The organism is Heyndrickxia ginsengihumi, assembly GCF_011008565.1.
Lineage (GTDB): Bacteria > Bacillota > Bacilli > Bacillales > Bacillaceae_C > Weizmannia > Weizmannia ginsengihumi.
The window spans coordinates 1-57671 of sequence record NZ_JAAIWK010000017.1; the positions used below are offsets into that span (position 1 = coordinate 1).

General features: G+C 34.3%; 67 protein-coding genes, 1 pseudogene and 1 riboswitch (1 of these 69 running past the window's edge). Of the genes and pseudogenes, 21 read left to right on the forward strand and 47 right to left on the reverse strand.

Going from position 1 to position 57671, the window contains the following annotated elements:
- Positions 1 to 507 (forward strand): annotated as a pseudogene (locus G4D61_RS10960) (DDE-type integrase/transposase/recombinase); the annotation flags it as partial.
- Between the two features lie 468 nt (positions 508 to 975).
- The gene (locus G4D61_RS10965; RefSeq protein WP_035349289.1) at positions 976 to 1065 is read left to right on the forward strand and encodes a YjcZ family sporulation protein; all 90 of its coding nucleotides are present in this window, start codon (positions 976 to 978) and stop codon (positions 1063 to 1065) included.
- A gap of 347 nt (positions 1066 to 1412) precedes the next feature.
- Here the strand turns inward: G4D61_RS10965 and G4D61_RS10970 are convergent, their stop codons facing one another.
- Positions 1413 to 2594, reverse strand: a complete 1182-nt coding sequence (locus G4D61_RS10970; protein WP_025731473.1) for an aminotransferase-like domain-containing protein — start codon at positions 2592 to 2594, stop codon at positions 1413 to 1415.
- 486 nt (positions 2595 to 3080) lie between these two features.
- Here G4D61_RS10970 and G4D61_RS10975 point away from each other — a divergent pair, with 486 nt between their 5' ends.
- The 9 genes from G4D61_RS10975 to katX all read left to right on the forward strand — a co-directional run bounded on the left by G4D61_RS10975 (position 3081) and on the right by katX (position 10465).
- Positions 3081 to 3302: a hypothetical protein gene (locus G4D61_RS10975; RefSeq protein WP_025731472.1), complete on the forward strand. Its 222-nt coding sequence runs from the start codon at positions 3081 to 3083 to the stop codon at positions 3300 to 3302.
- A 273-nt stretch (positions 3303 to 3575) separates the two neighbouring features.
- A complete protein-coding gene (locus G4D61_RS10980; RefSeq protein ID WP_231473125.1) occupies positions 3576 to 4316 on the forward strand; it encodes a YqcI/YcgG family protein in 741 nt (246 codons plus the stop codon).
- A 349-nt stretch (positions 4317 to 4665) separates the two neighbouring features.
- On the forward strand, positions 4666 to 5223 hold the full coding sequence (locus tag G4D61_RS10985; protein WP_025731470.1) for a CBO0543 family protein: 558 nt from the start codon (positions 4666 to 4668) through the stop codon (positions 5221 to 5223).
- A gap of 157 nt (positions 5224 to 5380) precedes the next feature.
- Positions 5381 to 5926, forward strand: a complete 546-nt coding sequence (locus tag G4D61_RS10990; protein WP_025731469.1) for a DUF3231 family protein — start codon at positions 5381 to 5383, stop codon at positions 5924 to 5926.
- 135 nt (positions 5927 to 6061) lie between these two features.
- Positions 6062 to 6307 carry a DUF2164 domain-containing protein gene (locus G4D61_RS10995; RefSeq protein WP_025731468.1) on the forward strand — a complete coding sequence of 82 codons (246 nt, stop codon included), beginning with the start codon at positions 6062 to 6064 and terminating at the stop codon, positions 6305 to 6307.
- A gap of 259 nt (positions 6308 to 6566) precedes the next feature.
- The gene (locus G4D61_RS11000) at positions 6567 to 7202 is read left to right on the forward strand and encodes a cupin domain-containing protein (protein ID WP_163173913.1); all 636 of its coding nucleotides are present in this window, start codon (positions 6567 to 6569) and stop codon (positions 7200 to 7202) included.
- Between the two features lie 453 nt (positions 7203 to 7655).
- Positions 7656 to 8198 (forward strand): DUF3231 family protein, encoded by a 543-nt coding sequence (locus tag G4D61_RS11005; protein WP_025731466.1) that lies wholly within the window; start codon positions 7656 to 7658, stop codon positions 8196 to 8198.
- A 354-nt stretch (positions 8199 to 8552) separates the two neighbouring features.
- Complete coding sequence (locus G4D61_RS11010; protein ID WP_155918595.1) at positions 8553 to 8717, forward strand: hypothetical protein; 165 nt, start codon at positions 8553 to 8555, stop codon at positions 8715 to 8717.
- A gap of 158 nt (positions 8718 to 8875) precedes the next feature.
- On the forward strand, positions 8876 to 10465 hold the full coding sequence (gene katX, locus G4D61_RS11015) for a catalase KatX (RefSeq protein WP_163173915.1): 1590 nt from the start codon (positions 8876 to 8878) through the stop codon (positions 10463 to 10465).
- A gap of 241 nt (positions 10466 to 10706) precedes the next feature.
- On the opposite strand, the gene G4D61_RS11020 is transcribed toward katX, so the two are convergent.
- Positions 10707 to 11030: a CotD family spore coat protein gene (locus G4D61_RS11020; protein ID WP_025731593.1), complete on the reverse strand. Its 324-nt coding sequence runs from the start codon at positions 11028 to 11030 to the stop codon at positions 10707 to 10709.
- Between the two features lie 441 nt (positions 11031 to 11471).
- On the opposite strand from G4D61_RS11020, the gene G4D61_RS11025 reads away from it, so the two are divergent.
- Positions 11472 to 11891, forward strand: coding sequence for a hypothetical protein (locus tag G4D61_RS11025; protein WP_025731592.1), 420 nt, complete (start codon positions 11472 to 11474; stop codon positions 11889 to 11891).
- Positions 11892 to 12010: 119 nt separating this feature from the next.
- Here the strand turns inward: G4D61_RS11025 and G4D61_RS11030 are convergent, their stop codons facing one another.
- On the reverse strand, positions 12011 to 12514 hold the full coding sequence (locus tag G4D61_RS11030) for a DinB family protein (RefSeq protein ID WP_025731591.1): 504 nt from the start codon (positions 12512 to 12514) through the stop codon (positions 12011 to 12013).
- A gap of 395 nt (positions 12515 to 12909) precedes the next feature.
- Here G4D61_RS11030 and G4D61_RS11035 point away from each other — a divergent pair, with 395 nt between their 5' ends.
- Positions 12910 to 13197 carry a hypothetical protein gene (locus tag G4D61_RS11035; protein WP_025731590.1) on the forward strand — a complete coding sequence of 96 codons (288 nt, stop codon included), beginning with the start codon at positions 12910 to 12912 and terminating at the stop codon, positions 13195 to 13197.
- Positions 13198 to 13399: 202 nt separating this feature from the next.
- Here the strand turns inward: G4D61_RS11035 and G4D61_RS11040 are convergent, their stop codons facing one another.
- From G4D61_RS11040 to G4D61_RS11065, 6 genes are all read right to left on the reverse strand, one after another.
- Complete coding sequence (locus tag G4D61_RS11040) at positions 13400 to 13930, reverse strand: hypothetical protein (protein ID WP_025731589.1); 531 nt, start codon at positions 13928 to 13930, stop codon at positions 13400 to 13402.
- Between the two features lie 309 nt (positions 13931 to 14239).
- Positions 14240 to 14322, forward strand: a riboswitch (cyclic di-GMP riboswitch).
- A 296-nt stretch (positions 14323 to 14618) separates the two neighbouring features.
- Positions 14619 to 15833: an MFS transporter gene (locus tag G4D61_RS11045; protein ID WP_025731588.1), complete on the reverse strand. Its 1215-nt coding sequence runs from the start codon at positions 15831 to 15833 to the stop codon at positions 14619 to 14621.
- Positions 15834 to 15857: 24 nt separating this feature from the next.
- Positions 15858 to 16439, reverse strand: coding sequence for a TetR/AcrR family transcriptional regulator (locus G4D61_RS11050; RefSeq protein WP_025731587.1), 582 nt, complete (start codon positions 16437 to 16439; stop codon positions 15858 to 15860).
- A gap of 464 nt (positions 16440 to 16903) precedes the next feature.
- Positions 16904 to 17488 (reverse strand): YitT family protein, encoded by a 585-nt coding sequence (locus G4D61_RS11055; protein WP_025731586.1) that lies wholly within the window; start codon positions 17486 to 17488, stop codon positions 16904 to 16906.
- 961 nt (positions 17489 to 18449) lie between these two features.
- Positions 18450 to 18611 carry a hypothetical protein gene (locus G4D61_RS11060; RefSeq protein WP_155918519.1) on the reverse strand — a complete coding sequence of 54 codons (162 nt, stop codon included), beginning with the start codon at positions 18609 to 18611 and terminating at the stop codon, positions 18450 to 18452.
- A gap of 236 nt (positions 18612 to 18847) precedes the next feature.
- Positions 18848 to 19024: a hypothetical protein gene (locus tag G4D61_RS11065; RefSeq protein ID WP_163173917.1), complete on the reverse strand. Its 177-nt coding sequence runs from the start codon at positions 19022 to 19024 to the stop codon at positions 18848 to 18850.
- A 766-nt stretch (positions 19025 to 19790) separates the two neighbouring features.
- On the opposite strand from G4D61_RS11065, the gene G4D61_RS11070 reads away from it, so the two are divergent.
- Complete coding sequence (locus tag G4D61_RS11070; protein WP_163173919.1) at positions 19791 to 20174, forward strand: hypothetical protein; 384 nt, start codon at positions 19791 to 19793, stop codon at positions 20172 to 20174.
- A gap of 863 nt (positions 20175 to 21037) precedes the next feature.
- Complete coding sequence (locus G4D61_RS11075) at positions 21038 to 21469, forward strand: hypothetical protein (protein ID WP_163173920.1); 432 nt, start codon at positions 21038 to 21040, stop codon at positions 21467 to 21469.
- Positions 21470 to 23099: 1630 nt separating this feature from the next.
- Here the strand turns inward: G4D61_RS11075 and G4D61_RS18190 are convergent.
- Positions 23100 to 23504: a hypothetical protein gene (locus G4D61_RS18190; protein ID WP_235929360.1), complete on the reverse strand. Its 405-nt coding sequence runs from the start codon at positions 23502 to 23504 to the stop codon at positions 23100 to 23102.
- Between the two features lie 1256 nt (positions 23505 to 24760).
- On the opposite strand from G4D61_RS18190, the gene G4D61_RS11090 reads away from it, so the two are divergent.
- Positions 24761 to 25471, forward strand: coding sequence for a hypothetical protein (locus tag G4D61_RS11090; RefSeq protein WP_163173922.1), 711 nt, complete (start codon positions 24761 to 24763; stop codon positions 25469 to 25471).
- Positions 25472 to 25822: 351 nt separating this feature from the next.
- Here the strand turns inward: G4D61_RS11090 and G4D61_RS11095 are convergent, their stop codons facing one another.
- From G4D61_RS11095 to G4D61_RS11210, 24 genes are all read right to left on the reverse strand, one after another.
- Complete coding sequence (locus G4D61_RS11095; protein ID WP_035354223.1) at positions 25823 to 26185, reverse strand: hypothetical protein; 363 nt, start codon at positions 26183 to 26185, stop codon at positions 25823 to 25825.
- 29 nt (positions 26186 to 26214) lie between these two features.
- Positions 26215 to 27210 carry a glycoside hydrolase domain-containing protein gene (locus G4D61_RS11100; protein ID WP_163173924.1) on the reverse strand — a complete coding sequence of 332 codons (996 nt, stop codon included), beginning with the start codon at positions 27208 to 27210 and terminating at the stop codon, positions 26215 to 26217.
- A 30-nt stretch (positions 27211 to 27240) separates the two neighbouring features.
- Positions 27241 to 27636, reverse strand: a complete 396-nt coding sequence (locus G4D61_RS11105) for a phage holin family protein (RefSeq protein WP_052137848.1) — start codon at positions 27634 to 27636, stop codon at positions 27241 to 27243.
- 29 nt (positions 27637 to 27665) lie between these two features.
- Positions 27666 to 27902, reverse strand: a complete 237-nt coding sequence (locus tag G4D61_RS11110) for a hypothetical protein (protein ID WP_163173926.1) — start codon at positions 27900 to 27902, stop codon at positions 27666 to 27668.
- Positions 27899 to 28324, reverse strand: coding sequence for a hypothetical protein (locus G4D61_RS11115; protein ID WP_235929361.1), 426 nt, complete (start codon positions 28322 to 28324; stop codon positions 27899 to 27901). Before G4D61_RS11115 ends, G4D61_RS11110 begins: the two co-directional genes overlap by 4 nt.
- A gap of 112 nt (positions 28325 to 28436) precedes the next feature.
- Positions 28437 to 33353, reverse strand: a complete 4917-nt coding sequence (locus tag G4D61_RS18520) for a phage tail spike protein (protein WP_163173928.1) — start codon at positions 33351 to 33353, stop codon at positions 28437 to 28439.
- Positions 33354 to 34043, reverse strand: coding sequence for a phage tail domain-containing protein (locus tag G4D61_RS11125; RefSeq protein WP_163173930.1), 690 nt, complete (start codon positions 34041 to 34043; stop codon positions 33354 to 33356).
- A 1-nt stretch (position 34044) separates the two neighbouring features.
- Positions 34045 to 37530 (reverse strand): phage tail tape measure protein, encoded by a 3486-nt coding sequence (locus G4D61_RS11130; RefSeq protein ID WP_163173932.1) that lies wholly within the window; start codon positions 37528 to 37530, stop codon positions 34045 to 34047.
- Between the two features lie 180 nt (positions 37531 to 37710).
- The gene (locus G4D61_RS11135; protein WP_163173934.1) at positions 37711 to 38055 is read right to left on the reverse strand and encodes a hypothetical protein; all 345 of its coding nucleotides are present in this window, start codon (positions 38053 to 38055) and stop codon (positions 37711 to 37713) included.
- 79 nt (positions 38056 to 38134) lie between these two features.
- Entirely contained in the window at positions 38135 to 38713 is a 579-nt protein-coding gene (locus tag G4D61_RS11140) for a phage tail protein (protein WP_163173936.1), read from the reverse strand.
- Positions 38714 to 38718: 5 nt separating this feature from the next.
- The gene (locus tag G4D61_RS11145) at positions 38719 to 39126 is read right to left on the reverse strand and encodes a hypothetical protein (RefSeq protein ID WP_205603261.1); all 408 of its coding nucleotides are present in this window, start codon (positions 39124 to 39126) and stop codon (positions 38719 to 38721) included.
- Complete coding sequence (locus G4D61_RS11150) at positions 39116 to 39514, reverse strand: hypothetical protein (RefSeq protein WP_437177747.1); 399 nt, start codon at positions 39512 to 39514, stop codon at positions 39116 to 39118. Before G4D61_RS11150 ends, G4D61_RS11145 begins: the two co-directional genes overlap by 11 nt.
- Positions 39507 to 39869, reverse strand: a complete 363-nt coding sequence (locus G4D61_RS11155; protein WP_235929362.1) for a phage head closure protein — start codon at positions 39867 to 39869, stop codon at positions 39507 to 39509. Before G4D61_RS11155 ends, G4D61_RS11150 begins: the two co-directional genes overlap by 8 nt.
- Positions 39847 to 40167: a hypothetical protein gene (locus G4D61_RS11160; RefSeq protein ID WP_163173938.1), complete on the reverse strand. Its 321-nt coding sequence runs from the start codon at positions 40165 to 40167 to the stop codon at positions 39847 to 39849. The genes G4D61_RS11155 and G4D61_RS11160 overlap by 23 nt, the downstream gene beginning before the upstream one ends.
- A complete protein-coding gene (locus G4D61_RS11165; RefSeq protein ID WP_163173940.1) occupies positions 40167 to 40466 on the reverse strand; it encodes a hypothetical protein in 300 nt (99 codons plus the stop codon). Before G4D61_RS11165 ends, G4D61_RS11160 begins: the two co-directional genes overlap by 1 nt.
- Positions 40467 to 40506: 40 nt before the next feature.
- Positions 40507 to 41652, reverse strand: coding sequence for a phage major capsid protein (locus G4D61_RS11170; RefSeq protein ID WP_163173942.1), 1146 nt, complete (start codon positions 41650 to 41652; stop codon positions 40507 to 40509).
- Between the two features lie 5 nt (positions 41653 to 41657).
- Complete coding sequence (locus G4D61_RS11175; protein ID WP_163173944.1) at positions 41658 to 42383, reverse strand: head maturation protease, ClpP-related; 726 nt, start codon at positions 42381 to 42383, stop codon at positions 41658 to 41660.
- Entirely contained in the window at positions 42383 to 43552 is a 1170-nt protein-coding gene (locus G4D61_RS11180) for a phage portal protein (RefSeq protein ID WP_163173946.1), read from the reverse strand. The genes G4D61_RS11175 and G4D61_RS11180 overlap by 1 nt, the downstream gene beginning before the upstream one ends.
- A 14-nt stretch (positions 43553 to 43566) precedes the next feature.
- On the reverse strand, positions 43567 to 45240 hold the full coding sequence (locus G4D61_RS11185) for a terminase TerL endonuclease subunit (RefSeq protein ID WP_235929363.1): 1674 nt from the start codon (positions 45238 to 45240) through the stop codon (positions 43567 to 43569).
- Positions 45230 to 45538, reverse strand: coding sequence for a P27 family phage terminase small subunit (locus G4D61_RS11190; RefSeq protein ID WP_035354179.1), 309 nt, complete (start codon positions 45536 to 45538; stop codon positions 45230 to 45232). Before G4D61_RS11190 ends, G4D61_RS11185 begins: the two co-directional genes overlap by 11 nt.
- A gap of 203 nt (positions 45539 to 45741) precedes the next feature.
- Complete coding sequence (locus tag G4D61_RS11195; protein ID WP_163173950.1) at positions 45742 to 46068, reverse strand: HNH endonuclease; 327 nt, start codon at positions 46066 to 46068, stop codon at positions 45742 to 45744.
- A gap of 427 nt (positions 46069 to 46495) precedes the next feature.
- Positions 46496 to 46789, reverse strand: coding sequence for a hypothetical protein (locus tag G4D61_RS11200; protein ID WP_163173952.1), 294 nt, complete (start codon positions 46787 to 46789; stop codon positions 46496 to 46498).
- A gap of 293 nt (positions 46790 to 47082) precedes the next feature.
- Positions 47083 to 47625: a site-specific integrase gene (locus G4D61_RS11205; protein WP_163173954.1), complete on the reverse strand. Its 543-nt coding sequence runs from the start codon at positions 47623 to 47625 to the stop codon at positions 47083 to 47085.
- On the reverse strand, positions 47603 to 48085 hold the full coding sequence (locus G4D61_RS11210) for an ArpU family phage packaging/lysis transcriptional regulator (protein ID WP_163173956.1): 483 nt from the start codon (positions 48083 to 48085) through the stop codon (positions 47603 to 47605). Before G4D61_RS11210 ends, G4D61_RS11205 begins: the two co-directional genes overlap by 23 nt.
- 273 nt (positions 48086 to 48358) lie before the next feature.
- Between G4D61_RS11210 and G4D61_RS11215 the strand changes: the two genes are divergently transcribed.
- Positions 48359 to 48511, forward strand: a complete 153-nt coding sequence (locus G4D61_RS11215; RefSeq protein WP_163173958.1) for a hypothetical protein — start codon at positions 48359 to 48361, stop codon at positions 48509 to 48511.
- A 277-nt stretch (positions 48512 to 48788) separates the two neighbouring features.
- Here the strand turns inward: G4D61_RS11215 and G4D61_RS11220 are convergent, their stop codons facing one another.
- From G4D61_RS11220 to G4D61_RS11250, 7 genes are all read right to left on the reverse strand, one after another.
- Positions 48789 to 49070 carry a hypothetical protein gene (locus G4D61_RS11220; protein WP_163173960.1) on the reverse strand — a complete coding sequence of 94 codons (282 nt, stop codon included), beginning with the start codon at positions 49068 to 49070 and terminating at the stop codon, positions 48789 to 48791.
- A gap of 204 nt (positions 49071 to 49274) precedes the next feature.
- The gene (locus G4D61_RS11225; RefSeq protein ID WP_161783366.1) at positions 49275 to 49421 is read right to left on the reverse strand and encodes a hypothetical protein; all 147 of its coding nucleotides are present in this window, start codon (positions 49419 to 49421) and stop codon (positions 49275 to 49277) included.
- Entirely contained in the window at positions 49408 to 49659 is a 252-nt protein-coding gene (locus G4D61_RS11230) for a hypothetical protein (RefSeq protein ID WP_163173962.1), read from the reverse strand. The genes G4D61_RS11225 and G4D61_RS11230 overlap by 14 nt, the downstream gene beginning before the upstream one ends.
- Before the next feature lie 14 nt (positions 49660 to 49673).
- Positions 49674 to 49961, reverse strand: a complete 288-nt coding sequence (locus G4D61_RS11235) for a hypothetical protein (protein WP_052137841.1) — start codon at positions 49959 to 49961, stop codon at positions 49674 to 49676.
- 125 nt (positions 49962 to 50086) lie between these two features.
- Positions 50087 to 50293, reverse strand: coding sequence for an XtrA/YqaO family protein (locus G4D61_RS11240; protein WP_035354166.1), 207 nt, complete (start codon positions 50291 to 50293; stop codon positions 50087 to 50089).
- A gap of 86 nt (positions 50294 to 50379) precedes the next feature.
- A complete protein-coding gene (gene ssb / locus G4D61_RS11245) occupies positions 50380 to 50802 on the reverse strand; it encodes a single-stranded DNA-binding protein (RefSeq protein ID WP_163173964.1) in 423 nt (140 codons plus the stop codon).
- 14 nt (positions 50803 to 50816) lie between these two features.
- On the reverse strand, positions 50817 to 51866 hold the full coding sequence (locus G4D61_RS11250) for a DnaD domain-containing protein (RefSeq protein WP_052137840.1): 1050 nt from the start codon (positions 51864 to 51866) through the stop codon (positions 50817 to 50819).
- Between the two features lie 92 nt (positions 51867 to 51958).
- Between G4D61_RS11250 and G4D61_RS11255 the strand changes: the two genes are divergently transcribed.
- The gene (locus G4D61_RS11255; RefSeq protein WP_035354160.1) at positions 51959 to 52252 is read left to right on the forward strand and encodes a hypothetical protein; all 294 of its coding nucleotides are present in this window, start codon (positions 51959 to 51961) and stop codon (positions 52250 to 52252) included.
- On the opposite strand, the gene G4D61_RS11260 is transcribed toward G4D61_RS11255, so the two are convergent.
- From G4D61_RS11260 to G4D61_RS11285, 6 genes are all read right to left on the reverse strand, one after another.
- On the reverse strand, positions 52245 to 52502 hold the full coding sequence (locus tag G4D61_RS11260; RefSeq protein WP_163173966.1) for a hypothetical protein: 258 nt from the start codon (positions 52500 to 52502) through the stop codon (positions 52245 to 52247). The genes G4D61_RS11255 and G4D61_RS11260 overlap by 8 nt on opposite strands.
- Positions 52503 to 52687: 185 nt before the next feature.
- A complete protein-coding gene (locus G4D61_RS11265) occupies positions 52688 to 52891 on the reverse strand; it encodes a hypothetical protein (protein WP_163173968.1) in 204 nt (67 codons plus the stop codon).
- Between the two features lie 84 nt (positions 52892 to 52975).
- Positions 52976 to 53257 carry a hypothetical protein gene (locus tag G4D61_RS11270; RefSeq protein ID WP_035354153.1) on the reverse strand — a complete coding sequence of 94 codons (282 nt, stop codon included), beginning with the start codon at positions 53255 to 53257 and terminating at the stop codon, positions 52976 to 52978.
- 12 nt (positions 53258 to 53269) lie between these two features.
- Positions 53270 to 53539, reverse strand: coding sequence for a group-specific protein (locus G4D61_RS11275; protein ID WP_035354152.1), 270 nt, complete (start codon positions 53537 to 53539; stop codon positions 53270 to 53272).
- A 17-nt stretch (positions 53540 to 53556) separates the two neighbouring features.
- Positions 53557 to 54078 carry a helix-turn-helix domain-containing protein gene (locus tag G4D61_RS11280; protein WP_035354151.1) on the reverse strand — a complete coding sequence of 174 codons (522 nt, stop codon included), beginning with the start codon at positions 54076 to 54078 and terminating at the stop codon, positions 53557 to 53559.
- 213 nt (positions 54079 to 54291) lie between these two features.
- On the reverse strand, positions 54292 to 54537 hold the full coding sequence (locus tag G4D61_RS11285) for a helix-turn-helix transcriptional regulator (RefSeq protein WP_163173970.1): 246 nt from the start codon (positions 54535 to 54537) through the stop codon (positions 54292 to 54294).
- 156 nt (positions 54538 to 54693) lie between these two features.
- On the opposite strand from G4D61_RS11285, the gene G4D61_RS11290 reads away from it, so the two are divergent.
- The 3 genes from G4D61_RS11290 to G4D61_RS11300 all read left to right on the forward strand — a co-directional run.
- Complete coding sequence (locus G4D61_RS11290; RefSeq protein WP_163173972.1) at positions 54694 to 55083, forward strand: helix-turn-helix domain-containing protein; 390 nt, start codon at positions 54694 to 54696, stop codon at positions 55081 to 55083.
- 87 nt (positions 55084 to 55170) lie between these two features.
- Complete coding sequence (locus tag G4D61_RS11295) at positions 55171 to 56826, forward strand: AAA family ATPase (RefSeq protein ID WP_163173974.1); 1656 nt, start codon at positions 55171 to 55173, stop codon at positions 56824 to 56826.
- 58 nt (positions 56827 to 56884) lie between these two features.
- Positions 56885 to 57671: the 5' portion of a DNA adenine methylase gene (locus tag G4D61_RS11300; protein ID WP_163173976.1), read on the forward strand. The gene runs 89 nt beyond the window's last position; 787 of the gene's 876 nt are visible here — the first part of the coding sequence; it begins with the start codon at positions 56885 to 56887; the stop codon falls past the right edge of the window.

The window sequence follows — 57671 nt, forward strand, 5'->3', positions numbered from 1 at the left end:
GGTATCGAATTACACTGTGGCTCAATATAAGCCATATAAAGAAACCTGTAATGAAGCGCCTATCAAAAATGAATTACATCGTCAGTTTAAGTAAGAAGAACAATTAGCTGTAGTCGTGAGCGATTTAACATACGTCCGTGTTGAGAAAAAGTGGCACTATGTATGCCTATTTGTCGATCTTTTTAACCGAGAAATTATTGGTTACAGTGCTGGACCAAATAAGACCGCAGGTCTTGTGTATAAAGCATTGGCCCGCATTAAAGGGAATTTACATAACATCAAGATGTTTCATACAGATCGAGGAAAAGAGTTTGATAATAAACTAATTTCAGAGGCGCTAAAAACATTTGGAATTCAGCGCTCATTAAGTATGAAGGGCTGCCCCTATGATAATGCTGTGGCAGAAGCGATGTTCAAGGTATTTAAAACTGAATTCGCAACAACATTCGGATTCATGGAACACTTGGCTATTTAACACCAATCGAATACAAGAAAAAGACCTTATAAAAATTGTCCAGTTTAGTGTTGACAATCCAGTTCTCACCTATACTGCTTTTAACATCTTCATTTTAATCTTTTTATAGTCCTTTTAAGTAAACAACGTTTTTGATTAATATTCACATGACAAACATGAAGAGATCTTCTCATTATTAATGTCATTGCTTTAGTTTCAAATAAATGACTGCTGCTATATTCTCAATAATGCTCTCTCATTCATGTTTAGGTATAAGGCAATCATTTATTTCCTACCATCTTTCTTTTTTCGAACAAGGCTCCTTTCGAATGAGAAATTCCTCATCGAATAATGTGTTGTTATATATGTAAAGAGAAATTTGTTTACTATCGAAGAGGTTATGATGGAAATAATCCCTTACTAGATTACTTGCTCAATTTGCTAAATCTATATGAATGCCTTAAGCGAAAGCTTTTTTGCAACATACAATAAATTAACCTCAAATAAAGGAGGTGTAAGATATGAGCCAAAGTGGATACGGTTTAGGTTTCGCATTAATCGTCGTTCTATTTATTCTATTAATTATTGTAGGTGCTTCATATTGGAACTAGTTTAAACACGAAGAACCAGTAATGACAGGGCAGTTCTATTCTGCCCTTCATATCCACATTATCGTTGCTCATACTTACAAAATATCCCTTTTTCTCTTTCTTTCTGAATTTTTTTGCCTCCTCCAACTCTAGAGCCACCATCCCCACAACTTTTCTGTTATCATAGAAAAGTTGTGGGGATATTTTTTCATAAAATAATGACTTTTTCAAAAATGTTAACTGTTTACTTGCTGATTGGAGCTCGCAACGAGGAGAATACCGATCCTCCTGCGAAAAGCAAAGTCTTTCTCCTTAATATAGAATTCTTAGTATCCACAACCTAAACAAATATATTATTTTAAGATTTTTTATTGAACGTTATTTTTCCATTTTACAAAGCTCTCTTCTAACCGTTCGAATCCCTTCATCATTTCATCATCATTGCAATAAGCGTAACAGATCCGGATTTTTGTATTTGTAACATCATTAAGCGAAAAAGCTTTGCCTGGGACAAATATGACTCCACTCGCAGCAGCATATTTCATCCACTCTAACACATCTCCATCAAGGACATTTACCCAATAAAATAACCCTCCAGCTGGATCAGAACTTAACCAGCCGTATTTTTTATGCATATTTATTAAAAAATGTTGGGTTATTTTTTTTCTATTTTCATAGAAATTCTTTTGCTGTTCTAACAAATCCGGCCAAACATAAGAGGATATTAAGTTATTGATGATCATTTGATTAATTGGTGAAGTACAAGCATCTTGAATTTGCTTAAATTGCTCAAGCTTTTGAATATAGACAGGATGGGCAAGAATAAAACCCGTTCGCATCGCAGGAGCAATGATTTTCGAAAAACTATATAGATAAATCACTTTTTCTTTTAAAGGATCTAACTCAAACAAAGAAGGAATTCTTTCATCAAAAAGTAATTCTCTATAGGGATCATCTTCAATAATGATAAAATTGTATTGATATGCTAAATCAATTAATCTTTTTCTTTTTTCTAAAGAAATAGTAATTCCAGTTGGATTTTGAGCATTAGGAATTATATAAAGTGCTTTAATAGGGACCTTTTTAATACTCGCTTCTAAAACATCCATATCCATTCCATCTTGTTGCAACGGAATTTCGATTGCGTTTAAATTGTATTGGTGAATAGCTGAATGGGCGATTGAATAAGTGTATGCCTCCATTGCAAATGAGTCTTTTTGATTTAGAAGCATTCGGCAAACTAGATCGAACCCTTGAGTATTCCCATTTGTTACCATAATAAAATTTTCAGCAATTGTTTCTTTTGCAGAGATTGTTGAAATAAAAGGATCATATCCTTTTGAACTACAATAGTTATATAAATTACTTGGATCATTTTCAAATAACATATTTGTCATGGCTTGTAGTTGTTTTTTTGGAATCAATTTTTTATTTGGTAACCCGACACTAAAAAATACTGGATCTGTTACCGGAGTCTTAATTTCGTCCATAAAAGAATCAATTGCATTTTCTTTAATCTGAAAACTTAAATGAGATAGTATTGGTTCCAACTACGTAACCTCCTTCCCCCACTTACGTTGCAATAAATAACAACAAAAAAATGATTGGTGCATAAAATGGTCTTATGCATTATATATATGGTAAGCAAGATATGGAGGTTCTCTCATCTTTCACTGTAAAGAAATTTATCGTTATTTTTAAACTAGTCTACAACAACAATATTATGTAAATTAAAACTGTCCCTATATATAGTCCTTTTTTCTCTCTAGCGTACAAATTGAAAAGGTTCTAGAAGCTTGTTCGCTTAAAAGGATCATCCATTGTCGCTCCGCTCTAATTCTACTTGCTTCGATCATCTTTAAATGACAAAACAACTACAAAAATTTCCTCAACCACCTTTTAACATTACATTCCCCTTTGATTTAACCAGCCTACAATTTCTTCAAGTCTCATGAATAAATTTGTCTCTGGGCAGTATACTAATTTCATTTAAAAAGATTAATTTATAAGTAAAGGTTAATAAATGGTGATATGCAATGAGAAAACTAGCTGTTATTACACTTTTCATACATGTAATTATTTCATTCATTTCAATCAATTGGGGGAGAAAAAAAGAAATACGGCAAGATCGAAAACTGTACATTGCTTTAATGCTTGGGGGATTTATTTGGTCGCAACTTCAAACTGAATATCTCATTCTTCGCATAAATAAAAAAATCGATAATAAAAAATCATTCAATTACCGAGAACACCATTAAACCTCCCTATCCTCAATACTTCGCAACATCTCTTTGGTCCAATGAAATGTTTACCCCCGCCTAGGCGGGGAAACAATATCTGAAATAGATCTAAAGGCGGTGTACATTATTATATTTTTAAGTAAAGAAATTGTGAAAAAAAACCCGTCTCCATAAAACACCTCATGGTCAATCATACACCTTTGTGTCAAACACTTCATTTTTACATATGAATAATATGGTTCGGAAACTAGTTGATTTAACTATGTTTTGATATGAAGGAGCTTGATCGATGTGTATGAAGAAATAAGAATGCTGACTAAAAATGAAATTAAACAAGATCTTTTTACAATACCCAGTTGGTTCAAAATGGCGCATCAAAATTGGGAAAATATTATATTACAAAAAGACTTTCCTTGTCATTTCGGAACAATTGCCGAAAAAATGGGACATTTACGATACTCTTATATTGAAAATAACGACATTAGCGGATTGCCAAATACTCTTAGAGAATTTTTAACACTTTCAAGAACATTTACACATTGTAGGCATGCATTAGTAGTATTTTTTGAACCTGAATTACAGTCGAAGTCCTTTGAATACTACCAAGATTTCTTTTGGAAAATTATACAATTTTTGCATGAACATGATGATAAAGAATGGATTGAAGAAGATTTTCCGACAAATCCAGATGATCCAAATTGGGAATTCGTTTTTGATGGTGATCCTATATTTATTTCAGCGAATATGCCCGCCTATAAGCAAAGAATTACGAGAAATTTTGGCCAATGCCTAATATTAATCTTTCAGCCTAGAAGGATATTTTCAGATATTTCACACACAAGCAAACAGGGAAAAAAGGCCATTCATTTAATTCGTTCTAAAGTTGAAGCGATAGAACATCTTCCTATTCATCCTGATTTAGGAGGGTTCGGGGATCCAAGCAAAAGAGAGTGGAAACAATATGTCATTACCGATGATTATACATCAAGAGATGGACAATGCCCATTTCATTATACCCGCAGAAGAAAATAGCTCAAAAAGACGATACAAACATTGACATATGACATTTATTCTAATTTACATAATTAATATTATGTAAATTAGAAGACGCCACCTTCCCGTAAATTTCTGTTTAAAAAATGTTCTCCATTTTTATAAAAATTCCGTAATAGATGCCCCTCTATTATGAGGAGCATTCATTTTTCTATTTGCTATAGCATTTTCATTAAAGAGATTTTAAAGAGTGATTAATAATGACTTTTATGATTTGATCATATTCAAAAAATCAACATATAAGTCTAAAGATGTTTTCTTCCTTTTACATACATACTTTTAATTTTTTAACCCACAATATTATTAAAAAATTAAAGGAATCTTACATATGACGAATACTGAACATATCATAAAAATGACAGATAAAAATACGAGCCAAATTCATGTCTTAATTGAGCAAAAAGTAGATATATGGCTTCACTATGTACTTTTTTCACCCTTATGGTGGATTGCAGCTTCCTTAACAATTATTCCATGGATTTTTTGGCTTCTGTTCAGACCGAGAGAAAGTACTGATCGGTTAATGTACGCTGGCTTTTTTGTAATGATCATTAGTCTTGTCCTTGATGTCTTAGGAGATCAATATGGACTTTGGTTTTACCGTTTTAACCTTATCCCTGTCCTTCCTACATACTTTCCTTGGGATCTAACTTTGATGCCTTTATCTATTATGTTTCTCTTACAGATCAAACCGCAAGCAAATCCTTTGTTCAAAGCTCTTTTATTTGCTATCGCTACTTCTTTTATAGGTGAGCCGTTTTTCGCTTGGATGAAAGTTTATGTACTTATACATTGGCATTATTACTTTTCTGCCCCAATACAGTTTTGCATTTATTTAGTTGCCCACTACATTAGTAGAAGGACAAAATTCTCGAAGCTCACTTAGTTTTTACTCTTTTTCGGGGATGGGTCTCTAGACATTAGTGGGGAGAAATTAAAAATATGCATTGTAAATCTGTTTCGTTGTCTAAAAACGAACATGTATAAAAATAACTCTTTTAGTCAATTTTGTTAATATTATTAACGACGAGGTGTTTCATTCCATGCCGAATAAAATTGAAGCGTTATTCGATTACTTAAGAACACGATTTGATAGTGAACCTAAATCAAAATTACACATTGGGGAGGCAATGGGATGCTGGCTTTACTATACCGCACTTGCCGAAGAAATCCCTGTTCTTGAAATTGCATTAAACACAACAACTGATAATGTGTTGATAGAGTTATTAAAAGATGCATTAAAACTATCTAACCAACAAACAACAATATTAGAAGAATTTATGTTAAAAGAGGGCATCTCTCTTCCTGATACTTCAGCGCATAAGCCACAAACAGATTCAAATAGTATTCCACTCGGAGTAAAGTCAACTGATATAGAGATTGCCAATCTTATTTCTGCAAAAGTAGCATCAAATATTGTTATGTGCTCTACCAACATTAGCCAAAGTATTCGCAGTGATGTAGGATTAATGTGGATTCGTTTTCATTCTGAAAAATGTGTGTACGGTATGGACGTAAAAACAAAAATGCGAGAACATGGTTGGATTAAAGTCCCACCGTATTACTATCCACCTGGAAGCACCAAATAACGACATTGGTGCTTTTTTGAATGAAATGTTGCTCCTCCCCTTATTTTTATGTCCAATTGATTCAGCAAAATCCTGTCCCTTTTTCATTTATACATGTATAATTTTAGTAATCAAATGGTTTGGGAGTGTTCTAATTTGTTTTTAAAACTAACGAAAGAACAACATCAGATAATGATAGCAGATATTCAATATTTTTTTTCTCAAGAAAGAAACGAAGAAATTTCTGAATTTGCTGCTGAGAGAGTATTAGATTTTATAAAAGAGTCACTCGCCCCTCATTTCTACAATGCGGCAATCTCAGATGCTAAATATGTAGTTGACCAGCAAATTTCATCTCTTGAAGATGAAGTATTATCCCTCAAACGCCCGTTAAAAAGATGAGTGCTTTTTCAAGAGTGAAATTATTAATCAACATTTCACTCTTTTCACATGCGATTTCTTTCAAAGATCATTCTGCTTTGCGCCATGTTATCCTCTTTTGAATTCATTCCTACTTTCTATGTATTTTCATTTGTTTAAGCATTGACAGTTTCTAACTCTACTATCTGTATCCTGAAGGGGTGAACTAGGTACATGCACTATCATGTCATCGTTGCATAATGTACTTATGAAAATAAACTTTAGCGAGGAATGAATACGAATGGTTTCTTATATGGATTACACTTCACCATCAGCACGCTTCTCTTTTGATATTAATAAAAGTACTTTAGTAAAAAAAGATCAGCAAAATTATATAAATGTGTTAGGAATCGAGCAATTAAATACGTTGGAAAATGTATCATTGCTAGATATTTTCCTAAGCGCTAATAATGTTATAGAACCGCATTATCATCAAAATGCTGCAGAACTCGTTTATTGTATTTCTGGTGCTGCTACTGTTTCATTATTGAATCCATTCACAAGGCAAATTCAAAATTACTATATTACCCCAGGCCAAGTCACTAATATTCCACAAGGATGGTGGCATTATGAAGTTGCCGCTGTCGATAACACCCATTTACTTGCCATTTTTGACGCACCAACACCTGAAGTAATTCTAGGTTCAGATATTTTAAAACTAACACCTGCTAATATTATGGCACATACTTATTGCATGGATAAAAATCAGTGGCAAAAAACGGTGGCTCCTGTAAAACCTGCAACATTTATTGGACCGACAGCTAACTGTAATCGAAACGTACAAAATACTGCACAACATCCTTATGCCACGCAAAGGCATACAGTTCAAAGTTATGATCAACAACTGCCGGCAAATCGCCATTATTATAACTATTGAAAGCAACGTACTAACAATCAGTTTAGTATCGACATGGACATGGATTCCATGTTTTTTTATGTAATATAAAAGCATCCTGTATTTTAAAAACATAACGACTACAGTATTAAGCGTGCCTATCTTTTTACTATTTCCCCTTTGATAATAAAATTGTTAGAACAACCAAAGAGTATAAACATATTGTAGCAAACAACGTAATGCCTAACCTTTTGGTCATACTGACAAACTGTTTCACTTCCGATCAGCTCTCTTCCATTTTGATTCAAAATACACATTTTTATTATTACGCTTAACATGTTGGTTAATATGCCTAATTTTTTATATTTCCAGTTAAAAATTAAACAGGTGTTCTCTTTAAGAACTAGATCACTTTTTTCCAATAATTCCTATTTTCATATAGAGAATATGTTCTATTTTCATGGTTAACAATACAAGTGAAAGGATGGATTCTAAATGACAAATATATTTGAATCACTTAAAGATTTTATTTCCCCGCTTATTGATAATGAAAAAAATCCTCTTCACGTTGGTGAGGTATCAAATCTCTGGATACTTCTTACGATGTTAGAAGACGGTATTTCCCTTTACCAAACATCACTAAATACGTCCAAAGATGGGGAATTATTACATACACTTGAAAAAGGAATGCAACTTTCAATAAATTCAATTAATAAATTAAAAACATTTATGCAACATGAAGGAATCCCCTTAACAAAACCAGCTGAGCCCAAACCAAAATCTAATCCGGACTCAATTCCATTAGGTGTTAAACAAACAGACGATGAAATTGCAAATTTAGTTTCTGTAAAAGTAGCTGCAGAAATTACATTAATTGGACAAGCGCTCGCTATGACAATCAGAAATGATGTTGGACTAATATTATTAGGAACTTTAATTGAATTACTTAAGTTCGGTACCTCTTTGAAAAGTATGATGATCAAGCGAGGATGGATCAAAGTCCCGCCTTACTACTATCCTCCAGGGGGCACGAGCTAACTAGATATCCTGCTGACCAATATATTATTCTAATTCTACTCAATGTTTTAATTTAATAAATTCATAAATACTATAAACAAAGATCGCTTAATATAGAAAAAAATATATTACTGCTTAATTCAATTGCCCAAGTATTAAGCCTAATTACTTTCATAGTTGAAAATACACTAGCTCCCTAAAAATTTTGATATTTTCCTTCCCTTCAAGCTTTCAGGAAAAGGTTTGTTCTAAGCAGCACGTTTGTGCAGATTCTATCTTTTTCATGAACTCTAATAGTTAGAATGAATTAAAAGTTTGGGATTTAAGGTTAATTTTCTCAGTTTTACACACTCTATAAAATGGAGGTGATAAAACATGCAAAAAAAAGATCGGCCATTTGAAACAAATACTTACAGCTATAATGATCAGCTTGCCAACAGTGAACAAAGTGACAATCAAAACGGTGTAATGGATAACATTACTCAAACATTCCAAAACGTTGTAGATGCAGTTACTGGTAACGACGAAGATGATCGTTGACATGAAGCGGGAACGCCAAATAGTTGGCGTTCTTTTTCGTTTAGCTATTCTCAATCAGATTATATTAGAGGATCTTTCGTAAAGCACAAATAAAAAACACATATTTTTTTAACAGTTGGAAAAGCTTTTAATTGTTATAAAATCGAGGAGGCTACATAATGAACACGAATGAGAATGAGCATGAATATCAACAAAATGAAGCAAATGATACTTTAACAAATCAACAAGGTCATCCTGTAACAAATAATCAAAACGTTCGTACTGTAGGAAACAGAGGTCCAACGACTTTAGAGAATTATGATTTTCTAGAAAAGATCAGTCATTTTGATCGTGAAAGAATTCCAGAACGTGTCGTACATGCTCGTGGTGCAGGTGCACATGGTTATTTCGAATCTTATGGAACCGTTGGAGATGAGCCAATCTCAAAATATACACGAGCAAAGGTATTTGAAAAGGGTAAAAAAACCCCTGTATTTGCTCGTTTTTCCACTGTTAATCATGGCAAGCATTCACCAGAAACTTTACGTGATCCCCGGGGATTTGCAGTTAAATTTTATACAGAAGATGGAAATTGGGATTTAGTGGGAAATAATCTTAAAATCTTTTTCATCCGTGATGCATTAAAGTTTCCAGATCTTGTACATGCATTCCAGCCTGACCCTGTCACTAACATTCAAGATGGCGAAAGAATCTTTGACTTTATTTCACAATCTCCTGAAGCCATACACATGATTACATTCTTGTTTTCACCTTGGGGAATACCGGCAAATTATCGGCAAATGCAAGGATCTGGTGTCCATGCATATAAATGGGTAAACGCAGAAGGAGAAGCTGTTCTTGTCAAATACCATTGGGAACCGAAACAAGGAATTAAAAATTTAACACAAAAGGAAGCCACTAAAATTCAAGGAATGAATTTTAATCATGCAACACAGGATTTATATGAAGCAATCGAAAAAGGAAATTATCCTGAATGGGAGCTTTATGTTCAAATTATGAGTGATGATGAACATCCAGAATTAGATTTTGATCCGTTAGATCCTACAAAATTATGGTACAAAGATGACTTTCCTTGGATGCCTGTAGGAAAAATGGTTTTAAATAAAAATCCTGAAAATTATCATGCTGAGGTTGAACAAATTGCATTTGGTACTGGTGTACTTGTTGACGGCCTCGATTTTTCGGATGATAAGCTTTTGCAAGGAAGAACATATGCTTATTCAGATACACAACGATATCGTGTAGGAGCAAATTATTTACAATTGCCAATCAATCAACCGAAAAAACATGTGGCAACAAATCAAAGCGGTGGACAAATGGATTACAGAACAGATTATGGGAAAGATCAAAATCCTCATATTAATTATGAACCATCTCTTCTTGATGGGTTAAAAGAAGCAAAAAATCCAGGTAAAGAGTATGAGCCATATGTTGCTGGACACTTAAAACGAGAAAGCATTGATCGCACGAATAACTTTGGACAAGCTGGCGAAACATACAGAAGGTTAAATGACTGGGAACGAAACGAACTAATTTCCAATCTTGTCAATACTTTAAGCGCTTGTCATAAAGAAATTCAAAATAAAATGATTGAACTATTTAGCAAATGCGATCCTGATTACGGGAAACGAGTTGAGGACGGCTTGAAAAAGGTGCATGAAAACGATCATGGGCCAATTGGGGCAACAATGACAGATGAAGCTGTCCAACAAGCAAATGAAATGGGGCATGTATCCGATCCTTATTAAAAATAAAAAAATATTAAAGGGTATTCATTTTAATGAAACCCTTAATTTAATTACTATTCGCTTTTCAATTTTTGTGATGCATATGGTTATTTACAAGTAAACCAGCATTAAATCGCGATAGGGCGCTTCAATTCTAGTATGTCGCGCGATCACCTATGTAACAAAGCATAACAGATCTTTAATTCCCTTCCTATTTCAAAAAGGCATCCATTTAAAAAGGATGCCTTTTTATATAGATCAATTAAAATCCAAATGGTCTAGGGCGATGATGCGGTGGGCAGCATGGATTTACAGGTGCACCGCAAAATACATGGTTTTCATAACATTCATTTACGACAGAATCTGTATGTGGAAAATAATGTTTGTGTGTGTAGACATGTTTGTTCACATGTGTTGTATGTGTTGGATGAACATGATTTACAACATGTGGAAAAATAGTTGTCTGCACAGAATTTTGAGCTGGATCAGTCATTCCTGGATCATATTGAGTTGGTGCAACCATTGGTGGACATTCCTTGGCTCCACAATGACCACCTAAATGATGATGATGTTTAAAATGACTCACAAATATCTCTCCTTTCTTTTTTTTGCCTCTTTCCTTATTAGACTATGATACTTATGAATAAGTTGTACTAGTTTAAAAACCTATTTTCATCTAATAAGTTTGTTCCCTCTTCGCTTCTTATACGTGTGCTCAACTCTTAGCCAAGATATAAGATCATGCCTGATTTTAACATTCATTGATGTTGTAAAAAGCGAAAAGTTCCTCAACATGTCTCTTTGCATTTACTATACAAATCATTTTTAAACATTTATTTGAGTAGGTGATGTATAAACATCCTTTTTCACGTAATAAGATACATTCACGACATGTATCATCTAAAGTACTTTCACTTAAGGGGCATTTTGAACTGACGATCGATAAAAACATTTTCTATTAAAAAAACATAGTAGGAATTAAATAGAAGGTGATGAGTCAAAATAACAATAAAAAGGAAAATGATATATGAGAAATATTGCAGCACTTTTTTCATTGCTAATGCCAGGATTTGGGCAAATATATAATCAGCAATTTATAAAGGGTATTAGCTTCGTTATAATTGAGCATTTCGATAATATGTTTGGAAAAATTAACAAATCGATTCAACTTGACTTTAATGGATTTCACCATCAAGCATTAGAAATGATCAACTATAACGCTATGCTTTTTTACCCCGGCTTTTATATGTATGTAGTTTGGGATGCCTGGTATTATGCGAAAGATGGTGCAAATAAAACAATCACTGCCATCCCTTTTATTTTTGGAGGATTTTTAGGAGAATTAGGTGCCATTTTTTCTACAAAGTTGCCATTTGCTTCATTAACAGTTGGACTATTTATGATCATTCCAAGTATTTTTGCTATGATTTTTTTCCGACATCAATAATCATGTAAGGAGAAATTTGTAAGGACGAGCAAATAAAGTCTATTTGATTGCTAATAAAAAGTCTTTTAGTAAAAGGAAACCCCACACTTAAAGGTTTCCTTTTTTACTAATCTGTAACTTTAAAGCAGTGGATTTTCCACGCCTAAATGAACCCAATCTTCTTTTGATGGTCCATAAACGCCAAAAGGCTTCAACCCTGCTTGGCGAATAAGAACAGTTAATTGCCCTCTATGATGAATAATGTGTTTAATGAGCCCCATCAAAATTTGGGCATTTGTTTCTTCTCTTCCAAATGCCTTCTGTATTTGACTCAAAGTGTCATCTTTCCACTGTTGTTCAATTGCTTGAGCAGCTTCTTCACTCACCCTTTTAAATGTTGCTGCGATTTCTTTTGCAGAAGATGGGACATTTTTCGCATTTTCAACTTTATTTACGTTTAAGCCGAAAAGAGTTAAATAATCCGGAATATTTGTGGTGATATGCCACGCAATTCTTCCTAAAGTTCGTCCCTCTTGGTAAACTTTTTGGTTTAGTGAGTCATCGGTCAATCCATCTAAAACTTTTTGAGTTAAAGTAGCTTCTCGATTCCACTCTCTAATAAAATCTGCGATCGTTACATACATTTACAATTCCTCCATAATAACAATTCCCGCTAATGGTTTGAAACAAATTATAAAACATTTGTTCTCATATATCAAATTCCCTGCCTTCTTCAAACGATCAACTTCAACGATACCTTTAACTGCAGTAATCTCCATTTGTTTTAAGATGATAAGCCGTTATGTCTCCAATAAAAAGCGTAATCGAAGTAGCACCTACGATTTCCGTGATTTTCGCAGAAAGTACTTTTAAACATACAAACAACAAAAGTAAATCTATTCAGCGATATTTTCTGAATATTCATTCCCATATTGATCATTGAAAAATTTGGATATAACGATCGACATTTACTGTAACAGTCTAAAGAGCTGAACATATTCTATAGATATTAACCTATCCCTATAAGGAGAGATGCTAAATGTATTCTTATGAAAATTATTATGTTCCTCAATATCAATCAGCCTATGATCCATATGGACAGAATGATCCGTATCAAGCAAACAGGCAACAACAACTGTCACAACTATTCCAACTTCCCCAGTGGAGCCAGCTTCAACGTAGAGTAAATTTGCTTGAAAGACAAAATGATCAGCAACAAAGAGAAATTGACCTACTTCAGCGTCGACTTCAAAGAGTTAATCAGCGTCTTCGTGCAGTGGAAAATAGACTTAATATTCCTTTTACTCCATTTGAAGGTGGATTTTAAACATTCAAGCTCTAATCAAGATGATCCTCATATTAATGTTTACTTTCTTGAATAATTAAAGCAATATTCACCCTTCCTATTTAGATTAGCATATATCACATTTACTTATTTTATATTAAAACAAAAACAAGCCTTTACATACGTAAAAGCTTGTTTTTGTTTTAATATAGATCTTACGACTCGCTTTCCAGCAGCACTTCATCTACACCCAATTATCACCCGATTGATCATCCCAACTATCAAAATCCTGATTATCTTGCTGGCTATCAGGATTATAATCAGCTTTATCATCATTATGATCATCGTTGTCGACATTCCAATTATTTTGATTATCATCTTCATTTTGACGGCTAATTTCTTCGTGAAGCTGATCAATTTCGTCTTGCTGCAAAATATTTTGATCTTCTAACTCTCGTAGCAGTTCATGATCTTCTAAATTCTGTAATGATTGAAATTGATCAAAACCAATTCTCCCCTGTTCTAACAAATATGTCAGTAAAGCGCCAGCTGCCAATCCTCCGGCAAAAGTTCCGAACCGTCCCATCCCAGGACCGCCTGTGTTACTCCAGCCGCCCATTCCATTATAGTTTGTTGGTCCATAGTAATCCGAACGCTCATTGTAAACATTTCTTCTCGGCTCATATATTTGAGGTCTATTTCGTTGCATTAACGGCCTTATAATTAATAGATGCACTAATACAATGATAATAATAATCGCAATAAATAAAAACATCCTCGCGGTACCTCCTTATCGCAGCAAAACTTACTGTTTTTACTATACACTTTTCTTGATTAAATAAACATTAAAATTTACAGAACTTATAATAAAAAAATCGCAAAGTCTTCCTGGAGACTTTTATACTAAAGCTAAAGCTCTCTGAACTTCCTACATTTTCGTGTTTACTTATATTCATAATAAAACGACCTGTGAATTTTGTCGAAATATATAAATGACTGTTATCACTTGTTGCAATTTGATGTTTTATTTAGCTTTAAGTACCTGTTTTGGTCATGATAAAATTTTACTATAAACTATTACATAATCTGATAAAGGCAAACCTATTGAAAAGTGGGGACGCAAAGTCTCGGGTCTAAGGTAACTACTATGATGGCTGGACTACCGGGTTTGATGATCAAAGGAGAAGATTTTTTTGAGTATTAAATCCATATTTTGCCTGTTTCGTAGATATCATAAATATGACTTTTACACAAATAAATGCATTAGATGCGGTAAGAAAAGAATTGCTCGTTAACTCGGGCTTTTTTCTTTTGCTTACATGAAAATGAATACACTGGAATAAGTTGCGAATGTCAGTCAACCTTTATGCGCAAATCAGCTCCGGGAAGCGAAGTTTATTTCCAGAGCGCGGGTGGAGCACTATTCGGGGTTTCTTTCGTTAATATACTTTTGTCCCAGCCTCCTAATCTGAATGATTCTCATAGAAGTTTTCTTTCATTTGTCGCTCTTTCCATTTCATTGTTATGCAAAATCCAATAAATATGACAACAGCTGAGAAAAGATAAGGATAGTTGATGTTAATGTCAAATAATACGCCACCTATTGCTGGACCTGCAATATTACCTAAACTTGTATAGGTTGAGTTCATTCCAGCTACAAACCCCTGCTCTTTTCCAGCAGCTTTAGACAAAAAAGTCGTCAATGCCGGCCGAAGTAAATCAAAGGCGAGGAAAATGAAACAAGTTACCAGCAGCACTGTAAAAAAATTAGAGATCATGGTGGATGCCACTGCCAATATTGCACTAATGATTAAACATAACTGAATGAGTTTCTTTTCCCCAAGTATATCTACAATTGTTCCAAACATAAATATTTGCACAATAACACCGAAAATTGAACTAATTGTAACGATTGTCGCAATGTCCTTTGGCGTAAAGCCAAATTTATGATCCGAAAATAAGCTAAAAACATTTTCATATGCTGATAATCCAAAAGCAAGTACAAATACAATCATAAATGCCAGTAAATAAAGCGGATTTAGAGATTTCTTTAAATCACTTAAAAAATTTGTATGTTTAGACGTTGCTGAAATCTCTATAAGCTGCTCCTTTGTCAACGAATCCTTTAGCAAAAGGGATGATAAAAGGCATACGGCGAAGGCAATAACCGCGGCAAAAAAGAAAGGCATGCGTATCCCGTATTCTGCAATAAAACCACCGATGCCAGGTCCTATAATAAAACCGGTACTTATGGCAGCTGAAATATATCCCATTGCTTTTGACCGTTCCTCAACAGAGGTAATATCTGCAACATAGGCAGTGACTCCCGGCATAATCAAGGCAGCACTAATTCCCCCTAAAAACCTTGATAAATAAAGCAATGAGATATTCGTACCTAAACCAAAAATAAGTTCTGAAACACTAAAAATAAACAAACCGCCAATGATCATTCTTTTTCTACCATAACGGTCAACCCAACGGCCTGCAAGCGGTGACATAATCAGTTGCGCAACTGCAAATACAGCAACAAGATACCCCATTGTTTTTCCTGACAAATGCATGATATCCATAAAGGACGGCATAACAGGTATAATGAGACCTATTCCTAAAAATGCAATAAATATATTACTTAGTAGCATCATTAATACTGCCTTTTGTTCTTTAATTGATCGCTTCACACATCTTCCCTCCTTTCTAAAATATTATTGAAGTGAAATCCCCCTCCAAAATACTGTCCAGGAGGCTTCTAATTTTTCCTTTAGACGTTTCTCATCGTTTCCGTATACGAGTTCCAACATAATAGAATCTACAACTCCTAGGAATGCGTAGGTCAGTGTTTTTGCTAAATTATCTGCAATAACTTTAGCATCGAGCCAAGTTTGAAATATACTTTCTAATATTCTCTGTTCTTTTTCGATGATGTCGATTACTTCCTTCTCTATTTCCTTCGCAAGATGTGCTGGAGGGAAAAAAGACATACGTAACCAAAACTTTAAATGCTCATTTTTTTGAAAAAGATCGATTGCTAATCGCAAATATCCGTATAAATCTTCTTTAGGATTTTGTGAGCCAACATGATTGAAATATTGAAGCTTTGAAGAGAGTTCAGTCTCTTTCGCATCACGCAATACTTGCAAAAACAGATCATCCTTCCCTTTAAAATGGGCATAAATTGATTGCTTTTTCACTCCAGCTTCTTCTGCTATTTGTGAAAGAGATGCACCTTCATATCCGTGAATCGTAAAATACTTTAAAGCTGCATCCTTAATTTCTTTACTTTTCAATTAACTCACCTCTAATTAACGAACGTTCGTAAGGATATGCTACCAAATAGAATACGAATAGGCAAGCGATAATAACAAATGAGATTCTAACAGACAATCGATCATAAGAAAATGTCTATGTATTTTTTAGATCTAGGAAAGAAGTTTATGGGGCTAAATTTTATATTTCTAGGGGAAAAGGAAAAGTTTTGGCACTATTACGTATAACAACAAATTCAAGAAGGACAATGGAAATGTATGCTAAAGAAACCAGTTTCGATTAAAAATCTGCCAATAACAAGTTTGGGGGCTTCTTAGTTATTCCTACACTTTCTAATGCTGGGCTGTAATGATTGATTCCACAGAAATGAGAAAGTTACGAAAACTTCCCCTGCTAACATTAGCAGCCAATGAGCAATTCAGAGCGTATAAAGAAGTTTGACAGCAATTTAAACGAAAGAAAATACACACTATTTCATAAATCATTATTTAATAAATAATATGATTCGCTTTATAGATGTTATCAACATTGCTGTGATGCTTACATTGATCACAATTAGCATAGAATACAAAAGCCGTTCATCTCTTAAGATGAAAACACCAAATAAAATAATGATAGAATCTAATAGAAGTAATGAGATTCCAACATTAATGGAAAGTATTTTAGACATCATTAAAGCCAATAAATCAACTCCTCCTGGACTTATATGCTCTCTCAGCATAAACCCTACTCCTATTCCAATGATTATCCCTCCAAAAAGAACACTAATAAGGGGAGGAAGATTACTAATGTATTGAATAGGGGCTAACAATGTAACAATAATGCTGGAGATAGTGATACCTAATATACCATTAAGAAAATAATTCTTATCGTACATAGCCGCAAAAATAAAGATTGGAATGTTTAAACATGCAAATGTAATAGCAATATTGGAATTTAATAAATAATGCAGAATTAAACTTACTCCCCACAGCCCGCCATTAATTAAATGAATCGGAATAATGAAGCCATTTATTCCTACACCTATAAAAAGACTTGCAAATATTGTAATAAATACTTTCTTGACCATCAAATCATCCCTGTCCAAACTATTTCTAATATTTATATGGTCAAAAATATGTTATATACCCTGAGACTTAGAGATATAAGCATGAATAGCGAAAAACTTTCGTTACTTAATCCTTCACGGACTAAATAATAGCATGAATGATTCATATCTTCGCTTTAATAAGCACATAAATCTTTTCAAACATTTCACAAGTTCCCATAGCATTATTTTCTATCGACTTCCAATCTCTATAGAAACGTCATCATTGATATGATCTAAAAATGATTGTTATGGAGTGAAAACAAAATGCTTAACTTGCTGATTAACAAATAGATGAAATGACTACTTATTTTCTTCTCATTTTGCTAACATGACATCCCACTTATTCCTTCTAAATTAAAAGAGGATTGTACTAAATATTAGGTTTTATTGAATTCAGTTATGGTAACTACTATGTTATTCTTAAACTCCTCGGTTATTGTTTTTATCGTAGTCACTTTATTAATTCCAAAAAGATTACCTAGATGCAAGTTATATACAACTGCACTATTTTCTATCGTGTTAGATTTTATTACTGCAACATTAGTTATCAAAATAGTGGGCTTTTAGTATTATTTTTCACCCTTCCTTAAAGAAAAAAGAAGGAATGCATTTTATATAGCCCTCCTCTTTTCATTTTTCCTTTTTCTAAATCACTTTAAAGCAGCATTCACTATTACGACCGCTAATATAAAACACCAAATATACATATTTAGTTTGTCAGGCAAAAATTTTAAAACCCATATAGACATCATTAGGGTTGCAATGGTAAGGTAATTTCCCCTGTCCTCATAGTCAAATTTCTTTAAATTTGCAACTAGTATTATATAACCAATTGGCGGCGTTATAAAACAAAAAAAATATAATAGACCTTTTTTTAAGTACCATGGCTGTTTCTTGTCCACAGTATCATCCTTCCCTATGATTTAATATCATTGTACTATCAAATAGGGGGAATCATCATCAATGTTTTTGTAATACCAGTAGCGGCCCAATCTGGAATTCCATGGACGAATGTATTGGTACCACGTTTATCTAGATTTTCTGCTGTATCAGAAATTCCAACAAAATTATCCAAGGCTTTTATTAAAGCCAGTGTTGTCATTATATTTTTCCAAACTTTTTTAATTAATGATTTTATCGGTAGTTAATAATCCCTTTTTCAATAGCACTGTCAACTTTTTTCCAGAATAAAGGTGTTTTATGAAGATGTACGTGCAGATCAAAAAAGTGCATACCCCTTCGAATATGTAATAGTAGAGTCAAAAACCGAATAAAATAGTTGCTTAAATTTCAAAGGAGTAGTTTGACAAATTAAAAACGCCTACAGCGATATGATTATTATGAATTTGATTTTTTTTGAAATTTACCAACAAAAAACGCAGCACACAGAAGAAAAATCACACCTAAACTAATACCGATTAACACCGAGTATTCAAATACATTTTTTAGAGCAAAACCACCAGCGATTGATACTATAAATAAGCAAATGAAGAATACAGTATAATTATTTTTCATAATTAAATCCCCTTTTCCAATATTATACTATCTATCTCAAGTTTCTAAAATTCTTTTCTGATTGCTGCCTATTGATTTCATCAAATCGTTATTTCCCACTTTTAAACGAATACTTAAAAATACTAATTACTATAAATCTCTATTCACTGACTAGACATGCACACACCCTCTTACTGCTAGAATCTAATGCAGGCATGAGATATGTATAGGAAAGATTAAGAGATGAAGTCTTCAAATAGATACAGATGTTTAATCACATTTTAGGAAAAAAAATAAAGAAGGATCAATAATTTGAGGAATATATGAAAAATGTGCTTGAATGTTTTTTAAAAATTAGGCAATCTTCGGGCAGTTCTATAATCAAGGATCAAACTAATAAAAATGCCTAAATAATAAAACCCCTCAATACCAGAGGTATCAAGGGGTTTATGTATTAATACATTTGCATGTATTGTTCTCTTTCCCAAGGGTGAACTTGTGTACGGAACATATTTTTTCTCTTTTTAATTTAATATTAACCTCCATAATTCTTGATTTAATCATATTTTGAGATAGTATCCTTCATAAAAAATAATTATCTTTTATATTTTTGTGGGTGATTTGTGGGTGATTTTGTGGGTGATCTAAATAAAATTTTATTAATAAAAAAACTATGTTTCTATTTATCAATAAGGATTCCAACACTATTGACAATACATTTATTTGGTTTAATTTATTAGATAAGAAAGGCGATGAGTTAATATTATAGATTATAGGGAGGAGAAAGATGAGTTTTGACACTATTATACCCTTACAGCGTCTACAACAAATGCAACAGGCACAAGCTGTGGCAGGGAGAAAATTGATTCTTAAGCAGACGGTATCGACTGCAGATCTGTGGGTAACTGGGATTGGGGTAACCTTAGCGATTCCAACATTATCTCTTTCTTGCTGGGCTCTAATTGTTTATTTCGCAATTAAAGAAATGGTTAGGAAAACATATCTTGTAAGGAATGTAGCAACTGGGGGGAAATTCAGAGTATATAAAGATGATTTTAAACAATATAAGAAGCAATTTAAACATAAAGAAAAAGAAATACGTACTATTTTGGATTTAGAGAAAAAAGCGGAAATGCTTAGCGAGATTGTTAAAGACACAACTGAAAAATGATCCTTAGTTTAAAAGATATTTTAAATTCCACTATTTTTTCATATTTAGGAAATTTAATTGGTGGTTTTACTACAACAAAGTGTTGTCTATTTTCACCAAAAAAGAAAGGAAAAATTTTTCATTAGATTTTCAATCAGCTTTATTATATTTATGATAATCTTAGGATTAATAATGCCATTTTTAAGTCTCGTTAATTGCCGTTACTCTTACTGGAGTATTTTCTACATTGTGAATAAACGAAGAAAACTGACTTTATTATTTTCAAAGCTAGAAAAAATAATTAATATGTGCTCTAAAAAAGAAAGCTCTCGTAAAATTGAGAGCTTTCTCCACAAGAGAAATAATGATGAATGAATGATTACACTTATTTTATAATGAATACATTTACCTTACAATTGCATATTATTATTTACATAAATTTACCAATAAATAATAAGAAAATTTGGTTATCTCTCTATGAATTAAAAGGATTATGCATAGAACTCCACCAAATATGCTTCTACACTTTTAGGAGCTTATCTGTGAAGGTAATATGGAGAACCTATGTATATATTTCCTATATAAAAATCAAATTATACAAAAAAGCAGAAATATTTCCACTCCACAAAAAACAAGCCCCATCAATGGGGAAATGGAGCTGAAAATTGGAAGTGACACTTCATCATATGTTACTCAATATTGTAAAGCAATCCTTTAAACGCCCATTTTTATAAATAAAAAAAACATCATAAGAGCCATAGATATTAAAAAAATTAATTATATAATTAACTTATCTGTTTTTTTATCCTGCATACAATTTGTAAACTATTATTGGGCTTAAATATAAATTAATACCTAGAAATTATATCTTAGGAGGTTAAATCATGCACCACATATTTATATTTTTTCATGTACTAAGTGCTTTATTATTAGGATCATTTATTGTCTTTCCTTTTATTATTATGCGCTTTAATGATCTTTCCCTGTTAGAACAAAGAAAAGTATCTAACACTTTGTTGTTCTTTGTTAAAGTAGGAGAAATTTCATTAATTGTATTGCTGTTTACGGGCACTGCGATGCTCAGTGAATTTGGTAAAATGTCTGCATCATTATGGGTTACTACATCTAGTATTTTACTATTTATTATTGGAGCCTTACTTGGTATGATGCATAGTAAATTAAAGGCATTGAATTCCCTAAATCTGGACAAATTTCAAATCTACAAATACTATAAAAGATTACGGATTTATAGTTGGATAACAATGCTATCTGTTGTTTTAGCCATTTTAGTTATGACTAATCCTGAGATTTTATAAAAATATATCGGAGAATGAACTCCATAAAAGAATTAAGAAAACATATAATTGACCAGAAGAATAAACAAGAAATGAAGCCCTTCCTGAATGAGGAAGGGCTTTTCAGTAGTGAGTGGAGCAAATTTATAATGTCCATAAATAATTAAATTATTCGTTCTGGAGAAATGAAAAAGAAGGAGAATCTCTCCTACTCCCATCCTTCAGGTGCCTATTTAGTTTCCACCAAGTCACATTAGTTAACTTTAATATATAATGTGATATTTTAATCATCAATAAAAAATCCCCCACAAATGTGAGGGGTTTTTTACGCGGAGAATGACATAGAAACCTTATTACATTTATTTCCATATAAAAATTAAATCATACATTTTATACCAAAAAAGAAGCAAGACAATTCCTGCTCCTAATGAAAAATTCAACTAACTATAGGGGAGATCCTAGAGTTAAAATAACTATTCATATTAATCTTATATTATCACAGTTCATTAAACAATCCGACAATCTTACCGTTTTTTTATAATTTTCTTGAAACTATTTTCATAGAAATAATACTTTAAAATGGTTAAGTTTCAAGCACTAACAAATTACTTAAAATATTTCAAACAACATAGGAGCTCTCATAAAAAACGAGAATTCTTCCTAAAAGGGAATAATAATAAATAATTACAATAATTCTATAATAACTGAAATTTGCTGACAATTGGTTCCACTCTTTTACATAATTTTACCAAATAATAAATAAGCAAATTGCTCCTACTCCAAAAAAATCCCTACATAAGTAGGGCTTATCACAGTGGAAAGTGCTCACAATTATTTTATAACTTTAGACCTATTTATGCAATATTGTTGTTCGTAGTCTCTACAATGTTGCTACTCTGTTTATTTGTGAAAGACCCCAAAAAAAAAGCAGGATAATCCCTGCGTCTGAACAAGCACCATCACTAGGGGGAGTTAGGGCTTAAAATAAGAAATGCAACTACTTCCATAATACACTGTTTAATATTATTAAACAATCCGGCAAACACCTATTTTATAGACAGTAAAAATAGTCCTCCATCTTGGAGAGGACTATTTAAAAGGAGTAGATTCTAATGTAGCACAATTTTATTATTCACATATTTTTAATCATGTATTCATGATAATAATAAAACCCATCTCACAAGAGATGAGTTTTAACAAAGGAGAAGACTTGATTAAATCCGTATATCTATATTCTCCATATGAAATCAAAATACGCATTGTAAATATAAAAAAAGCAGGACTATATCCTACTTTGCAATAAACAAACCCTGGAAAATGAAAAGGAACAGGGCTTAATTAAGAAAAAAACAAAACTATATTACATTATTCAATATCATTATATAACCGAACAAAAGCTTATTTTAGGATAGTGGAAAAGTCCTTCTAAAAGTATTTGGATAAAAAAAGTCCTCTTCCTAAATGAAAGAGGGTGTCACAATGGGCTATTGGAGAACCTTTATTTATAATTACCAAGACCAAAAAATATATACGTCATTTATAAAAATAGCCCATCATGGCACTTAGCCCCAAAAGTTAGAGTAGTATATCTAATTTTTTATGTCCAAATATAGTGAGAAATTTAAAATACATCTTGTTATTGAAAATTTTTCTACCACTCTTCACCTTTACTATGATGATGTTTTTTATGTTTCTTTTCGTGTTTATCACAATCGTCACATTCATCTGGAATACCTGGATCAATAACAACATTTTTGGTCACTTTTTTATAAACATGCTTTGGAACATTTACAATATGCTTTTTATTAACACGTATAATTGGATGAACGTAGGTAATCTCCCGTTCTACGTACGTGTCATTAACAATGTACTCGGGATCACAATAAATAGTAGTATTATTAGTGCTATTAGTATTGTTCGTGTTGTTATTGAGGTCACTAGTATTTAGTAAGTTATTAGATGTTGTAAACTGATCTAAATAGCTAGAACTACTTGATGTTCTGTAACTATCAGATAACCAAGGTCCATTTGACCCACTTGTCCGATGTTTACCCATTATCGTCACCTCCTTTCATCTTTCTCTATATAAAATGATTTTGGAGAGTGATTTGAAACGAACAAGTGTCTTATAGTAAAAAATTTTATCCAACAACATGAAAATGTTCTTTACAACATCCACTAAGAACTATATTTATGTATAAGATTAACCGTCCTGTCTCATATTAATTTAAAATGAACAAAAGGAGGAGATTTTTGTGAGGTTAGCAAAAACTTCAGGAAGAATTACCTATTTAGGATATTCCGCTATCATACTTACAACCATATATACCATTATAATTACTTCTCTTGCATTAAAGACAATGAGTATGGTCTCTTATATTTACAAAATCAATACTCAAAAATAAAGAATACAATAATTGCACTTAGGAAATGCTCTCAAAGTTAAATATTCTACGAGCAAAGTTCTACCCATTATTAATGAATACCAAAAAGTCCCTTGCTAAAGTATGAGTGAGGGGCCTTCTTGGAGGAAAATAAAGGGTATAATAATATTTTCGCAATGACAGACAATCAACCATTCATTTAATTCATAATTCTGCACAAATTCGAAATTCAATAAAAGATTAATTAAATACAGTTCCACTGAATATCAATATCTCCACCCTTTTCTCGGTTCTTCCTGTTATCAAAGTAAAAAAGTCCCTTTCAAATTTGAAAGGGAACACAAAGGTTTATTAGTCAACTTTAATATTATAACTAATTAAGAAAAAAATTATACGTTCCAAATAAAAAGTTTCCCCTCACTAAGGCAAGGGGAGATTGTGGAGGAAAACAAGTTATAAATAATCTTCCCCCACGACAATCAAAATATTCATTTAACCCGAAGTTTTTCACCAACATAGATTGTATATTCCCTGTTTAGTTTATTCCATGATTTAATCTGAGATATGGACGATCCGTACTTTTTAGCAAGTCTGGATACAACATCACCTCTGACAACCTTGTGATATTTCTTAGCACTAGATGATGTAGAAGCTGTGCCACTTAAGAACAAAGCATTAACAAATCGTTTGCAGCTTTGTAAACAACCTTACAAATATTCATGCTTGTTAACAAAAAACAGCCGGACATTAAGCCCGGATGTTAGATTAAACAAATATGTTCATTATAGAATAACCTAAACATGTTCCCAAAACTATACTAGCTATAAAAAATTTTTTCATTCTTTTTCCTCCTTCCAATTAAATCCCATAAATGTTATATTTTATTTGTATATAAAATAATGAATATTATAAAAAAGAGTGGATGTAAATGAAACGAAAAATTTTTAGTACCCTTGCTTTAGTAGTTTTGATGTTTGTTGTTACTATTCCTGCAAATGCCAATGAAAATGTAGGAGAAACTTCCAATTTAGAGAGAATGGAAGAGAAAATCGACAACACAGTTGTTATAACTGATAAGAAAACAAATAAAAAGTTTGTACAAAAAGCTAAAAATTTAATAGACAATAAAACTGCTAAGTTTAATATTGAAATTAATAAAATACAATTTTCTGAAACAAAATTAATTAAATACTCTGATGGTGATATTACTTACTATATGGTTAGCATGCCTGTAAAATTACAAGATAGTCATGAGTTAAGTAATGCTTCTATTATATTTAAAAAAGATGGATCTTTTGTAAGTACAACTGAATTTTATCTTACAAAAAATCAAAATGGTAATTTCCGTATTGCTGAATATACTGACGGTAACGAAACAGCAATAAAAGATACAGAATATAAGTTTGAAACAGCAGAAGAATTTAGAGCAAATCAACAACTAATTTTAACTAAAGGGTTTAATATTAATAAGTTAGCATCATGTTTGGGAATTTCCTCTGCTTTAGCAGGCGCAATTGCTTCTGTATGTGCAGTGGCCTGTGCAGTAACTGCAGGTGCTGGGTGTATAGCTTGTTTGGGTCTCGCAGCTGGTTTTAATATTGGAGGAAGTGCTGCCTGTATTAAAAGCGCTTGGAAATAAGGAATTTGTTTGGAGGTATAAATGTGCATGGAGATAAAAGTACAGTAATCTATTTACTAATATATTTATTTATTAATGCCATTGGAATTTCACTAAAAAGTATTTGGATAAATATAGTATCTTTATTACTTTTGGTTTTTATAGCCATAAGAGCATTAAAAAAATACAGAAAAAATTTAAATACTAATATCAAAAAGTAATGTTTTAGAAACAGATTAAATTACTACACTTAGAGAATAGACAGCCTAAATATTAGTTTTATTTTTAAAAAAGAGCTCCCACAGATGTGAGGGCTCTTTCAGTAGTGAATGGTGTAGATCATAATATCTGTTAAACCTAAAGATATTCAGCCTATGCGGATTGATCTTCCTCTTTCACTTCGCTTACGACTTCCTTTCCAGTTTCTTTTATTGTAGATAGCAAATTTTTAATGTCTGCCTCGGTAACGTTTCCGCCTTTGGATTTAACAAATTCTGTGATCGTTTCAGCAGCCTTGTCCTCTGTTTCCTGTGAAACCAATACTTCTTTTAAATCTGTTGCCACTTTCTTTGTGAGTTCTGCAGCAGTTGATTTACTAGTTAAAAACGCTTCTACCTTTTTCACCTTAGCAATATCTACATGGTGTTTTAAATAAGCGATACCTAGAGAACCACCGCCAATCACCACAAGTTTAATCACGTCTGTTAATCCACCGGAAATAATTGTTTGTAACATATAAAATTCTCCTTTTTTATTTAGATTTTTTAAAACATTACATTCCATGTATCTGGTCCAACAATTCCATCTACTGCTAATCCATGTCTTTTTTGATATGCTTTCACTGCTGCTTCTGTTTTAGCACCGTATAGTCCATCTGCAGTTACTCCTACCGCATTCTGAATTCGGATTACATCTTTTCCGGTGCTTCCGTTTTTAATTAAATGCCCTGGATAAGGAACGATTGCTTTTCCATTTGTTTTTGCTTTAGTTGTTGGTTTCTTTAGTTTTAATTTTTGCCCAGGATAAATTGTGTCAGATTTTAAGCCGTTCCATGTTTTAAGATCGTGATAGTCCAAACCATATTTAGCACCAATTTCACTTAATGTATCTCCCTTTTTAACAGTATAAGAATCTGGTACAGACACTTTTTTGACTACTGTTTTTGTCGATGATGCTTTAACCGTTGCGACTTTACCCCAATGCCCTGGATCTTTCTTTATATCATTGCGATCAAGTGAAATCCCTGATACGGAGACTCCATTTTCATATTGGTGCATGTGAATAAAGTCAGCTACTTTTCCCCCCGACCAAGCATAAGTTTGCCAATGATAATCAACCATGTCTTTCATTGCATTAATGACGCTATACGATCCATATAAACCAATTTTATAATCCTTGATTGTTTCTTTTACGCCTGCTAAATAATCCTTAATTGCGCCCATATGTGAGGATTGAGCGTTATAATCAACCGTAAAATAAATAGCCGTACCTGTAGGTTGACCAACTGCTTTTGCATATTGTTCAGCTTCTTTTGCATCTGCAATACCTTGTGATTTTGTAAAATAGCCTACATATGTTGAATTTTTCTCAAAAATACTAATAAGATTTAATCCTGCGTCATGGATGGCTTTTGCTTCAGCTGCATCAAATGTTTTCCAGCTGTTACCAAGATAACGTGCTACATAATCAAATCCCGCAGCCTTCAATAGTTTGGCTGTCACTGTTGTTAATTTTGTTGCACAATCAAATCCTTTTGACATCTTGATTTCAACTCCTCATCATTGTTGTAATTATTTGTTTTCCTTTGATTTTCCTTTTAACACTTCAATAGCCCTTGTTAGTTGCTCTGGTACAGGTAAGCCAATCCTACCTGCGTTCTCAGTAATACTCAATAATTCATTTGCAAGATAAAAAAAGATGGTAGCATCACGGAACATATGATTGTTACCGAATACTCCATCTATAAAATGACCAATTGCCACTAATAAAAAGATCATTATCTTTTTAGGGATAGATTTAAAACCTACTTTACTACTTAATTTTCCCTCCACATATGACGCCATCATTCCACTTATATAGTCAAATATGACAAATATTAATAAAACTGGCAACAACGGCGACCAACCCCAAAGATACCCTATTACCGCACCAAATACGGTTACTATGAATTTAAATGCTTTGTCCACACTATTCCCTCCAATAAAAAAAGCCTTTATTAGGAGGCCTGTGTTGTTGTTTGCATATTTAATGATTCTTGTACTTTTTGAATAATTAATGCTGTGAGTTGTTCTGGATTTCCAGATGCAGCTGTATATTCATCTTTAGTAACAGTAACATATCCTGATAAACTGAAAGTCGCACCTGAACTATTAAAATTAAGGTTAACGCCTGTATAATCGTTGTTATATCCATTTGAGTAATTGAAATTTATGCCTGTTAATGTAATTTTCATTCTTCTTCCCCTTCTTCGTCAATTTTAAATTGGTCACAAAGATAATCATAAATTTCGGACTCTTGACCTTCGTATTCAACATCTTCAAACTTCTTCAACGTGTGTTTGATTGTACGAATCATTTCACGGTGATCACCACCTTCGATGACCACTTTTTCAGCGTATAATTCTTTAAGATCATTATTAAAAGCAACCATGTCTATAACGTCATATTTGCCGTTAATGATGATTGCTTCGCCATTTTCATCTTTATTAGAATGTTCTTTAAGTAACTCGATACGATCTTCTTCAACAATTTTGGCTCTTTCTTTTAATAAATCTATCAATCTTCTGCGATAGCGTGATTGTTTACGTGCAAGTTTTAACCCATACATAAAATCTATCACTTGTACCAATTTTCCATTTTCAATTTCTACTTTCATTTGAGAACCTCCGTCCTTCCTACACTCATATTTATCACATACTATAAATTTAACATGTTAAACAATAAAGACTCTGCCAAAATACGGTCAATTTACGGTCAAAACTATAATGCTATGCAACCTCCAATTTTGCTAATCTGCTTTCAAGCTCAGCAATTTTTAATATTAGATTTTGATTTTGCTCGAGTAAAATGGATATTTGGTCATTATGATCCTTTGCAATTGGGATTAACAATGTCCAAAGCCTATCGTACATAACACTCTCAATCGTTCTTGTCCCATTTTCATCTGGATCAGAGTAAATAACATATTGGTTTAATCCTGCATCCTCTACATCCTCAGCCACAACTCCAGGAACTCTTTCAATATATGGAATATCCTCTGCATCCCAATCAATTTGCTCTCCGTGGGCTTGTCTGGTTAACAGATCGGAATAAGTTTCAATGGTCCTTTTATCGAACCATGTTTTCGGCACCACGTTTAGAATTCTATAAGATATTTCATCCGGTACTTGTTGTTCATCAAGTTTATATTTTCGTGCTGAACTTGTTTTACCAATAACTCCTGCACTAGTAATGTGAGCATTAGCGCTGGAAGTATAAGTTCTACTAGAAAAACTTGGTGAGTAGATACGTGCCCCAGAGCTATCACTTCCAACACTTAAACTGGCTCCACTTCCACTGAGTTCAACACCCGTTGTTCCAGAAACATACATGGTTGTGCTGAAATTCGTAATTGTATTTGCCCCATTGAGTCTAATATTTCCCACTTGCATTGCTTTAGAAACTGTTAATGCACTATTAAAAGAATCCCATGTAAAATTGACTTTACCTAATAGGTTGATAGTATTCCCACCTATATAAATTGTCCCAAACGCAGATGAATCAAGGTATAAATCCCCACTTAATGATTCAACATATAGATCAACGTTTGACGAGATATCAGCTTTACTGGTAGTTACTTCAATGTCTAAGTATTTTCCAGTCAAATATTGTCCAGCTGTAGTCAATGCATTCAAAGTGATACTAGCTGGTGAAATGTCAGTTGTTAAGGTTTCTTTACCTCGGTTGTTACTGACTGAATTGTAAATGCTTGATTGATCAACGGATATGCTACTTGGATAGCTTTTTAATTGAATTGAATCAGCTCCATATTCAACTGTATTTCCATAAGAAGAAGCCGCATACATACCTCCAGAGAACATTTCGGTTCCTAATGTATTGCCCCCACTTGTATAAATCGTTTGCACTTTACCTGTGAAGGATCCAGTCCCACCATTTATTGTAATTGCATTTAATGTGCCCGATTTGATATTTGAAGCGTTAAGATTGACAACACTGACTTTGGATGCATCTAAGGTTCCTGCTGTGATTTTTCCTGCATCGATGCTCTGGATCATAGCCGAAGTAATGACCGCGTTATCGATTGTGGTTTGACCTGTGATGTGTACTTTGTTTCCGGCAATGAGAATAGATTCAGTGGATACATTGATTTGATTGATAACGTCATTCTTTTGTACACGTAAATTGATGTCATCTGACAATTGGCTGATTTGCGATTGTGTCGCTAAATCTTCCGGCGCTGGAGACCAACCTACATACCTGTTTCCAATAGTCACCATGAAATTCTTGACTGTAACTGTACCGCTCTTGATGTAATCAGCACGTAACTGTACATAAGCCTGTTTATATCCTGCTACATAGTTAGCAGGCAATGGCACTGAAATTTTGTATGCCCCATCAGTAAGAGGAATGTTACTAACTGCATCCCAATGACTAGTGTTATTATTATCATAGGTATAGAATTGTAATCGCATACCGGGAGTACCAGTAGTAGAGTCACCGACAATTCCCGAAACAGTAACATCACAAGATATATAGACATGTCCGTTCAATTCATTCTGATTAATGTTATACACAATTGCGGTTTGGTTATTGATATTACTAAAACTAGACATAGTGAATGGGTTGCCTGTTTGTAACGCTAAATTTCTTACACCAACTTGTAAGTTATCCAGGTTTGTTTGCACAGAAGTTATCTTACTAGTTAAGCTATTTGCTGTTTGTGTCAAGCTTGACTGTGTTGCGTATGTGCTGGCAGCATCTTGCACTGATAATTTGCTTTGTAATGCCTGCGCTGTTTGCGTGACAAAACTATTGTAAGTGTCCTCATCTACTTTTGTAGATACCGTTTCTTGTAATCCGTCTACTGTTTGAGTAAGCGTACTGATATTTCCTTCGGCGTCCGTTATCCTTGTGGCAAAACTACTGGATGTTTGTTGCAATGCACTTATGTTACCTTCTGCATTTCCAATTCGTGACACTGTACTATCCAGCGTTTGCGATAGCGTGTTAAATTGGATGACTGTCGCCATATCCTCAGGTGCTGGCGTCCAATCTGTTGCTTTTGCTCCTTTTTCTAATTTGTACCTAGATACAAATAAATTTGTAGGGAACGTACCAGAGACAATTCTTGGTGTTGTTGCAGCTTTTACCGCTGTTGACGGAGCTATAAAAGTGTATTCAACTTTAGTCCATGTATTGGCAATTAGATTCACTGAGCTACCAGATAACGGATTGGTCTCTACGTTATTTGCGTCTAGAAATTTCGGCAAATGCAAAACAGTACAATTCTTATCTGCTTTTACCCAAAAAGACATTGTATATTGCTTCGAACCCTCTACATTCCCAAAAGGTGTATATATCCCCCCGTTGCTTGCTGGTACTGTGACCGAAACTGATTTATGTCCTTGATAACCATCTGAAACTACTAGATTAGTAGAACCATTGAAAACAAGCCATCCATCTGTCCCTAAATCTCCTGTTGAATTAGGCGCTAAATTTGCGCCACCGATTTGCAAGTTATCGAGATTTGTTTGTACAGCTGAAATATTGCTCGTCAGGCTGTTTGCCGTCGCTGTTAGTGCCGTCTGCGTCGCATATTTGGCATCTGCATCCGTTTTTGTAATACGTGCAGCAATCTGGTTTGCCTGTGTTGTCAGCGTTGCTTCCGCCGTACTTACCCTACCAGTTAGCGCGTCAACCGTGGACTGACTGGCTTTTAATGCAATTGCATCAGCATTTTGACTAATCAACGTACTATGGTTGTCTACGATATTTTTTAACGTGTCCACAACGTTTTTATCTGCCTTTAACGCAATATCATTTGCGTTTTGCGTAATAGCTGTCTCAGCCTCATCCACACGTCCGGACAGTGTATTTACCGTCGTAACGCTTGCTTTTTGACTCAATGTATTATTTATGTTTGTAATATCTGTTGTATAAGTTGTCGAGCTTACAGCGCCTATCTGATTTGCCTGTGTCGGAGACAAATCAACCCATGTGCTACCATTCCACCTCCGCATAATTTGTGGCGTTTTGGATGTATCTATCCACAGCTGATCTGTTGCTGGATTAGATGGTGCAGTATTGGATTTTATAATAGACTTTTCGCGCGTATTGGCATTGTCATTGGCGGCGTTTGCCTTATTAATTGCATCCTGCGCATTAGACATCGCTGTCTGTGCGTTTGCTTTGGCTGTACCTGCCTGTGTAGCCGCATCGGATGCTACTTGTTTAGCTGTGTTTGCTGTGTCAGTCGCATTATTTGCCGCCGTAAGGGCAGCCTGTGCTTTATCAAACCCATCTTGTGCCTTATCAATAGCATTTTGTGCATTCTGCGTCGCCTGATTTGCTGTGCTAACAGCATTATTGGCTTGTGAAAGAGCATTGGCAACATCCTGCTGAACTAATGACACATCCATGTCCATAACTAACTGCCATTGCACTCCATCAAAGCGATACGTGCGAGTATATTCACCATCTACAACCTTAAACCAAAGATCACCCTTTTGAGCGTCTATTGGTTCATCAGGACCATAATAAATGGTATTCTTCCCGTTTGCTGCTTGAATCGCAGTGTTTGCAGCAGAAACGGCTTGATCAATCGTATTTTGTACACCATCAGTAACATTATTTACAGTATTAGATAGACTTGTTTGTAGGCTTCCTGCGGTTACCTTTGCATTTTTCTCCGAAATCACATCGTATTCAATTTTCACAACTTTGGTTGTTGCATCCACATTCATTTTTTTGTGATGGACTGTAATGGTGTCACCCATTCCAACAAGTTCTAAAGCTGCAACATTTTTGTATTCTTCTGTTTTCCAAAGAGATTCGAATGTAACCTCCATCGTAACAGTGGGCTGATCATGCCCCCCACTATTAAAATAAGTGGAGGACTTTGCATATAGGCTATCCTGATCGATTACATCTTCATCTTGACTGTAGTCAACTGGTAAAATACGAATAAAGTTATAAGCATTGATATTCGGACTATCAATGTATTTACCTGGTATTGTCAGCACCGTACCATCTTCTAATGCCTTGAACGGAAAAATTCGAGTGACAACATTAGAAATATCAAACTTAGCTTCTAATCCTGTTAGGTTTTTTTCATAGGATACAAGCACACCATCGTCTGATCCACGCTTTGCATGGAGAATCAAACGAAAATTATCCCGTTCTATTTCTCCGCCCCAGTTGTCGATAATCGATCCGTCGATTCCACCAATCATCTGTAAAGGATTAGTACGATAAAGCTTTGTGCTAGATTTTGTAACTGTATTATCACTTGAAATGGTGAATCGTGTTGGATAAGCTAAATTATTCTGGATTGTTTCCATTGCTTCAGCTGCAGTCGCCTCATCCAACTCCAAACTTTCAACAAAGTTTCCAGCTAAATCATAGGTAATATGCTGAGCATCGATCACAAGATTGTCATTTTCTAAGCTTTTATTAATTGCGTAAATCCTGAATAATTGTAGATCTTGTTTATCGTTAGCTTTTGCCTTAATGATCATTTCATAGTCAATTACATCAGCAAAAAGTCCATCTGAATCATATTCGATATGCAACTCAAATTGTCCATTTGCTTCTTCTGTTGCTGTTGCGGAAATGGAATCTCGTAATATGCCTAACCCGTTATGCGTGAAGTCTGTCTCATCTGCGCTATAAAGTATAGGATACACTCAAATCCACCTCCATCTTGGATTAATCTCTAATTTGCTAATATCTCCGTCAAATTTGACAATACTTTGACCATTCGGTATCAATAAAAAATCACCAACCATATGATTATTTAGATTGGTGATTAAATCATTTTCAGCTTTATAGGCATTCATCATTTCGCTATCTAACTCTATAAATCCGTTGATATCCTTTATCGTAATAACCTGGTCACCTAAATAAATGTTTCCGGTCCCAGCTACATAACATTTAATATACGGTTCTGCTTCATATCCTAGATTATTTAAGGTTGTTTGTTGCGTGACTTCGATCGTATCCGTTTCTTCATAAGCAAATGGATCTAACGTGAATGTAACAGTAAACTGTCCATATTCCAGAATGTCATTAGTTGCATCATCAATTACAACGGATTTAATCTTATAATAGATACCTGGATCATCCTCAAATGATAACTTTTTAGCATTGAATATCACTTGTTTCGCTTGTCTAAATGCCTGTTTAAATGAGGCACTTTCTAGAAAATCGAATGTTATTTTATATTCAATGTCTTTAAAAGCATATTTTTTTGTTAAAGAACCATTTCTTCCTCTTACCTCGATATGTTCAATATCCTGTTCTGGGGTAGGAATCTCAGGACGCTCTGAAACACTTAGATTGATTTCTTTTATATTTGTATTGTCTAAGTTTATCAACTCAACCACCCCATGCTGCTTTTGCTCTTTGTCCTGTATTTCCTATTATTACATCTACTTTTTCCGCTATTTTATCAATGTCTTTATCATCTCTCACTGTGTTATACATAATGATCTGATTGTTATTAGTAACACTGTGCCCTAATTTATTTTCTGCCATTTGCGGCAATGTTGAAAGCATTCGATTTGCAACTGCATCTGCAAATGGATCCATACGCTTTCCGGTGAGCGGTAACGCTGCCTCCGGTCCCGCTTCACCGATCCCGATAATACTTGCTTGATCAAAAAAACCACCATTTTTATACCAATCTACAGAAAGATGAGGCACAGATGGCGGTTTTAAACTAAAGTGACCTGTTAAGTGAAAGTGTGGAAGTGGTGGCATACTAATTTTAGGTAGATGAAGATGCAACCCACTAAAAAAGCCCTTAATTTTACTAATAATTCCACTAATGGTATTCTTAGCCGCGTTGACTGGCGAAACCATCGCGCTTTTGATCCTGCCCCATACGCTTGATGTAGTAGACCTTATACTGTTCCAAACACTTGACACTTTAGATTTCACCCAATTTATTGGCGTAGAAACAGCTGTTTTAATGGAACTCCACACGCTACTAATAACACTTTTTATTTCATTCCAGACACTTGATGTCACGGATTTAATTCCGCTCCAAACACTAGAAACCTTTGATTTCACAGAGTTTGTTGCGCTTTGCACAGCTGATTTTATACTATTCCAAACTTTTGAAATGACGGACTTAATCGCGTTCCATACGGAAGAAGTTACCGATTTAATTCCGTTCCAAATTGATGAGACAACAGATTTAATTGTATTTGCCGTACTTTGTACAGCCGATTTAATTCCATTCCATACTTTTGAAATAACCGATTTTATAGAATTCCATATACTAGAGCTTGTACTCTTAATGGCATTCCATATACTACTAAAAAAACTTTTAATCGGATTAAATATGGCTCTTGCCACCGATATAATTGCATTCCAAATCGTTGAGAAAAATGCCTTTAAACTATTCCAAACACTGCTGGCAACACTTTTTATCCCATTCCATAGAGTTGCAAAGAATGTCGCTATTGGCTGCCAAATTGGAGCCGTCATCGCCACAATCACATTCCATGCTGCTATTAAAAGGGAGGAAATGACAGTCCATGCAGCACTTATCACTTCTTTCACCAATAAAAAAATGAACGTGAAAACGTCCACCAGTCCATGCCATATCGTTGAAGCAATACTAACAATCCCTTGCCATATTCCAGTTATCCATGTCGTGAATCCAGTCCATGCTGTAGATGCAACAGACGATATAGAATTCCACAAATTGGAAAAGAAAGCTGAGATACTTCCCCAAATGTTTGATGCAACAGTTAATATTCCTTGCCACAAATTGGCTATCCAGCTTGAAAAACCACTCCATATACCTTTTAGCCAATCAATTATAGAACCCCAATTTTTTATAACGAGAATTACTGCCGTTATTACTGTAATAACGGCTGCTATTACAGCCAATACAGGACCACTTAATAAAGCTAAAAATCCCCCCATTATAGCCCCAAGAGTACTCAATATAGTACCGATTATCGGAAGTGCAATAGATATAGCTGCTATTAAAGGGGATAATGCAACAAAAACAGTCACCAGTGCTCCTAAAACCTCAATAACAACCCTTACCGGTGTGGGAAGATTAGAAAACCATTTAGCCATTGAGCCAATCATTTGCACTACAGGAGTAAGGGTATTTACTAAGTCCTGACCTATGGGAGCAAGAGCATCCTTTAACTGCCTTAACGTTTGTTGCCATTTTTCTCCGGGCGAACGCTTAGCCATTTGATCAGCCTTACCTGTCACATCATCAATAGCTTTTCCAGTCTTGGCAAAAGCATCAACTGCTTTATCTCCAAGATCCTCATATTGCGTGCCCATAGCCGCATTTCCCAATGCATACTTCTTTGTCTTATCATCCGTATTGGATATATCTTTATTAATAGATTGAAAGACCTGTGCAGCTGTTGCCTTTCCATCTTGGAATTTTTTAAACAGCTCTTGAGTCGTTTTTGAATAGTTACCAATATTTTTCTCAATGGTTCCATCTCGTAAACGAATACCGAATTCTTTCACTGCGTCAGCTGCCTTGTCAGTATTAAATGCACCTGATTTCATCCCTTTATCAATGATGTTCAGCATATCTTTTGCGCTGAAACCTGCCTGAGCAAATTGAGGACTATATTCATTTAAGGTATCTAAGAAATCATCAGACTTATTAAGACCATCCTGAAAACCCGCTGCGATTAAATCTAATGAGTCATCTGCCGAGACACCAAAATGATTCATCAACTGCGAAGCAGCTCGAACATTTTCATTTACATCAGTATCAGTATGTTTCCCAATTCCGATAATCTTGTTAGTGACTTTTTCTAAATCACTATTATTCAGGTCACCCATGTTCATTTTGACGCTCTGAACAGCCTTAGAAGCAGATTCTACAGAATCAGTCACACCGTGTTCAAATACGTTTTTTGCAACTCCCTGAAGCTTTTCTGCTTCTTTAGAAGTTAAACCAAGATTATTTTGAATATCTTGCTGACTGTCTGCCATTTCCATTCCAGTCTCAATAGCAGATTTTCCAAGATCAATAACTTTATCAGAGACCCCAGATAATACCTCTGCTGCACGGAGAAAATTGCCTGCTGTAACCTTTTTACTTAATTCTTCCATTCCTTCTGCTGCATTTGAACTATTTTCCTTAATTTGCTCTAATTCATGATCAAGATTTGCAACAGAAGCCTTGGCAGCGTTTAACTTTGCTGCCATCTGATTAGCTTCAGTGGAGTTTTTACCGTATTCTTGTTCAGTTAATGATAATTGTTTTTCTAGATTAGCAATAACTTGCTTGGTCAAATCTACTTGTTGACGTAAATGAGATTCAGCTGCAGCCAATTTGTCCGCTTCACTTGCACTATCGCCCATTTGAGTCTTTTGAAGTTTATATTCACTAGCAAGTCGTTCGCTAGATGAACGAAGGTTATTTTGTTCATTCTGCAATTGTTGTAAGGCTTGGCGATTTTTATCGGATTCTGAAACTGACTCTGTTTCTGCTTGTTTGGCTTTTTCTAATGACTGAGTGGTAAGAGTAATCCGATTTGCTAATTGTTGTTCAGCTATTTGCATACTGCGCAATTTTGTTTCCATCTTACCAGCTTCAACTGAATTATCGCCAAATTGTTTTTTTACTGCTTCTAATTGCTGAGCTGTTGCCTGTGTCTGTTGTCTTGCTACTTCATATTGTTTTTGTAAACTATTCAAAACAGATTCAAGTTTTTCTGATTCTGAACCTGTCAGTTTTAATTGTTCTTGTTCAAGCTTTAATTCCTGCCTCATTTTTTTGGCAGACGATTCCATTTCAGACATGGCTTTATTAAATTCCTGATTAAACACCTTAAACGTTACAGTTGATTCATTATTTTTTGCCACCTTGTTTTGCCCTCCTTTCTTCCTCAGATGTCTTCCAATTTTCATAAGCTGTTTTGTTTTCTGCGATTAGATGAACAGATGATAATGGCAAATGCCAAAAATCATGTTCAGAAATGCCCATAATAAAAACGTAGAGGACATATAAATCCTCTACGTTTTCAATCTCAATCTTTGGCAGCTTTACTTTTTTCCAGTGCCAGCAACCTTTTTAGCAAAATTCTCTTGAAAAGATTTTTTGGCTTTCTTAGAAATGACTGCAAAATAAATAGGCATATCATTTTCAATATCCAATTCATAGTTTTCAAGGAATTCCTCGAATTTAAGATAATCTTTTTTGTTTGCTTGTCGATAAGCTGCATAAAGAGCCTGCAATGTAGAAATAGGATCTAAGTCCACATCTGCTTTCATGAATCCCTTAAGAAAAGTCCCATCAATCACCTTTTCCTTTTGTAACTTAAAAAGAGTCATAGCTGTGACATTGATATCGACTTCTTTAACCGTTCCATCAATAAATGTAATCTCCATTCTTTTTCACTCCTTTTTTAAACAATGTGATAAGCGTTCGTTTTTGTGCTATCACATTTAAAAATCTACAGATGAATTGTTAGGGTGTAGGGATTTCCTTCACCAAATCGTATGAAAAATTAGTACGCCATTGGTCTGCAATTGTAGGATCGTCTAGCTCTTCAATAAAGGCTTCGTAATAACATTTATTGTTGTCGTCTACCATTGCAGTAAATTCCAATTCAAGCTCTGCAACTTCATCAGCACCGTTTTCAATAGAAATGGTTAAGCCAGAAGAAGATGAACAGTTTGGAAAGGCTAATATTTTTGTAACGTCCTCAAAATCATCAATTACATCGGCAGTAAGAACAAATTCTTCTCCAATGCTATCGGATCCATATGAATAAATACCTGGCTTTAGTCCTTCATTTGATAATCCAAAAATCTTACGTAATGGCGCGACCTGAACATGGGCATTTATTTTCAATGTCATGCTCTGTGGTTTGGAAATACTTTTAACCGTTACACCCTCTTTTTTCTTAGTAATGGTCAACATTTCTGTTTCTCCATCGATTTGTCCAGTAGCACCGAATTGTTGAGCTTCTGTATCGCTCTGAAACTTGATACCAAAATTAGTAATTCGGACAGGATCAAATTCTACAATGGTTGTTTGCCCCATATCTCTCACTCTCCTAATGTATTATTTATTTCGTTTATTACCGCAGTACTAAGATCATCTAAAATCTTAGGTGTTGCCTTTTCTAAGCCTTTTTTCATAAATTGCTTTGGCTGATTATGCTTTGATGTACCAATACCTAAGTCGGGATATTTAATATAATCAAATGTTTTTTTAGGACGAATGAAAAATTCCAAATTTCCATATTTCACATTCAAAGCTTTGCTATCATGGGCATGCTTTTTACGCTTGGGAGACACCGGAATTCCACTTTGAATATTATCCATCGCTTTTGGAGCACCCTTAATTCTTAAAGTATCATTGATCACTTTTTCAGATCGATTAGGTATTTTCTGCATGTTTTTAAGAAGTTGGTCAATATTCCCTATGTCCATACTCCACTCATTAGATGCCATATTTTAAAGACCTCGTAAAGTTAAATTCGATTGAATCCACATAGGCATCTTCTTGTCCTTTTTGGACATAGCCTTTATCAGAGCTAACAAATTGATATCCGCAACTTTCAAGCGTAGTAATAACATCCAATTGAGTACCGTCGAGGTCATCCACATTTTCAGCGTAGAAACGGATTAGAACATCCTGCAAAAGCGTAAATTTCTTATCATCAGCACGACGCATTCCGCCTGTTTCAAAGATAATGTAATGATAGACTCCCTTTAATTCGACTTTGAATTCATCTTCACTTACGCTATCCTGATAAACTTTAATTCCTAAAGTGGATTCGAGGTTATTAATTAGTGCATTATTTAACTTTTCAAGACGCGCTTTACTTGATTCATTCACCACTATCACCTTCCCTTTTATCCACTTTGTGCAAATAAAAATAGAGATAATTACTATCACGATCAGTATTGATAATGATGTAATCATCTCCGTCAATTTGTACAAACAAATTTTCTTTATCGATTTTTCGTAAAGATGGAGGCATAGGTGTTTTTAACTTTAAATCTAGGGTGGAGCCCATTGCCCCGAACTGTAAGTAATCACTGTCACGGACAGATAATTCACGATAAAAAAGCGAACCCTGTGGAACAAATTCTTTTCCGATAACTTTCCTCGATTCAGAGCGTTTTGTTTTATAGGTTCCGTATTGCAACAACCCGTCATTAAAGGTCTCACGTACCCGTTCCAGTGGCATCTTCTTCACCTACTTCAAAGTCATCTGCAGCGACTTTTAAAATTAATCTGCCTAATTCCTTACGAAAATTGTCTTCAAAATCAGAAAGAGCGTTGTTCCAATCATATCGGCAACGCTCCATTAGCAACTCCCTTTCAGGGGAAGAATCTTCAAATGTAAATTCCGTACCACATAACTCGTTAAAATATTTTTGCCCGCGATTTAGCATTCTAGTAAGCTGCCGATTAGTCGAATCATCATTCCAAGTTACTTGTAATTTATCTTTTAACTCGGTTAACAAATCATCTATCAAAGCCATTACTTACCATCGCCAGTTGGAGCAGCAGTCTTAGCAGCTGTATCGGCAGTTTCTGTTTTTGGTGCGTCAACAGTTTGTGCTGTCTGAACATCTTGTTTCGGATCTTCTGCTACCGTCGTTTCTGCGGGCTTCACTTCTTCGCCAAGAAAAGCAATTTTGTATTTATTTCTTTTCTTTTGTAAATAGGCAACCCGATCAGGATCCGCTTCAAAACCTTGTTTTGGGTATTCCTCACCCTCTTTATAAAGCGTATTGTTATGTTCCTTTTCAATAAAATCATTCAATACTTTGTAACCCATTATCATTCAGCTCCTATTCGTATTTTTATATTTTTTATAATCAAGGTGTAGGGATGTCTGTACCAATGCTACTAATATCAAATACTTGATAAGCATTGTTATCCAATGGACGACCATTTGCATATTGTTTTGTTACATAAACATCTTCATCTTCTAAAATACGTAATTCCTTCGCCACTTCGATTTGGCGAGTTGATCCTACTCCTAAGAAGTAATCCTTACCCATACCAGCAACCATTTTCCCAACTGGAACAGAGACAGATTGAATGATCGTTGCTGGGATTGGTAACACTCCGTAAGCATAAGTGCCGCTTTGAGTTAGGACTGTTGTTGCTGGGAAAATTCTTGCCCAGTAATCGGCAGGGTTAACGACCAATAGAACATTTGGAACTGTGCGTTTTCCATCATGAGTTAATGGATACATCACCTTTTCTCCAAGTGTTTTCGGACTCAAGTCTGTGATTGCTGTTGCAGCTTTATCTGGATAAACTCCATTGACTACTGCACCGTCTAAATCTTTAAGCATTCCGATTGGTTGATCACTACCAGTTCCATTTACCACAGCTTCCTCAAGGGCAATTGCCATCGCTTCGGCAAGCACCGTGCGAACGTATTGATCTAACCAAGTAGGACCCAAATCCAACATCGCTTTTGCGACTGGGATGAAAGCTGAAAGCTTGAATAGATTTGTATTTACGGTTTCAAATCCATCATCCATTTTTTCTTTAATGGCATCTGTCAATTTCCCCCAAAATGCTGGGTTCACATCGCCTTTTTTAGTGATCCATTGTGTAATACCTGTTGTGTTTACAAAAGTAATCGCATTAAGTAAAGCGTGATCACGAACTAATTCATCGAATACACGATTAATTACTGTTGCAGGGACTAATTCTTCTACTCCTGCAAATCCCTCATTGGCGATGACTTCATTGTAAAATTTAGTTTCTGCTGAGGTTAAAATACGAGCTCCACGTTCTGTCAAAATACGTTGATCGTTAAACTCGGATTGTGCGGCCGCAGTCGCTTTTTCTAAAATATCCTCCTGGATACCATTTGCAAATTCAACCATGGCTTCTGCTAGTGCTTTCTCATCGTCGTCTTTCATTGCGGCTAATAATTTTGCTTTCGCTTCATCTTGTTGCTGTTGTTGCTTGATTTTTGCATTATCTAAATTTTTAACTGGCATTTATATCACTCTTTTCCTTTGAAATTTTGTGTTGCAAGATTAAAAGCACTTATCATTGCTACGAATTTTTTGTTTGCATAATCTTCGAATTCATTGTCCTCGGTCTCTTCCTCGTAAAGATCATCGTCGTCTTCATCATCTGCTTCATCATTGGCCTGTTTTATCGGCTCTGCTATCTCATCGCAAAATCCATAAGCCAATGCCTCTTCTGCAGTTAAGTAGGATTCTTCATCAAGTAGCTTTTCAAGCTCCAATTGTTCACCTTTAAAACGACTGGTATAAGACTCGATTAGAGCAGAATCTACTTTGGCTAAAGTATCAGCCTGTTTTTTTAGCTTTTCAGCATTTCCGTAAACCAAACTAGATGCTCGATGGACCATGAGCATAGTATTTTTTGGCATGATAATTCTATCTCCGCCCATCGCTATAACGGATGCTGCACTTGCAGCAATTCCATCAATATAAACATTGATGGTAGCTTTGTGATTCTTTAAAAGGTTACAAATTGCCACACCCTCAAAGGCATCTCCACCATTTGAATGGATGTGAACATTGATAACAGGTGTTTTTATTTGAGCTAATTGACTGCGTACTTCACGAGATGTAATACCGCCAAACCAGAAACCACCGCCTACGGTTCCATACATGTACAGATCAGTTTCATTTTTCTTGTCATCATTTTTCATTTCGAATCTAGGTTCGATATAATTCATGACTAGAGCGTTCTCCATCACCCATCACCTCCCTTCACATTTTGTAATTGACTTGCATCCATATAGTTTTTCGTGACAAAACGTTTATCTGCCCAAGGTTCGTCAATGCGTTCACCGCCTACCATATCGATAATGTCATTGATTGATAGCCCTGCGATGGCAAATAGCTTGTCCAAGGCAGTTGCCATGTCGTTTAGATCCGTTACCTTAATCCGGGATGTATCGATTTTTAAATAACTCCCTCCGAGATAGGCATCTTTTCCGTACATTTTCTTGTTAAATTCGGCACTAATTAGTTCGACCAATGGATTAATACAGAACATCAAGAAATTATTTGTTTGGCTTGATACGTCCACGACATCGCCTTTGACAAGACCACGGGGAACATGAAAAGCTGTTGCTACAAAATCAAAAACGTCATCAACTAAGCTACGCACGTCTCTGCTATCTTGTTTACTGGCTCCGTTTTTTCCCGTTCCAGAAAGATCGTCCATTTCATAGCCATTTTGAAGTTGAAAAATAGCTCCTGCATTATCTGCCTCAAGCCACGGTTTAAATTGATCAGTCATCATTTTATTGATTTTTTGTTGCGTATCATTGTTTTGAGATCTTAAAAATTCACCTTTTAAGACAAACTTTTTTGCATTTGAACGCTTGTATATGCCTTTTGCAGATTCTAGGATTTTCCCGTAATCTTTATAAAAGCTATTGATAACATGCATGATGTCTTTATCATTTAGCTTTAAATAAATAACATCGGACTCATTAAAAGATCCGGTAAATTGAAAATCTCCAACAGTTACCTGGGAATAGATGGAATCTCTCATGACATATTCATCAACTTTAAAGCTGTCAGCAATAAAAAGCTGATCATTCGCCATGACAATCAAACATTCGTTTTTGCGAAAAAGATTACTGACCATTTTCTTTTTAAACTCGGTTGCATTTTGATTTTTGTTGGGTGCAACGTTTAGCAAATAATAGTTATCTGCTTTTACCGATTTGCCTTTTTGGATGGTTTTAAATTCACACCTGACCAAAGCATTCGCAATCAAGTTAATGCAAGAGTCCACGGCGATGCGTTTATATATTTCTTTTGCAAGCAAACTAACAAAAATAGTTTGAATTTCTCCGTCAACATCTTTGTAAAATGGGTTCCAAGATTTTACCCAGCTACCAAAACTCATAATTTCCTCACCTCCTAAACGATAATTGGATTGATTGAAATACTATCAATGTCAATGTCTCCGTAATCCTCAAGCTCTCCATCGCAATTAAGAGCATGCAAAAAGGCGAAAAACCCATCGGTCTTCCGCTTTTCTTTGTCTATTTTCTTGTATTCTTTATTTCCATTAGCCAAATAATCAACATATACATTCCCAACGTACCAGCGCATTAATGGATCGTTACCAAATACTAATGTTTGGTTAATAAATGCATCATCCACAATTGGCGAGAGTTTACTATGAGTGAAATTACCTGTACGGCAGATTTCAACCTCGAATCCTGCCTCTTCTAATTTTGGGCCAAGGATTGCAGCTCTATAAGTATCCATACAGATTTTCTTTATATAATATTTTTTTGCTGTTTCTACAAACCAAGCAACAATTTTCTCTGGTGGAATAGATTTACCATACACAATCTCTGCAAGCCCTTTGTCAACTGCCAGTTGGATAATATCTTTATTAATATCTTGTAATTCTAAAGCCATATGATGGATAAACGTGTGCTGTAGCCAATACCTTTTTCCCTTGAATTTTATGAGAACACCAACAGAACAAAAGTCTCGCACGTCCGCAAAATCGACACCACCAATTGCATCCATACCCTTTAATTGTGGTGGAATAGGTTGATTCGTAGCAAGACGATCCTCATAACTAGCAACTTCAAAACGGGTATCTTCAATTGGGCTATTCATACGTTTTGTCATAAATTCAATTTTAATGGCTGGCTTACGTTTGGCCAGATTAAATTCTTTGAGCATTTTCTTTTTCAGCGTTTTATTATATGGCAGTGACGGATTAGCTTTCGGCCAATTTTCCGGATCATCTGCTTCCGCCGGGTCATCCAGCTTACATATAAACGGAAAAAATCCAATGTCCTCAATTTCTCCATTTAATACCATTCGGGCCTCTTCTTTAAGATCATCTAACGGACCGCCCCTGACATTACCATCTGTACTAAAATGAAATTCACGATAGTCTTTAACCTTACCGCCGCCAGAGGTAAAAACTTTAATAGCATCGTAATTGTCATATTCATGTTCTTCATCAAACATAACACAGCCTGGGCGCTTACCGTCTTTTGTTCGAGCATTGGAAGTGTTATAGCGCATTTCGCTTTTTGTTGCTCTATTCATAATAGAAACTTTTGATCTATAAAAAGCATTTTTTAGGCGCTTTTCATTCTCCGGAGTTTCAAGAACACTATGAACATCTTTAAAACTTGTTTTTGCCTGTTCCTCTGAGGTAGCAACAATGTCGATGTCGTAATGCGGAATCCCATGCTGCTTACTCATCATGAAAAATGAATCGTATGAAAAGAATCCATTCTTCCCAGCACCGCGCCCCATGTAAAAAAAGTATCGGTCAAATACTAGCGAATCATCTTCTTTCCAACGCAAACCAAAAATAAAGACATTCGAGAATTTTTGCCACGGGAATAATTCATACGGAAAATAACGCGCAGGAATTGTGACACTATTTTCAGCCATTTTTTCATTGATATAGATATCATTTCTACTTAATACTTTCTTTAAGTAAGCAATTAATTGGAACTGTTCCTTGCACGCCGGAATCTCTCCAGATTCAATCAAATGAAAATACTCTTCAATATAAGGGTGGGTCTGGTAGCTGAGCACATTTTTATATGTCATCACCATCATCCTCTACAACTACACTTTCAATATTTAAAACTGATAAAATCTCAGTCATTCGTTTATTAATTTTAGGTAACTCTGATACGGCGTCATTTTTCTTAGGACCATATCTTCCAACGACCATCGCACCGTATTTTTTTATACTTTTAATCAGATCTTCTTTGATATCCCACAATGCCATGTAGTCTTCAACTAGGTCGTACCAATGGTTTGCGGTCATTTTATTTTGTTTTAACTGATTATGCAAATCGGTGCGAACCCGCATTCTTCTAGTACTTCGAGCGACTTTTGGCATTGTTCTCACCTCACATGGAAATCAAAAAAATATTTTTTCCGATTGCTCCCCCGCGTTTCCCGTCCCCTCACCAAAAGGTCAAAAGTTTTGACCGGGGGGCATAATAGACTCACCAGCAATACAAATGAATTATTTAGTGTTGTTTATTCCTTTTCTTAAACCCTTCGGTACATTAAAAGCTTCATAGACTTCTTCTACACTCATCACCATCGCTCCTCAATCACAAACGGTTTACGTTTGTCCTTCTTCAATCGCTTATCATGTATCTTGTTATGACATTGGATACAAACACTCTCAAGGTTATCTAATGTTAAAGCTAAGTCAGGTCTGTCCTTTACTTCCTTCAAGTGATGGACGTTCTGTGCTCGACTATACTTGCCTTCACGCTTACATTCTTGGCATTCATAGTTATCACGTTCAAGTGCTTCCTGCCTTTTCTTTCTCCATCCACTCCATTTGTAGAATGGAATCATCTTGTCCTCTCTGATCAATCCCTCAAGCCATCTCAATCGTTCACGAGAAATAGTCATTGCTATTCATCCTTTAAAGCTTCATTTGCTTTAACGATTGCTTCATTTGCTATTCTAATAGCTCCATCTGCTAATATCACGGCTTCGTTTGCTTTTCCAATTGCATCATTCATTTTTCTTCTCCTCTCTAAGACTCCCATATTAACTTTCCATCAATTAGGTTTCATATCACTACCTCAGAAAAAGACACCCAATAAAATATTGGATGTCCTTCACTTTGAAAACAGTTAAAGATATTACCGATACAACTCAACCATTATCTATAATAGATATATCCTTGGCATCCGCAAAACTTGATAATAGATTATTTGGTTGAAATGAAATCGTAAGTTTTTATTTTATTTCATACTACAATATTAGCACGTTTAAAATGAAAAATTCTGCCATTATACGGTCATCTTTCGGTCATAAAACGGTCATTTACATTTTATATTCTAAGCACAGACTTTCTTCTATTGGATTTGAACATTTGCTGAGCAATCTTGTGTAGATCATCTTTAGGCTTAGACAAAATAATATTTGTAATATCCTTTCCACAAACTTTACGATTGCCAACCCTATATCCTTTTTCGTTTAATTCGACTGCTGCCTTATTCACACTTTCTATTAATACATAGGTCTTGATTGCGTCTTCTTCAAATGTTTTCGGTTCATATGTTTCCACGAGATTAATATAATTTTCAATTTCTTTTATTTGTTGTTTTGCTTCTTCTATATTCATTTGATCAACTTCCTTAATCATTCTTTATTTCATAAATTTTTTGTGAATCATCTTTAAACTGAATAACAATAATCGTAATGTTTTCGGTTTCCTCAATTTGAACTAACTTTAAATCCTCAGGATTAACAATCATTTTTTCTCCTCCTTAATAATTTATTGAGTACAATACAATACATAGACTGTTGCACTCGCCTAAACGCTGAAAGCGTTGGTACTCATGGTTTAAACAAACTTTTAAAAATGACTGCACGCCATGATTTTTTATGTTGTAGTTAATGCTAAAAAGAAAAGGACTAAATCCTAAATTTGTCCATTGCCTTATCTAATGTATCTTGATTAATACCAATATATCTTTTTGTAATATCTGGACGAGAATGATTAAATAATTCCTGCAGCAAAGCTACATCCTTTGTCTGTTGATAAAAATGATAACCGAAGGTTTTCCTAAGCGTGTGAGTACCGATTTCCGATAATCCTACTTGTTCAGCTGCCTCACGTAAAATACGATAGGCTGTTGACCGATCAATTGGTCTATTAACTCCTTGACGGCTTTTTATGACATAATCTCCATCAGCAAGGTTTTTAACATATGGAATAATTTCTTTCTTAATGTAGCCTGGTATCTTGACCCTTTTATTTTTATTTGTTTTTGTTTCTTTGATATTAATATGACTCTTTAACAGGTCGTCCTTTTTTAGTTGCAGGATATCTGATATTCTCAACCCGGTTGTTATCCCAAGTAAAAACAAAATATAGTTACGTTCACTTTTTCTTTTTAAATGTGCCTTCATTTTTTCAATCTTTTCTGAATCTCTAATTGGCTGGACAAAGTTCATGATCTTTATCCTCCTGTTCTTTATAAACCACAATGTTGAGGGCAAACGCTAAATTATAAAAGGCACTTGATTTTATTCTTCTGTAAGTTCTTTCTGACATATGGAGTTCATTGCAGATTTCCCAATCCCTAACTTCATCTTCGGACATATATCTACGTATGATAATGGCTCTTTCTTTAAATTTAAGACGATTCACTGCCATTGATATTCGTTTAATGTAATGGCTTCGTTCGACAACGTAATCAGCGTTAGCGATGGCTGCATCTTCGGTTGACGAGTGAAAAGCATTACTAAATGTTGGTGGAATATCAAAAGAATAGTTTGGAGTTATTTTAGGTCTGCTATTTAGTTCTGGAGTCAATAAACAAGCACGAAATTTTTCAAGTTTAGCCTCAACTTTTTCTTTTGTTCTTTTTCGATCAATCTCCTTTAGTTCAAAAAAGCTTAATTGATCACCCATACTATTTCCCCCTTTTAATAAATAAAAAAGGACACCAACTAAACAGCATTTAAGCTGTCTTAGTCAGTGTCCGCACGCTTTATCCGTTACTTGGACATATTGATTATTTAGTAATTATACCATGTGTATATTTATATTTAAAATGCGTCGTAGTATTATTTTAAATACAGAGATTTCCCTTCACCCTTCCTTTCTCTTTCCAATATCACTAACTATCCTTCGTATAAATTTTTCTAATTTAGAAAAGATACATTTAGAAGGAGGTGTAACTTTATGTCAAAAAATGATTCTGTATTAGAAATTGGTGTATTAGCTGTTCTTCTAACAACAATATATACTGCAATATTAGCTTCTCAATTAATGGCTACAAAACACAAAGTTGATTACATTTTCTACAAAGACAAATTTAATCATAGTGAAAAATAACTGATTTATCCTTCTAAAAGCCTTCTTTATAAAAAAGTGGGCTTTTTATAATACTTCGCTTCATATTCCTTGCCTAATTCAAATTCATAATTGTTATGCCATTTTACATAAACAACTTTCATTTTATCGCCCTGACGCAATTTTTATGTCATTTTAATTTCCATAAAATAAATAGTACACATAATGCAAAAACACACGCTACTAATGAGAATACCTCGTATTCAATAAGAACTTTAATCGCATCCCTTCTTGTTTCGCAGTATGATCGTACTACGAATTAATCAATTTCAATCTCAACTTCAACAAACTCAAAATGTTTCATGAGATTTGTATATCCAAAATTGCAAATTGCACCTTTTCCAAACTTATCAAAAATAGTCTTTTCATGAAGTTTGAAGTTTTTTATCGCACATTCTTTATCTTCAAATAATGTTGCACTGTTTAAATCCTTCGTTAACCAATCAACATCCTCACCTTTATCATCAAAATAATAATCACCCGTCATGTAATCTTCCTTTGATTCGTCTTTTAGACGTAAAACCCATGCATCCTTTTTCATCGTTTGTCTCTCCTTCCTTGTTTCGCAATATGGTCGGAACAACATAAACTGGCATAATATCCATTAATATTTCCTCCTTTCGCAATATTTTTCTACTACTCTTTCAAAAATCCAGATTGGACAAACAACCTTTTCCAGTGATGCATACGAATCATTTTTTGACGGCGCTTAAATTCCTTTTTAAGTCTCCTTTTATATTTGGCCTTATTCATTCCACTGATCCCCTTCAATCACATGTATTTTATATTCCATTTCTAATTGTTTATCAGTGCACTTATCCCAAAATTCTCTGGAATATCCGGTGCATATATGCAGCCATTCAACCATCATTTCACGTTCAACTCGTGGCATTTGAATCACCCTTTGTAAAATTCCTTAGAAAATAATGTCCTATCTTAAACTGTGTCCTTTCACCGACACCATATATTTCTTGTAAACTTTCAATCCATGACATCATTTTCTTAAAATCTGCTAACCTTTGTTCCTGTGCGCCTTTTTTATAGCCAGCATTATAAGCCTTCATGATCTCTACATTAAGCGTGGAAACAGCCTGTTTAGGCTGCTCTCGCTTTCTAGAATCTTTGCCCATTTGATCACCTCTTGTTAGAACAGCCCGTTTAATCTTGGCTTAATTCTGCCTTTTATGCTCAAATCCATTACCAATAAGACACAATCAATTTCTGGACGTTCAAAATAATCTGCAATATATTTAACGGAGAATCCTTTTCTCCACATTTGTATAAATTCACGTATCTCCCGGGTATCCCAAATAAAATCGATTTCTTCTAGTGCAATATATATTTTTGCTCTTTTTTTCTTCATAAACTGACTTTCGATTTTCCCGACGTTAATACCATCCGATTTCAGTGATTTGCCGATGGACATAGCCATCAATACCCCGCCTCCTGACGTTGGTGATTCACTATCAGTATTTTTAAAAATCAAAATTTTAGATATCTGTACCTTTTACCAACTAGAAAAGGTACAGACTTTGTTTCAAAATAGACTTATCAACATTAAGCCAATTCAGATTCATGAAAATGGACTTTTTTAAATTTACCGTTTATCGTTTCAACAATCGTTTCACCGTGTTCAACAGCTTCACATTTCCTGACGATTCCTCGTTTACCGTCGAGGACAACAACAACAACTTTATCTGGTTCTAAAGCTTGTTTAATCGTCATATCATCTAGTAAGTCAACTTCTTTAATTCTTTTAGCCAAAGCGACACACCCCTTTATGTATGTGGTATAATAAACATGTATAGTGTTTATTTGTCGCTGGGCTCATTGCCCGGCTTTTTTTGTACCTAAAATGGTAAATCATCCTCACTTATTGGTGGAAAATCAGTTGTATCTGAAAATGGTCCATGATCAGAGTTACGCTGATTTTGATTGCCAGATTGATTGTTTTTCTTTGATTCTAGAAATTGTACTGACTCTGCAATCACTTCGGTTACATAAACACGCTTACCAGATTTATCATCATACGTTCTCGTTTGAAGCCTGCCATCCACACCTGCTAGGCTTCCTTTATTCAAGTAATTCGCGACATTCTCAGCAAGCTTTCTCCAAACTACGCAGTTAATAAAGTCTGCCTGCCTTTCTCCTTGCTGATTAGAGAACGTTCGATTCACAGCAAGTGTAAAAGTCGCTACCTGATGTCCATTTGGTGTATATCGTAGATCAGGATCTTTTGTTAACCTTCCCACTAAAACAACACGATTTAACACTTCCAACCCTCATTTCAGCTTTTATATTGTGCTCGAATCGCTTCTAGCCTTTTCCTTTTTTCCTCCAAGCTTTCACCATTCGAACTTACTGGCACATTGCTTGATGGCTGCTCCTTCAAGTGCTCTTTCTCGTACCATGCTGGTAGCTTTTCTGTTCTCAATGATTTGCCTTTACGAGAAGAAAATTGTTTAGATTGGCTATTCTTGCGTTTGGTTTGATAGGCTCTAGCCTGATCTACCGTTTTTATTTGCTTGTCATCCCAATCTTTAAGAACAGCCTCGATAAATCTCCACTTTTTAGCATCCTGTTCAATTGCTATTTTCATGGCTTCGATAACGAGTTCGTCACTTAAATCGTTACACCAAGCAATAATTCTTTGGGATATATAACTGCCAATAACTCCAAATCCATTTTCTTCAAAAAATCTGAATGGATTCTGCGCGGGCGCTTCTCCTTCTAATTCTTTTTTAAGTTCTGAAGTAATCTCTGAAGTAATCTCTGGTATTGCTCTTTCACCGTGAAAGTTCGAACGCTCATTGTGAAAATTCGAATCGTCATTTTGATCGCTCGAACTTTCATTTTGATTTCTCGAATCGTCATTTTGAAAATTCGATTCGTCATTCTGTTTTTTTGATTCCAATACTTGCTGATATCCTTCGAGAAAATAACCCATTTTATTTAAATCAGATTGAATTTGAAACAAGTTCACACGATACTGCAAAGTCTTGTCCCATCTGTATTTCGGATTCGTTCTTTTTGATAACCATCCACACTCACAAAGTTTTTCGAGGTATCTGCGCATTGTTGCTTCTGATTTAGTGATCATGCACTCATCAGCAAGCTCCTCAGCTGTCTTATAAATCCATCCGTTTTGAAGGTCTAAAGCAGAAGAATCTAGTAGTGCAGCTTCCATTCTTTCCTTCTCTTCTTTGATGAATTTGTCAAAATCAGCTACACGCTCAGACCAATAGATCATTTGATTTAAGACAATGGCTAGCTTAAAATCTCCTGTTAACTCAACGAACTCTTCTTTAATCACGATCCTACCTAGTTTAGTTGGCAAGTAGATTCACTTCCTTTCTGTATAATTTCAAAATGCAACTCCCCTTTTCTATAATCTTCTTTGCTAAAATAGTTTTGAAAGGAGGCGATAACATGGTCACTATAAATATGCTTGATGGTGAAAAAATTGAAGTTCATCCTGATACAATATTAATTGGAATTGACAATGCTCCAATAACTGATGAACAACCAACTTTTTATCTAAAACAAAAATACATTGGCAATTTGCAAGGCGACTTTGAAAAAAATGGATCAGCCTTAGCAACAAAAGATGAAAGATTAGGAATAGCCGGATTTCTTCTTTCACATGATTTATTTAGCATTGGCGACGGTGAAGATAAAACTCTTTATTTTACGTCAGCAATAAAATCAATTTCTGTTAAATAACTCTATGTCGGCGTGCTAGTTTTTCAGCTAGTACGCTATTTTTCTCTTTTACTTGCAGTAATATTTTTTTTACTTTGTCATTAAATTCAGCAACTTTTTCATATTCAACTTTTGGCACTTTGACAATAACTTGTTTATTTGGCAACACGCAGACTTCATAAACAGTAAAAATTGACTTTACATCGTTTTCAATGTTGTCTGGAACAAGTCCAGTTAACGTTTTTCCTTCAAAATAGTTCATCATTTCCAACGTCCTTTTCTCCTTTCAATCTTAGAAATAACTATTTTTATAGTGCTAATTCGCACCGTGAGAAGTTGAAACCGCAGTTTTCGGTTTCGCTATCAATTACTCCCGGATTCTCAGCCCTTTTCATTGCAACATACTCCCTATTTCAGCTTCTCACGGCAAGAACCAAACCCTGCCGAAATAATCTATTACTCAGCTTTTGAATGCTTAATCGCTTTATTGAGCCACTTATGAATTTCTTCTTTACTCATACTTTGTTTTCCGTCTTTATCAAACGTGTATTGAAATAAAGACAACATATAAGTGGCTACTTTCCCCCTTTGTGTATAAGGGATGGTGTTAAACTCAGCGATAAGCTCTTTGAATGAACTTTCTAAAGCATTGCTTGACATCGTTATTCACCCACCAAATAAGAAGCCCAAGTCCGATAAGTGTTGCAGGAATAAAGAAGATTCCAAAACATATAAATCCCATTGTTAAGCCTCCCTTTTCTGATATTTGATCGTTTCGGCCTTCACATTTTTTTGAACAAGATTATGAGCTATTTTTGTAAGTTCAATATTACATTTGGACTTTTTTTGTTTAAATTCTTGCAACACTTTCAGTGATTTTAATAAGTCCTCTGTAAATTGAATACTTTTTTCGAAATTATTCTCGCGAATAAATTCTGTTATCGACTTACACAATTGAATTGAACAATGATATTCATTAATAACACGTTTAAAATCCGTCTTTAAAAACTGATCAATCATTATCATTTCTTCTTCCTCCTAATTTCTTGGCTGTTCTTTCAACCAATTAATAAGAAATTGCTTCGTTTCTTCAGCAGGAAAACGCCAATCTCTCCCCACTTTGTATTTTGGAAATCGAGGATCAAAGAAAAATTCTTTCTGGATCGTTCCCCAACTCATGCCGGTCCTACGTTTTAACTCGGCAGAATCCCAAAAAATAAGCTCCGTATCTATTTTTTTTATTTGTTCCTCAATCTTTTCTAAATAAAGCTTTCTTACCTCATTTTCATCAACTTGAATATTGATCATTGAGTACACCCACTTTCTTAAATATCTCTGTTAATATATTTTCTTGATCTAAGAGACAAACGCCATTGAGTAAATATTTTTTTCATAGAAAATTTATGTTCTCTACAAATAACAGCAACTAAGTTGATCATGCTTGCAGCTGCGTCTAGTAATTCGAAGAGTAATTGTTTAATTTCTTCTTTTTCTCTTTCCGATCTTGTATGTATCGATTTGTGCCAATGAATTTGCTTAAGCTTTTCTAGGGCTTCATCCGTTTCAAGTTTGACCAAAAAGACCATGCTACTTGGATGCTGATCGATATGTTCCCCGTCAAAATAAGGAATGGATACATAGCCAGTAGCGTTTTCCCAATTATCAAAGAAGAACTCTGGATCATCGACTGCGTTAGCAATAATTGGGCGCATGTCCTCTGGATAACTCCTTTTTCCAGTTTCATATTTTGCTAAGCTCTCGCGTGAAATGGGTAATTGTTCTGCTAATTGTTCTTGGGTGAGTCCATTTCGTTTACGTGCTTCAGCAAGTTCCTCACCTAATTTCATGTTTAGTTGCTCCTTTTTGTACCAAATTATTTATTTGAATGTGACATGTTCTTTAGTAGAATCATTTTAAAGGTAATTATTTAGTCGAGATAGCAAGCATTCACAGCATGTTCGATATCTTTTAATACTCTGTTGCCTTTTTTTAATTCCTTCATGCCCATATCACCTCCTAGTTAATGTTTTTGCGGGTATGATTCGTTTTCATAACTTTTCTTATCTCCGTAACACAACATTTTGTTGTTTTTTACCAAAAAAAATTTCGTTTGGATCAGCTTGAAAAATATCAGAAATCGCAAGGGCAACTGTAAGGCTTGGGGTTCTTTTACCTTGCTCAATCATTCCATAATAACTATCAGAAATAATAATATTGTATTTTTTATCTAATATATCTACAACATCTTTTTGAAGATATTCTTTTGATTTTCTTAATAAAACTAATTTGTCTCTCCTTTGTTTCAATCTCTCACCCCCAACTTTTTGTTGTCTTAATATTACCCAACAAAAAGTTGTTTGTCAATGAAAAACCCAATTTTTTGTTGTTTTTTAACAATTATATTTTTACACCCAACTGACTGTTGTATAATTGAATTTAAGAAAATATAAAGGAGTATTAAAATGTCAATACTCGCTGAAAGACTAAGGTCACTTAGAAAATTAAATAAGCTCACGCAAAAAGACATTGCTGATTTTTTAGGCATTACCGAAAGTGGGTATGGATATTATGAACAAGGACGTAGAGAGCCATCCTTAGATACCCTTAGAAAACTTGCTGATAAATACGGTGTCTCAGTCTCTTATTTAACAGGTGAAGATGATAAGTCACATGATTATTATGATTCCCTAGCTGAGATCACTAAGCTAGTTAAAGAGTACGGTCTTGATCAAATTGGATTTTTTGATATTGAAGAGTGGAAAAACTTATCTCCCGAAGATGTGCGAATGATTGAAGAACATTTTAAAATGATTGTTAAATTAGCGAAGGAAAGAAATCAAAATAATAAATAGTTTAAAATCTATTCCAATTAATTGGAGATAGCGTCTAGCTGGGACGTTGTCTTTTTGTATTATTTAGAATTATGGAGATGTACCTGTATGAGGAATAAAATAAATTGGATAAATATCTTTAGGTTTAGAAAGCTTAGAAACATAAAAATTAATATAGGAGAAAGAATTACTGTAATTGCTGGTCATAATGGTATCGGGAAGTCAACTATCCTAGGGCTAATTGCCAACGGTTCAGAGCTCAAAGGACATAAAAGTTATTTTGATAAAATATTTCAAAGTCAGTTTCAAGAAATATTTCATTTAGATGCTGATTATGATTATATTCAAGACAAAGAATCAAAATACTCAGTTTTAATGGAATATGAATACAACCAGGAAAAAATATATAAAACATGCAGTATTTCTAAACACGGAGATCGACGCTTAAAAGTTGTACCAAGAAACGCAAATCGTGATGGAAAACAAATAAATGCACCTGTTCAAGACATAGGTTCTAGTGCAAAAGTTCCAATCCCTACACTCTATGTAGGGATGAGCAGGGTGATTCCTATTGGAGAATCAGATCAAAGTTTATATTCATTGACCAGTACTAACGTTGATGAGAGTGATTTAAATTATATGAATACAAAATATAAAGAAATAATCGGAGATGAACACCTCAACACTGAAAAAGCTTCAAAACAAAATTTAAGGCATAGTACTAAACGTTCTATAGGTCCAACATTTGAAGACTATCCCTATCAGTCTGTATCTTTAGGACAGGATAGCCTGAGTTCTATATTGACTTCAATTATTTCATTCAGAAAGCTTAAAAGAGAACTTGGGCAGGAATATAAAGGAGGATTATTAATCATAGATGAAGTAGATGCCTGTCTACATCCTTCTGCTCAAGAAAAGTTAATTACAGTTCTAGACAAAGCATCAAAAAGTTTAATGTTACAGATTATCTGTACCTCTCATTCTTTGACAGTAATTAAAGAAGTGATTGGAAGACAGATACAAACCAGACAAAATCCTGCCGATAACCGATTACATTATAATGTTGTATATCTTCAAAATACAATTAGACCTATGATAATGAAAGAACCAAACTATAAAAAAATAAAAAATGATATGTTTCTAAGATATGCAACTTTTAATGATGATTTTCAAGAAATTAAAGTTTATATGGAAGATGCAGAGGCAAAGTTCCTCCTGCAATCAATCTTAAAATTTTCAGATGGTGTAAATTTAGATGGTGTACGATTAAACAAAATTAGCGCAAATATAAGTTGTGATACTCTACTAAAATTACCATCTAAAGATTCATATTTTAAAAGTGTCATCATCTTGCTTGATGGAGATGTAAAAAAACGCACGGTATATCAACAGATTATTGATGAAAATGAAAATATATGTATTTTACCAGGAGAATTGTCTCCTGAATATACAATTCATCATTATCTTGAGGAACTAGTTAAAAATTCAGATCATCCTTATTGGATTGATAATCAAGAATATATACATTCACAGCTTGTCAGAGATAATATTTTAAATGATATAAATGATAGATTAGAAAATGCTAATGACAAAAAATACAGAGAACACTACAAAGAATGGTTTAGAAGACATCAATTAATATTTGAAAAAACCGAGCTCCTAAGGTACTGGATCCACGATAACGAAGATGATTTAGGAGAGTTTTTTTTCCAATTCAATCTTGCAATTGATTTTATTAAAAAGTTGTATATTACTAATTACTAGTATTCGTTATTCTGGCCAAATTTAAATAATTATTATAATATATGGTTGAGGTGATTTTATGGCCAGAACACTTTCTCCGCTTAGATATCCTGGGGGGAAACATTCTACTTATAATTATGTAAGAGAACTAATCAAAATTAATGATAAGCAAACCTATATAGAGCCGTATGCAGGTGGAGCTGGTGTTGCTATTTCTCTCTTACTAAATGATGAAGTTGATAAAATCATAATCAACGATTATGATAGATCAATATATAGTTTTTGGTACTCTGTTGTTAATTTTCCAGATAAACTTATACAGAAAATTATTGATTGTGAAATCTCTATGGATGAATGGTATAAACAAAAAAAAATCCAAGAATTCAAAGAGAACATTGACGAATTAACGTTAGGTTTTAGTACCCTTTTCCTAAACCGTACAAATCGTTCAGGAATAATAAAGGCGGGTGTTATAGGGGGAAAAGAACAAAAGGGCAAATATAAACTTGATTGTAGATTTAACAAGAGCAAAATAATAAGTAAAATAAAAAAGATATCATCTAAAAAAGATCGGATTTCAATTTATAATGAGGATGCTTATGAATTCATTGATACTGTAATCAAAAAAAATGAAAATTCTTTTACTTTTTTTGATCCACCATATTTTGAAAAAGGGCCATCTTTGTATACTAATTTCTATAGTCAAAAAGATCATGCTGAATTAGCAACCAAAATTAAAAATACGTTAAGTGATTACGTATGGATAGTAACCTATGATCATAATGATAAAATTAAAGAAATGTACACTGGTTTACCTTACTTAGAATACTTTTTAACTTATACTGCTCAAAGAAAAATGCGTGGAA

What these genes read in the sequence shown, in the direction of transcription:
- G4D61_RS11265 (WP_163173968.1), bottom strand. Translation starts at nt 52,891, where the DNA reads ATGTCAAGCAATGCTTTAGAAAGTTCATTCAAAGAGCTTATCGCTGAG.
- G4D61_RS11270 (WP_035354153.1), bottom strand. Translation starts at nt 53,257, where the DNA reads ATGATAATGATTGATCAGTTTTTAAAGACGGATTTTAAACGTGTTATT.
- katX (WP_163173915.1), top strand. Translation starts at nt 8,876, where the DNA reads ATGAACACGAATGAGAATGAGCATGAATATCAACAAAATGAAGCAAAT.
- G4D61_RS11110 (WP_163173926.1), bottom strand. Translation starts at nt 27,902, where the DNA reads ATGAAAATTACATTAACAGGCATAAATTTCAATTACTCAAATGGATAT.
- G4D61_RS11255 (WP_035354160.1), top strand. Translation starts at nt 51,959, where the DNA reads ATGGTCACTATAAATATGCTTGATGGTGAAAAAATTGAAGTTCATCCT.
- G4D61_RS11295 (WP_163173974.1), top strand. Translation starts at nt 55,171, where the DNA reads ATGAGGAATAAAATAAATTGGATAAATATCTTTAGGTTTAGAAAGCTT.
- G4D61_RS11040 (WP_025731589.1), bottom strand. Translation starts at nt 13,930, where the DNA reads ATGTTTTTATTTATTGCGATTATTATTATCATTGTATTAGTGCATCTA.
- G4D61_RS11225 (WP_161783366.1), bottom strand. Translation starts at nt 49,421, where the DNA reads ATGCCACGAGTTGAACGTGAAATGATGGTTGAATGGCTGCATATATGC.
- G4D61_RS11195 (WP_163173950.1), bottom strand. Translation starts at nt 46,068, where the DNA reads ATGACTATTTCTCGTGAACGATTGAGATGGCTTGAGGGATTGATCAGA.
- G4D61_RS11095 (WP_035354223.1), bottom strand. Translation starts at nt 26,185, where the DNA reads ATGTTACAAACAATTATTTCCGGTGGATTAACAGACGTGATTAAACTT.
- G4D61_RS11165 (WP_163173940.1), bottom strand. Translation starts at nt 40,466, where the DNA reads ATGGGTTACAAAGTATTGAATGATTTTATTGAAAAGGAACATAACAAT.
- G4D61_RS18190 (WP_235929360.1), bottom strand. Translation starts at nt 23,504, where the DNA reads ATGGGTAAACATCGGACAAGTGGGTCAAATGGACCTTGGTTATCTGAT.
- G4D61_RS11180 (WP_163173946.1), bottom strand. Translation starts at nt 43,552, where the DNA reads ATGAGTTTTGGTAGCTGGGTAAAATCTTGGAACCCATTTTACAAAGAT.
- G4D61_RS11170 (WP_163173942.1), bottom strand. Translation starts at nt 41,652, where the DNA reads ATGCCAGTTAAAAATTTAGATAATGCAAAAATCAAGCAACAACAGCAA.
- G4D61_RS11215 (WP_163173958.1), top strand. Translation starts at nt 48,359, where the DNA reads ATGTCAAAAAATGATTCTGTATTAGAAATTGGTGTATTAGCTGTTCTT.
- G4D61_RS11235 (WP_052137841.1), bottom strand. Translation starts at nt 49,961, where the DNA reads ATGGCTATGTCCATCGGCAAATCACTGAAATCGGATGGTATTAACGTC.
- G4D61_RS11005 (WP_025731466.1), top strand. Translation starts at nt 7,656, where the DNA reads ATGACAAATATATTTGAATCACTTAAAGATTTTATTTCCCCGCTTATT.
- G4D61_RS10965 (WP_035349289.1), top strand. Translation starts at nt 976, where the DNA reads ATGAGCCAAAGTGGATACGGTTTAGGTTTCGCATTAATCGTCGTTCTA.
- G4D61_RS11060 (WP_155918519.1), bottom strand. Translation starts at nt 18,611, where the DNA reads ATGACAACACTGGCTTTAATAAAAGCCTTGGATAATTTTGTTGGAATT.
- G4D61_RS11160 (WP_163173938.1), bottom strand. Translation starts at nt 40,167, where the DNA reads ATGGCTTTGATAGATGATTTGTTAACCGAGTTAAAAGATAAATTACAA.
- G4D61_RS11185 (WP_235929363.1), bottom strand. Translation starts at nt 45,240, where the DNA reads ATGACATATAAAAATGTGCTCAGCTACCAGACCCACCCTTATATTGAA.
- G4D61_RS10975 (WP_025731472.1), top strand. Translation starts at nt 3,081, where the DNA reads ATGAGAAAACTAGCTGTTATTACACTTTTCATACATGTAATTATTTCA.
- G4D61_RS11290 (WP_163173972.1), top strand. Translation starts at nt 54,694, where the DNA reads ATGTCAATACTCGCTGAAAGACTAAGGTCACTTAGAAAATTAAATAAG.
- G4D61_RS11055 (WP_025731586.1), bottom strand. Translation starts at nt 17,488, where the DNA reads ATGGTCAAGAAAGTATTTATTACAATATTTGCAAGTCTTTTTATAGGT.
- G4D61_RS11140 (WP_163173936.1), bottom strand. Translation starts at nt 38,713, where the DNA reads ATGGGGCAAACAACCATTGTAGAATTTGATCCTGTCCGAATTACTAAT.
- G4D61_RS11220 (WP_163173960.1), bottom strand. Translation starts at nt 49,070, where the DNA reads ATGAAAAAGGATGCATGGGTTTTACGTCTAAAAGACGAATCAAAGGAA.
- G4D61_RS11115 (WP_235929361.1), bottom strand. Translation starts at nt 28,324, where the DNA reads ATGAAAGTAGAAATTGAAAATGGAAAATTGGTACAAGTGATAGATTTT.
- G4D61_RS11190 (WP_035354179.1), bottom strand. Translation starts at nt 45,538, where the DNA reads ATGCCAAAAGTCGCTCGAAGTACTAGAAGAATGCGGGTTCGCACCGAT.
- G4D61_RS10985 (WP_025731470.1), top strand. Translation starts at nt 4,666, where the DNA reads ATGACGAATACTGAACATATCATAAAAATGACAGATAAAAATACGAGC.
- G4D61_RS11030 (WP_025731591.1), bottom strand. Translation starts at nt 12,514, where the DNA reads ATGTATGTAACGATCGCAGATTTTATTAGAGAGTGGAATCGAGAAGCT.
- G4D61_RS11035 (WP_025731590.1), top strand. Translation starts at nt 12,910, where the DNA reads ATGTATTCTTATGAAAATTATTATGTTCCTCAATATCAATCAGCCTAT.
- G4D61_RS11275 (WP_035354152.1), bottom strand. Translation starts at nt 53,539, where the DNA reads ATGATCAATATTCAAGTTGATGAAAATGAGGTAAGAAAGCTTTATTTA.
- G4D61_RS11000 (WP_163173913.1), top strand. Translation starts at nt 6,567, where the DNA reads ATGGTTTCTTATATGGATTACACTTCACCATCAGCACGCTTCTCTTTT.
- G4D61_RS11100 (WP_163173924.1), bottom strand. Translation starts at nt 27,210, where the DNA reads ATGTCAAAAGGATTTGATTGTGCAACAAAATTAACAACAGTGACAGCC.
- G4D61_RS11200 (WP_163173952.1), bottom strand. Translation starts at nt 46,789, where the DNA reads ATGAATATAGAAGAAGCAAAACAACAAATAAAAGAAATTGAAAATTAT.
- G4D61_RS11090 (WP_163173922.1), top strand. Translation starts at nt 24,761, where the DNA reads ATGAAACGAAAAATTTTTAGTACCCTTGCTTTAGTAGTTTTGATGTTT.
- G4D61_RS11210 (WP_163173956.1), bottom strand. Translation starts at nt 48,085, where the DNA reads ATGGGTGATCAATTAAGCTTTTTTGAACTAAAGGAGATTGATCGAAAA.
- G4D61_RS11025 (WP_025731592.1), top strand. Translation starts at nt 11,472, where the DNA reads ATGAGAAATATTGCAGCACTTTTTTCATTGCTAATGCCAGGATTTGGG.
- G4D61_RS11155 (WP_235929362.1), bottom strand. Translation starts at nt 39,869, where the DNA reads ATGCCACTGGAACGGGTACGTGAGACCTTTAATGACGGGTTGTTGCAA.
- G4D61_RS11070 (WP_163173919.1), top strand. Translation starts at nt 19,791, where the DNA reads ATGAGTTTTGACACTATTATACCCTTACAGCGTCTACAACAAATGCAA.
- G4D61_RS11065 (WP_163173917.1), bottom strand. Translation starts at nt 19,024, where the DNA reads ATGAAAAATAATTATACTGTATTCTTCATTTGCTTATTTATAGTATCA.
- G4D61_RS11145 (WP_205603261.1), bottom strand. Translation starts at nt 39,126, where the DNA reads ATGGCATCTAATGAGTGGAGTATGGACATAGGGAATATTGACCAACTT.
- G4D61_RS11230 (WP_163173962.1), bottom strand. Translation starts at nt 49,659, where the DNA reads ATGGGCAAAGATTCTAGAAAGCGAGAGCAGCCTAAACAGGCTGTTTCC.
- G4D61_RS11010 (WP_155918595.1), top strand. Translation starts at nt 8,553, where the DNA reads ATGCAAAAAAAAGATCGGCCATTTGAAACAAATACTTACAGCTATAAT.
- G4D61_RS11075 (WP_163173920.1), top strand. Translation starts at nt 21,038, where the DNA reads ATGCACCACATATTTATATTTTTTCATGTACTAAGTGCTTTATTATTA.
- G4D61_RS11205 (WP_163173954.1), bottom strand. Translation starts at nt 47,625, where the DNA reads ATGAACTTTGTCCAGCCAATTAGAGATTCAGAAAAGATTGAAAAAATG.
- G4D61_RS10990 (WP_025731469.1), top strand. Translation starts at nt 5,381, where the DNA reads ATGCCGAATAAAATTGAAGCGTTATTCGATTACTTAAGAACACGATTT.
- G4D61_RS11280 (WP_035354151.1), bottom strand. Translation starts at nt 54,078, where the DNA reads ATGAAATTAGGTGAGGAACTTGCTGAAGCACGTAAACGAAATGGACTC.
- G4D61_RS11135 (WP_163173934.1), bottom strand. Translation starts at nt 38,055, where the DNA reads ATGGAGATTACATTTATTGATGGAACGGTTAAAGAAGTCGATATCAAT.
- G4D61_RS11175 (WP_163173944.1), bottom strand. Translation starts at nt 42,383, where the DNA reads ATGGAGAACGCTCTAGTCATGAATTATATCGAACCTAGATTCGAAATG.